The organism is Microbacterium sp. LS_15, assembly GCF_041954735.1.
Taxonomy (GTDB): Bacteria; Actinomycetota; Actinomycetes; order Actinomycetales; family Microbacteriaceae; genus Microbacterium.
In genome coordinates, this window is record NZ_JAVAYD010000008.1 from 55,654 (window position 1) to 112,152 (window position 56,499).

The window sequence follows — 56,499 nt, forward strand, 5'->3', positions numbered from 1 at the left end:
CGCGGAGGCCTCGGTGGGCTCGGGTGACGGGGCGGTCGTCTCCGCCCAGGAGGCGCCGGGTGCGAGGCCGACGGCCAGCGCGGCCGCGGCGAGCGCCGCCGTGACCGCGGCTGCTCGCCGGCGCTGTCGATGGGTCTTCATGGTGTTCCTCTCGTTCGACTGCTCTGTCGGGGATGGGAAGGGGTGATCAGTCGTCGATGCGCCGGAGCTCGATCAGCATCGACTGCTGCGGGTTCAGGGTCGGCAGGGGCACGCCCGCCTCCGCGAGCACGCTGCCGGGCAGGCGCACGGCGCGGGTGACGGCCTCGGCGACCCAGGCCGGATCGTCGCCCTGGTGGCGGCTGGCAGCGCCGAGATCCTCGCGGATCCGCACGTCGTACTGCGCGTCGCGGTCGAGGCCGGGCAGACGCACGCGCCCCGACTGGCCGGAGGACGACGTGGTGAAGCGGCTCCAGGTGTACAGCGCCGACGAGCCGTCCTGCGCGACGAAACCCGTGAGTGCAGTCGCGTCGTCGGCGAGGTCGGCGTTCACGACGAGGCCGCTGTGCAGCAGCGGGCGGAACTCCCGGTACATCGCGGCCCAGCGGGTGATGACGGCGAGCTCGTCGTCGTCGACAGCGGTGAGATCCTGCTCGATGCCCGCGTGCGCGGTCAGCGCCGTGGTCAGCCGGAACGCGAGGTCGGTCGTGCGTGCCGTGGTGTGGGACCGCGCGGCGCCCACGTGCGAGCCGATCAGCTCCGGCGGCACGACGAGGCGGGTCCAGCGCTCGATGTGCCCCCGCTCGACGGGATCGTTGCAGTCGGAGGCCCAGACACGGTCGGTGCGGTCGAGGATGCCGAGGTCGATGCGTCCGCCGCCGCCGGAGCACGTCTCGATCTCGAGGGTCGGATGCCGTCGGCGCAGCTCGTCCAGCAACCGGTAGAGGGCGACGGTCTGGCGGTGGACGCTCGGGCGGTCGCCGTCGTCGGCACGACTCACCGCTTCGAGCAGATCGCGGTTGTGGTCCCACTTCAGGTAGTCGATCGCGTGCTCGCGGACGAGGGTGTCGATGCGATCGAGCAGGTACTCGAAGGCCTCGGGGCGGGCGATGTCGAGCACGTACTGCGAGCGGGATGCCGGACCCAGACCCTCGGCGGGACCGAGCACCCAGTCGGGATGCGCCCGCGCGAGGTCGGAGTCGAGGTTGATCATCTCGGGTTCGAACCAGAGCCCGAACTGCATGCCGTGCGATCGCACGAGGTCGACCAGGGGACCGAGCCCGTGCGGCCAGACCCGCTCGTCGACGTACCAGTCCCCGAGTCCGGCGTCTGCCTCGCGCCGCCCCCGGAACCAGCCGTCGTCGAGCACGATCCGCTCCACGCCGACCTCGGACGCTCGTTCGACGAGGGCGGTGAGACGATCGAGGTCGTGGTCGAAGTAGACGGCCTCCCAGGTGTTGAGCACGAGTGGCCGGGGGGAACGGGGGTGCGCGGCGCGCGAGCGGAGACGACGGTGCAGCCGGTCGGCCAGCCCGTCGAGTCCCGCGCCGGACCAGAGGAACAGGACCGTCGGCGCGTCGTAGCGGTCGCCGTCTTCGAGGATCACCTCGCCGGAGTGCAGCTCCTCACCCGCGCCGATGACCGAGGAGAACGCGCCGGCGCCCTCGGTCAGTCGCTCGGCGAGGTAGCGCTGCTCGCCCGACCACGCGAGATGCACGGCCCACGTCTCGCCGTGCCCGAAACCGAAGCCCGGCGTACCGGCGGCGAGCAGGAACGGGGAGTCGTGGCCCGGCTTGCCGCGGTGCGCGGAACGGAGGTGTGTGCCGAAGGCGAACGGCATCCGCTGCGGGGAGCGCTCACGGCACCACTTGCCCGTGAAGTCGAGGATCTCGGCCGCCCGCTCGGGGAGCGGCAGCAGCGCGACGACGCCGTCGAGCGTGTACGGCGCGTTCGAGATGCGCGGACTGAGCCCGGCATCCCGCACGATCGTGGTGTCCACAGCGAGGACGCCGTGCTCGTCGAGGTGGTAGCGGAGAGTTGTGCGCAGGCCGGTCACCGAGTCCTCGAACTCGAGGGCGATTCGACCTCCGCGCATCGGGTCGCTCGTCTCGATCTCGTGGGCGACGAGGCGCGGACGGGGAGTGGTCGCCCTACCCTGCGCGTTGCCGGCGATGGCGGGTGTGCCCGACCAGCCCTCGAACTCGGTCGGGAGGGCGGAGAAGGTGCGCGGGACGTCGGGGGAGTTGTTGAGCTGAGCCGGCCCGGCGGTCAGTTCGAGCGCGGATGCCGTCGCCTGATCGATCTCGCCGAGGTCGGCGCCCCAGTGGAGGATGCGCGGGATCGGCGCGGCGAGCTGGATGACGAGGGAGGCGCCTGCGGCGCGGAGTGCGACGACGGCGTCGACACGGGAAGTCATGGGATGAGACCCTCCGGTAGTTACTTGACATCGTCAATAAACCACGTCCGCGAAGCGGGCGCAAGCACGCCGGCGAAATCGGTCGATGCGAAAATCGTCGTTGCGATTTGCGGGAGGTCGTGATTTTATTACGACGTAAAGTAATCCTGCCCCGGGAGGGCGAACATGAAGCTCAGTGCTGAGCACGCACCACCGACGGCGGTCGCCCCGACCGGCCGACGAACCTCGATACGCGCACGATTCCGCCGCAGCCTGCGCCGCTACTGGCAGCTCTACCTGCTGCTCCTCGTGCCCATCGTCTGGTTCATCGTCTTCCGCTATGTGCCGATGGCCAACGCGGTCATCGCGTTCAAGAACTACAACCCGATCGACGGCGTGTGGGGGAGCCCCTGGGTGGGCTTCGACAACTTCGCGAACCTGTTCCGCAACCCGGTCTTCCCCCGGCTCGTCGGCAACACGTTCCTCCTCGCCGGCTACACGCTGATCGCGAGCTTCCCGCTGCCGATCATCCTCGCCCTCGCACTGAACGAGGTCCGGCTGAAGTTCTTCAGCCGGACGGTCCAGCTGGTCACCTACGCGCCGTACTTCATCTCCACGGTGGTCGTGGTGTCGATGACGATCCTGCTGCTCTCGCCCCGGGTCGGGCTGCTGGGGCGGACCTTCAGCGTCTTCGGCGCCGGTCAGGTCGATCTCCTCGCCGACGCGGACTTCTTCCGCCACATCTACGTCGCGACCGACATCTGGACGACGACCGGATACTCCGCCGTCATCTATCTCGCCGCCCTCGCCTCGGTCGACACCTCGCTCTACGAGGCGGCGAAGATCGACGGCGCCTCCCGGCTGCAGAAGATCTGGAACGTCGACATCCCGGCGCTGCTGCCCACGGCATCCATCATCCTGATCCTCGGAGTGGGCAACATCATGGCGATCGGGTTCGAGAAGGCGTTCCTCCTGCAGAACGCGCTCAACCTCTCGACCTCCGAGATCATCCCGACCTACGTGTACAAGACGGGCATCCTCAATGCGAACTTCAGTCTCGGGGCGACGATCGGACTCTTCAACGCCGTCATCAGCCTCGTGCTGCTGCTCGTGGTGAACACGGTGTCCAAGCGAGTGACGGGGAACGGACTGTGGTGACCGCGATTAACACCGAGGCGCTCCTCACCGAGGAGATCGTCGTCGCCGAGAACAGGAAACGCCGGCCGAGGCGCGACCCGCTCACGCGAGGCGTCAAGGTCAAGGAGACGAGAGCGGACCGCGTCTTCGTGGTCGCCGCGTACATCCTGTTGTCCGTCTTCCTGCTCGTGGTCCTGCTCCCGCTGCTGAACATCGTCGCCAGCTCGCTGTCGAGCCCTCAGGCCGTGTCGTCGGGTCGGGTGCTGTTCTGGCCGGTCGACTTCACCCTCCGCGGCTATGCGGAGGCCTTGGGCAACCCGGCCATCCTGCGCGGCTTCGGCAACTCCGTCTTCTACACGGTCGTCGGCACGCTCATCAGCGTGGTGGGCACGGTCGCCATCGCGTACCCGCTCTCACGGGCGCAGCTCTTCGGCCGGAAGGTGATCACCGGCGGGGTGGTCTTCACGATGCTCTTCACCGGCGGCGTGATCCCGATGTACCTCGTGGTGCAGTCCCTCGGCCTGCTCGACACCCGCTGGTCGATGCTGCTCCCCAACGCCATCGGCGTCTGGCAGGTCATCATCGCGATCGTCTACTTCCGCTCCTCCGTCCCCGACGAGGTGTACGAGGCCGCGCAGCTCGACGGGGCATCGGAACTCCGCATCCTGTGGACGATCGTGGTGCCGCTCGCCAAACCCCTGCTCGCCGTGATCGCCCTCATGTACGCGATCATGCAGTGGAACTCGTACTTCGACGCCCTGCTGTACCTGCGCGACGCCGACCTGCAGCCGCTCCAGCTCGTGCTGCGGGGCCTCCTCATCCTCAACGACGCCGGCGGCGGCGGTGACGTCGCCGAGCAGCTGCGGCGGCGCGAGCTGGCCGACCTGCTGCGGTACTCGACCGTCGTCATCGCGACCATCCCGATGCTCATCGCCTACCCCTTCGTCGCCAAGTACTTCAGCAAGGGCATCATGATCGGCGCCGTCAAGGGCTGACACGGCTCCCCCGAACCCACCACACACACCCGCACCTGGAACCGGTCAAAGGAGATTCCGGAAATGACACACCGCAACACACGGCGTGCGATCGCCGCCGTCACCGTCGTCGCGACGGGGCTGGCGCTCGCCGCCTGCACGTCGCCGAGCGACGACGACGGCGCCCTCGTCGCGTTCGGCCCGCAGGGCGACAACGGCTCGCTCGAGGACAACGAGTTCACCCAGCTGCTCGAGAAGAAATTCGACATCGACTTCGACTGGCAGACCACGACCTACGACGGCAGCGTCGCGGGCGAGAAGCGCCAGGTCTCGCTCGCGAGCGGCGACTACCCCGACGCGTACTTCCTCGTGCCGTGGGTCGATGCGTTCTCGCGCAGTGAGGTGCTCAAGTACGGCCAGCAGGGCGTGCTCGTGCCGCTCGAGGACCTCATCGACGAGTACGCGCCGAACCTCAAGAAGCGCTTCGAGGAGAAGCCCGACTGGGAGCAGTCGGTCACCGCGCCCGACGGTCACATCTACGCGATCACCCAGTTCACCGAGTGCTTCCACTGCAGCTACCCCTCGAAGCTGTGGATGAACACGACCTGGCTCGACAAGCTCGGACTCGAGCAGCCGACGACCACGGAAGAGCTCCGCGAGGTGCTGCGGGCCTTCAAGAACGACGACCCGAACGGCAACGGCAAGGCCGACGAGATCCCGCTCAGCGCCTCGTCGGGTGAGCCCGTCATCAACTACTTCATGAACGCGTTCGCGTACGCGCCGTACGGCAGCCCGTCGAGCCCGCCGCCGATGGTGATGGACGGCGGCAAGGTCGAGCTCTCGGCGACCTCTGACGGCTGGCGTGCCGGACTGCAGTACATCGCCTCGCTCGCTGACGAGGGCTTGGTCGACACGGCATCCTTCACGCAGAACGGCGAGGCGCTGCGCGCTCTCGGCGACAACGCGGATGCCGAGATCCTCGGCGCCGCCGCCGTGCTGCACCCGTACGAGATCGTTACGGCGGACTCGCCCGACGGCCGCGACACGCACTACGACGCCGTCGCGCCGGTGAAGGGGCCGGACGGCACGCAGTTCGCCACCTACCGGTCACAGGTCAGCCCGCTCGGCATGTTCGCCCTCACGAACAAGTCGACAGAGGAGGAGCGCATCAAGGCGATCAAGGTCATCGACTACCTGGTGACCGACGAGGGGGACCGCCTCGGCGCGATGGGACCCGAGGGCGAGGCCTGGGTCCCGGCGGAAGAGGGCGACGTCGCTCTGGACCCGGAGCTCGAGCCCACGTTCAAGCCGCTGACCTACGACGAGACGTCGAACGCGGCCTGGCGCTCGATGGGGCAGTACTGGGACTCGCTCGAATACCGCAACTCGCAGGTCGTGCCGGAGGACATCTACTCTCCCGACGGCTACGAGCGCCGTCTTCTCGAGGCCTCGCAGCTGTATGAGCCGTACGCGCCCGATGAGGACCTGCTGTTCCCCGACAACAAGCTCTGGCCCGACCCCGACACCTCAGCGGAGATCGCCGAGCTGCAGACGAACATCGCCACCTACATCACGCAGGCGCAGGCGGAGTTCGTGACCGGTCAGCGCGACATCGACGACGACGGGGCATGGCAGTCGTACCTCGACGACCTGGCGGGACTCGGCGTCGATCGCTACCTGGAGCTGCAGCAGAAGCTGTACGACGCGCTCTGAACCCCTGAGCGAATGCGCGGGACGGATCATCCGTCCCGCGCATCCTGCTGTGCGCGTTCGTTCGCCCGATGCGCGACGAGCCAGACCGTCGACGGGCGACGGGGTCAGCGCACGAGAGACTGGATGGCGGCGGCGGCGGCGCCGCGGGCCCAGTCCTCGAAGGTGTGCGGTCGGGTGACGATGCGGCAGCGCACGGCCGCGCCGAACGCGTGCGCCTCGAAGGCGTCGCGCAGGGTCTTCTCGAAGAGATCGAAGTTCGACACCCCCTCGCCGCCGATGATGACGACCTCGGGTCCGGTGAGATTCACGAGGGTGGCGATCGCGGTGCCGATCAGGCGGGCGGCTTCGCGGAACGCGGCATCCGCCTCCGGCTGGCCCGCGTGCGCGAGCTCGACGGCCTCGGCGATCGCGACGGGGCGGCCGAGGGCGGCGGAGACGGCCGACTCGATCGCGGGCGTCGATGCGGCGGCCTCGACGCAGCCCCGGCGGCCGCACGGGCACACCAGCGCAGGGTCGGCGAGGGGCAGATGCCCGATCTCGCCGGCGACGCCGAACGCGCCGCTGACCACCTCGCCGTTCAGGTGCAGGCCGCTGCCGATGCCGCGGCCGATCGTGACCATCGCGAAGGATGCCGTGCCGAGGCCGACCCCGAACCAGTGCTCGCCGATCGTGAGGGCGTGGACGTCGTTCTCGAGGGTGACGGGCCACGGGACGCGCTGGGCGAGGAGGTCGGCGAACGGCACGTCGGCCCAGCCCATGATGTTCGACTCCCGCACCATGCCGGTCGCTGTATCGACGTCGCCGGATACCGAGACGCCGATACCGGCGATCGCCGAGACGCTGTCGCCCAGCTCGCCCTCGAGAGCGGCGACGACCTCGACGATGGCGTCGAGCACGGTGTGCGGGTCGTCGGCGGGGAGCGCGCGGCGCTCACTCGCGAGGATCGTCGTGGCGAGGTCGGTGGCCACCGCGATCACCTCGTCGACGTTGACCTTGACGCCGATCATGACCATCGACTCGAGCACGATCGACACGGGGCTGACCGGTCGGCCGGGAGTGCCGTCGCGGTGCGAGGCGGGCGGGGCGTCGACGAGTCCCGCGGCGACGAGCGGGGCGACCGCCTTGGTCACGGCGGCCTGGGAGAGGCCCGTCTGGCGGGCGATGTCGATGCGGCTGATGGGGCTGCGCGTGAGGATCGTCTCGAACACCCGCGAACCGGCGTCGGACGCCGAGCGGATGAGAGTGGTGCGCGCGGCGGTGTCGTGATCCATCAGATCCTTCGGTTCGTGTCGGCTATCGTAGCGAATCCGCGGCGGCGGACAGGGGAGCGTCGACGGCGAGGTGCCGAGCCGCGAAGTCGAGGCCGTTCTCCTCGTCGAGGTCTCCACCCGCCTCGTGGCCGTTGTACGGCCACAGCACCACGGTCTTCGTCCCGCCGTACGCGCTGAAGGCCGGCAGCACCGTCTCGGGCGGGGCGATGCCGTCGAGCATCCCCGTGCTCAGCAGAGCCGGAGCCGTCGCACGCTTGGCGTGGTTCACGCCGTCGAAGTACCGCAGGGTGTCGAGGGCGGTCGCGGCGTCGCCGCGCCGGTCCGCGAGGTACTGCGTCAGCAGGGAGTACGGATGCTCCCGACTCAGCGTCGCAGCGCGGTCGAGCTCGCAGAGGAAGGGGGCCTGGATCACGGCGGCGGCGAGGTCCGGGACCAGGCCGGCGATCGCGAGCGCGATGCCCCCGCCCTGACTCGCCCCGACGACGCCGACGCGCGCAGGGTCGACGAGGTCGAGGGCGCGCAGCGCATCCACGGCCCGTACCGCATCCGCGTACACGCGGCGGTAGTAGTACTCCCGGGGCGACCGGAGGCCCCGGGTGAGGAAGCCGCCGGCCGACGGTCCGCCGTCGGCGTGATCGTCGTCGGTGTCGCCGTGACCCTGCCCTCGCGCGTCGACGACGAGGTGCGCGTACCCGGCAGCCGCCCAGCGCAGATCGCGCAGAGCGTGCCCTCGGCCGTTGCCGTACCCGAAGAACTGCACCATGCCGGCCAGCGGCGCGGTCGCGCCGAGCGGGACGCGGAGCCACGCCCGGATCGGCGTGCCGCCGAATCCCCGGAAGCTCACCTCGTGCACGTCGATCTGGGTGAGCCGCGTCGGGTGCGGCGTCACGGTCACATCGAGCGGCAGGCTGCGGGTCTCCGCGATCGTGTCGGCCCAGAAGGCGTCGAAGTCGTCGGGTTCGGTCTGCGTGGTCGCGACGTCGACCGTCGTGATCTCACCGTGCATGCGCATCCTCCGTGTGCTCGGCATCGGGCGCGGGGGCGAGCGGGAGGGCGAGCGCTGTGCCCGCCGGCACGTCGACCGGCATCGTCTGCCCGCCGATGCGCACGCGGATCGACCGGTCCTCGGCGCCGGGGTTGCGCACGGTGGCCGCGGTGACGCGCCCTTCCGACCAGGCGAGGTCGAGGACCAGCCCCGAGCGGACGGCGATGCCCTGGACGTCGCCCTCGGGCCAGGCCTCCGGGAGCGCCGGCAGCAGCCGGATCTCGCCGGCGTGACTCTGCACGAGCATCTCGGCGATGGCCGCGGGGAATCCGAGGTTGCCGTCGATCTGGAACGGCGGGTGCGTGCTGAACAGGTTCGGCAGAAGTCCGCCCCATTCGGAGCCGTCGACCGGGCCGTGCCGCGAGGAATCGCCGTCGAACGGCGTCAGCGCTTCCTCCAGGAGGGATGCCGCGACGTCGCCCTGTCCGGCGCGCGCCCGCAGCGCGACCTTCCAGGCCCACGACCACCCCATCGCCCCGGGGCCGCGCGCGTCGAGGAACCGCACGGCGGCGTGGAGGAGCTGCGGCGTCGCCTCCGGCGTGATGCTGTCGAGTGGATACAGGCCGACGACGGGGGAGAGGTGGCGGTGCAGCGGCTCGTGCTCCGGAACGTCGGCGCCCCATTCCAGCAGTCTCCCGTCGGCACCGATCCGCACGGGTGCGAGCCGGGTGAGTGCGCTGCGCACCTCGGCCTCGAGTGCATCGTCGAGCGCGAGGTCGGACATCGCGCGGAGCGTCCTGGTGAAGAGCGCGCCGATGAGGGCGAGGTCGGAGGCGGCGGTGAGGCCGAGAGGGGTGGGGCGACCGTCCGCGGCGACGTAGGAGTTCTCGGGCGAGGTGGAGGGAGAGGTGCGGAGGAGTCCGTCCGGGCCGTCGACGAGCCAGTCGAGGCAGAACTCCGTCGCCCCGCGCAGGACCGGCCAGATCCGCGTCCGCAGCAGGTCGCGGTCGCCGCCAAACTCGTACGCGTCCCAGAGATTGTGGGTGAGCCAGACGCCGCCCATCATCCAGATGGCCCAGCTGGCCGCTCCGCGGCCGTTGCCGACCGGGAGGGTCCAGCCCCAGACGTCGCTGTTGTGGTGGGCGACCCACCCGCGGGCGCCGTACAGGCGCCGGGCCACGTCCCCCCCCGTGTCCGCCAGGTGCTCGACGAGCGCGAGGAGCGGTTCGAAGACGTCGGGGGCGTGCAGCGCGGGGGCCGCCCAGTAGTTCATCTCGGTGTTGATGTTGATCGTGTAGTTCGACGACCAGGCCGGGCGGAGTTCGGCGTTCCAGATGCCCTGCAGGTTGGCAGCCGGGCTTCCGGCGCGCGAACTCGAGGCGAGCAGGTACATGCCGTACTCGGCGACGACGGTCGCGCGCAGCCGAGGGTCGTCGCCGCGCAGCACATCGCGGTCGACGCTCCAGGTCCCCTCACGCCGACTGCCGATCGCGAATCGCGCCCTGGTCGCGCGCCGCCGGTCGGCGACGTGCTCGGCGAGCAGTTCTGCGGCGGCTCGGCGAACCGCGGCATCCGCTCGCCCCGTGGCGCGATCCCGGATCGCCTCGCGTGAGGCGGTCCGCCAGTCCCCGTCGGCGTCGGCCCACCACGACTCGGCGCGCGACGATGTGGACAGGGCGATCAGCAGTCGACGGGCTCTGCGCACGGCGAGGCGCCCGGGGGCGCCGTCGATCTCGCCGTCGGAGTCGATGGCCGCGACGACCGCGGCGTAGGCGTCGTAGGCCTCGGTGTCGGCGTCGTCGTCGGCGTAGCGATGCCCCGGTTCGACCGAGGCCTCGTGCAGCGGTGCGCCGTCGACGGGGATCCGCACATCGAGCGCGAGAGCGCCGTGCAGCTCGACGGCGTCGCCCTGCAGCGGAGTGGACACCTCCAGGTCGACGTCGAAGGGGGCTTCCGAGGTCAGTTCGACGAGCAGAGCCTGGGCGGGTGCGGACACCCATGACCGTCGGCGCACGCGTCCGCGCGGGGTGGAGAGCGTCTCGAGCAGGCAGGCCTCGTCGATGTCGAGGGTGCGTGCGGGAGTGACGGGGTCCGCGCCGAGGATGTCGACGCGGAGGTCGGCGAGCGGCAGGAACTCCTGCGAGTACGGCCCCTCGAAGGCCATGAGGAGGTCCTCCGCCCGTCGCACGTCGCCCGCGTCGAGAGCGGCGCGCACCTCGGCCAGGCGCTCGGGCCCGGCTCCGCGTGCGATGACCTCGTCGAGGGCGCGGGCCGGACCGTCCGGAGTGCCCGACCAGACGGTGGAGTCGTTGAGCCGGTAGAGCCCCGATCCGCCGTAGGCCATGGCGCCGATGCGCCCGTTGCCGAGGGGAGTGGCCTCGTCCCAGCGGGAGGCCGGGGAATCCCAGGTGAGGCGCAGGGTGTCGCTCATCGCACTCCGGTGTGGTCGATCGAATCGGGCAGCACCGTCAGCGTAGCGCATTAATTACCGGTGTCAAGTAATTGTCCGCGCCTCACCAGGGTCAGAGTTCAGAAGCGCAGCAGCATCTTGCCCACGCGTCCGGCGGAGGTGCTCGCACGCACGGCGTCGGCGATGTCGGCGGCATCGAAGACGCCCGCCACCGGGAGGGTCAGCGTGCCGTCGGTCACGCGCTGGATGAGCTCGCCGAACAGAGCGGTGCGGGTCGCGGCATCCATCGTCTGGATGACCTTGCTGCCCCAGAACCCCTTCACGGTCGCCTGCTTGAAGATCACGTCGGAGGAGGCGATCTCCATGACCGGCGACTGCATCGCACCGAAGGCGACGAGCGTGCCGCCCTCGCCGACGAGCGACAGCACGTCGCCGGCGGCCGAGCCGCCCACCGAGTCGATGCCGAACGCGATGCGCGCTCCGCCCGTGATGCGCTCGACCTCGTCGCGCCAGTCCTCGGCGTCGGTGGCCACGATCCGCTCGATCCCCTGCTCGCGCAACTCCTCGACGCCGGCCGCGCGCCGGACGAGGCCGATCACGTTCACGCCGCGCGCGGCGCCCAGCTGGGCCAGCATGCGTCCGACCGCGCCGTTCGCGGCGTTCTGCACGATCCAGTCGCCCTCCTGCGCGCCGAGGAACTGCAGCAGGCTGATGGTGCTGAAGGGCATCGACACCAGCTGCGACGCGCTCTCGTCGCTCAGGGCCTCCGGCACGGGGATGAGCCCGGCGGCGTTCGCGACCACGTACTCCGCCCAGGCGCCGAACGTGCCGCCTGTCGCGACGCGCTGCCCGACCGTGAGGTGCTCCACGCCCTCGCCCAGCGCGTCGACGACGCCCAGCGCCTCGGTGCCGGATGCTGCGGGAAGGTCGGGCACGAACCCGTACGTGCCTCGCACGGTCCACAGGTCGTGGTTGTGGATGGGCGAGAGCACGATGCGCAGCCGCACCTGCCCTGGGCCGGGGTCGGGGATCGGTCGCTCCTCGACGGCGAGGACGTCGGCTGGTTCGCCGAAGGTCTGGTGGATGAGTGCGCGCATGGGTTTCCTCCTCGTGGGATGGGCGGGTGTCGGGTGATCGACGGGGTCAGTCGTCCGACACGGTGATCGCGACGTCGATGTTGCCGCGGGTCGCGTTCGAATAGGGGCAGACCTGGTGGGCGGCGTCGGCGAGAGCCTGCGCCTGCTCGTGGGGGAGTCCGGGGATGACGACCTCCAGTTCGACGGCGAGGCCGAACCCGCCCTGGCCGTTCGATCCGATGTGCACGCGCGCGCCGACCGAGGAGTCGGTGATCGCGACCTTCTGGCTGCGGGCCACGGACTGCAGTGCGGAGTGGAAGCAGGCGGCGTAGCCGGCGGCGAACAGCTGCTCGGGGTTGGCGCCCGCGCCGCTGCCTCCCATCGCCTTCGGGATGGCGAGATCGAGGGCGAGCGCGCCCTCCTGGGTCACGACGCGACCGTCGCGTCCTGCTCCGGTGGCGAGTGCCTCGGCGGTGTAGAGAGCGTCCATCGTGTGGACTCCTTCCTGTTGTGCGGTCCGGGTGTGCGGTCCTGTGGTCCGGCGGGTGCGGCGCAGAGCGCGGAGTCAGTCGCGTGCCGCCGCGCGTGCGTGCTCGTGATCGGTCACGCCTTGGAGCAGGGCCGTGAGCTCGCGCAGCTCGGCGATGAGGCGCTGGCGGTGCTCGGGGTCGGCCATCCCGGCGAGCTCGGCGACGGTGGCTCGGGCCGGCGCGACCTCGGCCCGCAGGGCGAGTCCGGCGTCGGTGAGACGCACGAGCACCACGCGCTCGTCGTCGGTGCCGCGGGCGCGCGTGACGTAGCCCGCCTGCTCCAGTCGCCGGACGAGGGGAGACAGCGTGCCGGAGTCGAGCTGCATCGCCTCTCCCAGCGCGCCGACGCTCTGCTCGCCCTCGTTCCAAAGGATCGCGAGCACGAGGTACTGCGGGTAGGTGAGGCCCCAGGGTGCGAGCAGCGAGCGGTACGCCTGCGTGGTCGCGCGGGCGGCGGAGTACAGCGAGAAGCACACCATCTCATCGGTCACGGCCATACATCTACCGTACACAATTCAATTGTGCACAACCTATCCGGAAGACCGACTCCCCCTGATTCAGAGGATCGTCAGCGGCGCACCCTTGCGCGCGTCTTCGTGACGCTGCTCAGAGTGGCACGCACCGGCGTCCCCAGATAGAGCCCGAGCGAGGCGCCCGAGGCGAGGCCGATGCCGATCACCGCCGCGTCGATGAGCGATCCCCCGGCCCCCATGACCCCCGAGGTCGTCCCGCCGGCATGCACCATCTCCAACAGACCCTGGAACACCGCGACCCCGGGCACGAGCGGAACGATCGCCGCCGTCGTCACCGCGACCGACGGCACGTGCAGGTTGTGCGCGATGAGCACTCCGACGAAGCTCGCCAGCAGCGCACCCACCGCACTGGCCGCCGCCGGATGCACGTTCACCGCGGTCGCGAGCGTGTAGCCGGCGATCGTGATCGCGCTGAGGAGGGCGCTCACGAGGATGATCCGCAGGCCCGCGCCGTTGAACACGGCGACGGCCACGGCGATGATGATCGCCCCCGCGAACACCGCGGGCAAGGGGCCGAAGGGCGCGGGGTCGTCAGGCAGGTCCATCGTGAAGCCGAGCAGACCGCCCAGCTCGAGCCCGACGAGGATGCCGATCACGACGCCCAGCGTCTGCATCGTCAGATCCAGGATGCGTCCGCCGGCGGTCAGCGCGAAGCCGTCGATCGCATCCTGCGCCGCCCCCACCACGGTGAGCCCGGCGAGCATCAGCACGATGCCCGAGGCGACGATGATCGAGGGGCGGATGCCGACGAACGGCTCGATCCCCGCCGCCCCCAGAGCCGACACGACCACCGCCACGACCGTCGTGACGAAGCCACCGGCGATCTGACTGAAGAACAGCGGCACCCGGATGCGCGCGAGCGCCGCCTGCGTGATCGCCGCGCACAGCGCCGCGACGAACGTCAGACCGACGATGATCGGCGAGGCGCCGAGGAGGATGCTGACGCCGACGGCGAGGAGCGCACGCGCCACGATGACGACGGCCTGCTGGTAGCGGAACGGCAGTCGCCGGATGGCGCGGAACGTCGACCGCGCCGATTCGAGGTCGAGACCGTCGTCGATGTCGGCGACGAGCGCCTGCACGCGCTGCAGCTTGGAATGGTCGGGCGCCGCCACCCGCACCACGCGCACGAGCGTCTCCGGCCAGACCTCGCCGCTCAGGTGGAAGGACACGGTGATCGAGTTGTAGGTCACGTCGACCTGAACGCCTCGCAGCCCGTACGCCTCGCACACGCGGATGATCGCGAGCGTGACCTCGTGCGCCGAGGCCCCGACGGCGAACATCGATTCGCCGATACGCGTCGCGAGGTCGAGGACGCGGGGGACCGTGCGCTCGTCGATCACCGGCAGGGCCTCGGTGTAGGCCACGGCCGACGGATCGGTGTGCAGGATCCGGCGCATCGAGGCGAGCAGCCGTCGGCGCGGGTTCGAGGACATGGTCTCCATTCTCGCCGCTGCTGCCCGGGAGCCCGCGTCGGCGCTGGCGCGTCGCGTCAGGCGGGCGTGTCGCCTCCGCGCGTCGTCTCGGTCGCCGTCTGCGCATCGGCGGCGGCCGTCGTGTCACGCGGCGCGAACCCTGAGGAGCTCGGCCAGCCCTCCGGTCCGTCGGTCCCCGCCGCGTACTCCTGCAGAGGCACCTCGCCCGCCGCCCAGGCGTCACGGATCGGCTGGAGGATGCGCCAGCACTCCTCGGCCTCGTCGTCGCGCACCGACAGCGTGACGTCGCCGTCGAGCAATTCGTCGAGGACCTCCTCGTAGGACCGCTGCTGCCCCTGTCCGAGCTCGGCCACCAGGTCCTCCTGTCGCAGATCGAACGGCTCGTCGCCGCTCGTCACGTGCACGCCCAGGGTCATGCGGTCGGGCCCGAGCGCGAACGTGAGCCGACCGCCGTCGCGAGGTGCGTTGCGCAGCCCCTCCGGCAGATGCCGGACCGGACGGAACGTCACCACGACCTCCGACCGCTTCGTCGGGAGGGCCTTGCCGGAGCGCAGCACGAACGGCACGCCGGCCCAGCGCTCGTTCGCCACCTCGAACACCACCTCGGCGAGCGTCTCAGTGCCGAGCGAGGGATCCACGCCCTCCTCGTCGGCGTACGAGGGGATGTCGCGGTCGCCCACCCTTCCGGCGGTGTACCTCGCTCGGAACGATGCGCTCGCCGGGTCGTTGCGCCAGACGTGCGTGGCGCGCAGCGCGGCGGCCTTCGCATCACGCAGGTCGCGCTCGCCCAGTGTCGCGGGAGGCTCCATGGCCATGAGCCCGAGCACCTGCAGCAGGTGGCTCTGGATCATGTCGATCATGGCGCCCGCGTGGTCGTAGTAGCGCGCCCGGTTCTCGAGCGCGAGACTCTCGTCGAAGCGGATGAGCACCGAGTCGATGTGCTCGGCCGACCACACCGGGTCCCACATGCGGTTGGCGAGGCGCAGGCCGAGCAGGTTCAGCAGCATCGAGCGCCCGAGGAAGTGGTCGACGCGGAAGATGCGGTTCTCGGGCACGAGCGCGACGAGGGCCTCGTTGAGCGACCTGGCGCTCGCGGCATCGTCGCCGAACGGCTTCTCCATCGCGAGCACCACGTCGTCGGGCAGCTCTGCGCCGTGCAGCGCATCGATGGCTTTGCGCGTCACAGCCGGGGGCAGGGCGAAGTACAGCACGGTGCGCGGCGAGAGGGTCTCCACGAGAGCGCCGATCTCCGTCGGGTCGGTCACGTCCAGAGCGGTGTAGTCGCCCACGGTCACGGTGCCCTCGTCGACCGGCGCGCCCACGGCATCCCGCACCGTCTCCTGCCAGCGCGACGCATCCCAGTCCTCGACACCGGCCCCGCGCACGGTCACGGTGCGACCCGGCTCCCGTGTGAGGAGGGATCCGAGGGAGGGGAGGAGCAGGCGCGAGGTGAGATCACCCGACGCGCCGAGGATGAGGAGGGTGCATGGCGAACCGGTCATGCCGACGAGAGTATGCATCCGCTGTGTCCCTGCGCCACCCCGTGGCCCCGGGGCGGGGAATCGTGACACACTACGGTCCGTGCCGGAACGGATCGAGGACTACGCCCTTCTCAGCAACTGTCGGACGACGGCCCTCGTCTCGAGCGGGGGGAGCATCGACTGGCTCTGCCTGCCGCGACTCGACTCGGCCTCGGTCTTCGCCGCGCTGCTCGGCGACGAGACGCACGGGCGCTGGGAGCTGCGGCCGACGGACAGGGATGCCGTCAGCACCCGCCGCTACGACGGCGACACGTTCGTGCTCGTGACGCGCTGGCAGAGCGGAGACGCCGTCGCGGAGGTGCATGACTTCATGCCCGTCGGCCCCGATCCGGAGGCCGAGATCCTGCGCACCGATCTCGTGCGCCGTGTCGTGGGCATCAGGGGAGAGATGTCGTTCACGCAGCATCTGACGCTGAGGTTCGACTACGCCAGGGCGATGCCGTGGCTGCGCCAGACAGGCACCCCGGAGGCGCCGTGTCTCGTCGCGATGGCCGGTCCCGACGCGGTCGCGGTGCGCGGAGCCGCGCTCGCATCGGTCGACCATGAGCACCGCGGCGAGGTCGCCGTGCGGGCGGGCGAGACGTGCGACCTGCACCTCACCTGGTTCCCCTCGTACCGCGAGGTGCCCGAGCCGCTCGACGTCGAGCGGGCGCACGCGGAGACCGCCGCGTGGTGGCGGAAGTGGGCGGGGCGGATCGCCCACGACGGTCCGCATCGCGACGAGGTGGTGCGGTCGCTGCTGATCCTCCGCGCGCTGTCGAATCACGAGACCGGCGGCATCGCGGCTGCGGCGACCATGGGACTTCCGGAGGAGATCGGGGGCGAGCGCAACTGGGACTACCGCTACGTGTGGCTGCGCGACGCCGCTCTTACGCTGGAGGCCCTCGTCGGGCACGGTTTCCTGCATCTGGCCGACGCCTGGCGCACCTGGCTGCTGCGCGCCGTCGCCGGGGACCCCGGTGATCTGCAGATCATGTACGGACCGGCGGGCGAGCGGGACATCGCCGAGCGCGAGCTCGATCACCTTCCGGGGTTCGAGGGGTCGCGCCCCGTGCGCCTCGGCAACGGCGCATCCACCCAGTACCAGGCGGATGTCGTGGGCGAGGTGATCGTGACGCTGTCGGCGGCGCGTGCGGCCGGCGTTCCGGAGTCCCCGTTCTCGTGGGCGCTCGAACGGCAGCTGCTGCGCTTCGCCTCGGAGCAGATCGAGCGTCGCGACCAGGGGCTGTGGGAGATCAGGGGAGAGGCGCGCTTCTTCACCCACTCGCGGGTCATGATCTGGGCCGCGTTCGACCGGGCCGTCCGCGCGGTCGAGGAGGACGGGCTCGACGGCCCCGTCGAGCGCTGGCGCGAACTGCGCGACCGCATGCGCGACGAGATCGACACCCGCGGCGTCGTCGACGGACACTTCGTGCAGCACTACGAGACCGACGAGGTCGACGCCTCGCTGCTGCTGCTCCCGCAGGTGGGTTTCTGCGCGCCGGACGACGCCCGCATGCGGGCGACCGTCGCACGCATCGAGCAGACGCTGATGCACGACGGCCTCGTCCATCGCTACCGCACCACGACGGGGGTCGACGGGCTCTCCGGCACCGAAGGGGCGTTCCTCGCGTGCTCGTTCTGGCTCGTCGAGCAGTACGCGTGCACAGGGCGCATCGACGAGGCGGAGGCGCTCATGCAGCGCCTGTGCGGGCTCGCGAACGATGTCGGGATGCTGTCGGAGGAGTACGACGCGGCCGCCGGGCGCCAGCTCGGCAACACTCCGCAGGCGTTCTCGCACCTCGCACTCGTGCGGGCGGCCGACGCCCTCGCCCGCCGCGCCCACCGCCCGCGCGGCTGAGCTCGACGGACGAGCGCTCGGTCAGCGTCGGATCAGGCGTCGGAGGACGGAGAACGTCAGGGCTGCCGCCGCGATCCACGGGCCGACGACGAGGATCGGATCCATCCAGGTGTGCCGCAGGTCGAGGCGTCCGCGGCCGAACCGGGAGCGCACGGGGTGATGGCCGAGCTCCGCGGCCACCCCCGTCTGCGTCACCGGATCGTCGGGATGCCGTGAGGCGAACGACCGGAGGTGGGCCGTGACGGCATCCACCCGGTCGCCGAGCACCAGCAGCATCCACCGGGTGTTCTTCGTCTCGCTGAAGCGGTCGTAGGCGAAGCGGCGGATGGCGCCGGCGAGTCCGTGCAGCGGTTGAGCCGTGCCGTAGACCGGTGGCAGCATGCCGTGCTCGATCGAGCGCTCTCGGCGAGGGTCGTCGCCCTGCCGTTCGGGGAAGATCCAGTGCGCGCCGGTCTCGCCGACGTCGTCGAGCTCCTGCCAGGTGCGGCGGTGCTCGGGAGCGAGGTCGGCACCCCATCCCGGGATGCGGGCGCGGAGCTCCTCCTCGGACGGGGCGAGTGCGGGGCGGGATGCTTCGTAGGGCATGATCATTCCTCTCCGACGACGACGAGCGGTTTGATGCAGTCGTCGAGCTTCGACGAGAACACGTGATACGCCTCGGCGATGTGCTCGAGGGGGAACCGGTGCGTGAGCAGGTCGCTCGGCGAGACGAGGCCCTGTTGGATGTGCTCGAGCAGCCGCGGCCATTGGCGCTTGACGGGGGCCTGGTTCGCCCGGACCGTGAGTCCCTTGTTCATGATGTCGCCGAGCCGCACGGCCGAGACCAGCGGACCGTAGGCGCCGATCACCGAGACCGTCCCGCCCTTGCGCACCGAGTCGATGGCCCAGTTCACGGCCACCGGCGAGCCGCCCTGGAGCTTGAGCTTGGCGCTCGTCACGTGCTGCAGGACGTTGCCGTCCGACTCGGCACCGACCGCGTCGATGACCACGTCCGCCCCCAGGTACCCGGTCGTCTTCCTGAGCGCGAGCACGATGTCGGCGACATCCGACAGGTGGATCGTCTCGGCGAAGGCGAAGGTGCGCGCCTTCTCCAGCCGGTAGTCGATGTGGTCGACCACGATCACGCGCCCCGCGCCGAGGAACCATGCCGATCGAGCGGCCGCGAGACCGACCGGTCCGGCGCCGAACACGACGACGGTGTCGCCGGCGGCGATGTCGCCGAGCTGCGCGCCGAAGTATCCCGTCGAGAACGCATCGGTGAGCAGCAGAGCATCCTCGGAACTCAGCCAGTCGGGGATGACCGACGGTCCGACGTCGGCGAACGGAACGCGCACGAACTCCGCCTGCCCGCCGTCGTATCCGCCGGTGGTGTGGGAGTACCCGTAGATGCCGCCGACGGCCGTGGCGTTCGGATTGACGTTGTGGCAGTTCGAGAAGAGCCCGCGGCTGCAGAAGAAGCACGAGCCGCAGTAGATGTTGAACGGCACCATGACGCGATCGCCGCGCGAGAGCGTCTCGACCGACGGTCCCACCTCCTCCACGATTCCCACGATCTCGTGGCCGAAGGTGTGGCCGATGCGGGTGTCGGGCATCATGCCGTGGAAGAGGTGGAGATCGGAACCGCACACCGCGGCGCGCGTGACGCGGACGATCGCGTCGTTCGGGTGCTGGATGCGCGGTTCCGGCTTCTCCTCGACGCGGATCTTGTGCGGTCCGCGGTAGGTCATGGCTTTCATCGGTCTGCCTTTCTGCTTCGCGAGAGGCCAGTCCATGCCCCGGTGAGCAGGGGGAAGAGGGGGTTCACAGATCCGGAAGCGCCTGGGACAATCCGGTGGCCTGCCCCAGGAGGCGTCTAGGCCACGGCGGCCGTCGAGGCGGGCGAGGGCTCGTGCACGAGGTAGAGGCCGCTCGGCGAGTTCGCCGTGACCGTCAGCGCGTGGACCCAGGCGCGGTTGATGAGTGGCCGCTGGGGTGTCTCGTACTTGAAGACGAGGTTCGTCTGCGTGTGCAGCCAGACGGTCGTGCGGCCGCCGCCGATGCTCGCATCGTCTTTCCACGTCAGGGCGAACGGTTCGCCGAACCGGAGCTTGGCGAGGATGGCGAGCTGGAGGTGCGCGAGCGCCCGATCGTCGTAAGTCGTCTTCACGGAGTTCTCGTATACGAGTCGTCCCATGGGGATCACCTCTCTCTGTCTGGGGGTCGAAAGGTGCTTCCGACGCTACGCTCGCGGCCGCACGGCGCAAGGGCACTGTCCGTTTCGCGCAGCGACTCGTCGTCGAGAGCCCCTTGCGCTCGGCGGACAGGGGCGTAGCGTTGGTCGGACATCCGGTCACGGCGGCACGGTTCGTGACGAGAGCCCGGAGGCGCTGTGCTCCAGAGGACGACGTTCGAGACGCGGGATCGTGACGAGGCCATGTCGGCTCTGTCCTCGATGGTCGACAGCCGCATCGTCACGCCGGGGCGGGGCGAGCTGGGACTCCGCACCGACGTCACGATCAGCGACATCGTGACGGATGCCGCGGTCGACATCGGCACGGAGTTCCAGGCGACGAACGCACCGGTGGATGTGATCCACATCGTGACGACCGGCGGCGTGTACGTCGTGGACGTGCGCGGTACCGAGCACGTGGCGACGCTCGGACAGACCATCCGGCCGCCCACGCATCTCGCCTGCGACTTCCTCGTGCCGCGGGGAGAGTTCACCGTCACGACCATTCCCGGCGCGGCCGTCCGCGACGTCGCCCGGGAGGTGTTCGTCGACGAGCCGACAGCCCTCGATCTCGAGGTGCTGCGTCCGGTGTCCCCGGAGATGGAGGGCCTCTGGAGCGCGAGCATCGCCTTCTATCGCGAGTACGTGCTGCAGCCGACGATGTACAACAACGTGCTGATCCGACAGGAGGCGACCCGGAGCCTCATCACCACGGCGATCCTCGCCTTCGGTCTGCACCGGCCGGGGGAGCGAGTCGCTGCCCCGTCGGCCGCGGCGCGCCGGGCCCGCAGGCACATCGACGAGAACCTGCACCTGCCGCTCACGGTCCATGACATCGCGGCTGCCGCGCGACTCAGCGTCCGCGGACTGCAGTACGCGTTCCAGGGCGCGTACGGCGAGTCCCCGATGAACTACCTCCGATCAGCCCGCCTCTCGGCGGCGCGCCGCGAGCTCCTCGCGACCGACCCCGAGCGCGACACGGTGTCCGGAATCGCGAGGCGGTGGGGCTTCGTCCACATGGGGCGCTTCGCCGCCGCCTACCGCAACGCCTACGGGGAGAGTCCTCGGGCGACGTTGGCGTCGTGACCGAGGACCCGCCCCGCCGACGCTCGTTCCGGGGGAGAACCTCCGGGAGGAGCACAGAGAGGAGAGCACGATGACGACGCTGGACGAATCGGTCGTCTCGACCGGTTTCGACGCGGTCGAAGCACGCATGCGGGAGCAGTACGGCAAGGTGCAGCTCACCGAATCCGACACGGCCATGCACGAGCGTTCCGTGATCACACCGCAGTTCTTCCTCAACAGGATCCGCTTCACCGGATCCTTCGCCGTGACGGCCGAGCTGCCGATGCTCACCACCGTGATCTCCAGCGGCAGGTACGGGTGGTCCGCGGGTGAGGAGGAGGGCGATGCCCGTGCGCGGCCTTTCCTGATCCGTCCCGACTCAGTGGTCCACGCCTCGTGCGGGAACGCGAAGATGGTCGCGATGTCGTTCGACGCGCCGTCGCTCGAGCAGATGGCGCGATCGTTCTACGCGGACGATTGCCTCACCGTGCGCTTCGACAGCAGCGGGCCGGTGGACGAGGCTGCCAGCGCGCTGTACCGCAGACTCCTCGTCGGGAGCCTCGCCCACCTGCCACTGCTCGCCGAGAGCGACCTGCTTCGCGCGTCGCTGTACCGGATGATGGTGGCCGGCCTGCTGGAGTGCTTCGCGCTCCACGGCGACCCCGTGCATCGCCGGGATTCCGTGCGGTCCCGACAGGAGGGGTACCGGCGGGCGCGCGCCTACATCGACGACCACGCCGCGGATCCGATCACCGTGGTCGAGGTGGCCGCCGCCTCGTCGCTGTCCGTGCCCCAGCTCGACGATGCCGTGCGCAGCCACTCGACGACGGGCACGGACGCCGCGGGGGAGCTGCGCAGGGTGCGACTCGCCGGCGCTCACCGCGACCTGCTCGCCGGCGATCCGAGGGCGGGTACGAGCGTGCGCGAGATCGCGCTCCGGTGGGGATACGCGCCGGACAACTTCGCTCGCGCCTATCGGGCCGCGTACGGGTGCTCTCCCCGCGAGACCCTCGGCCGCTGAGGCCCCGGCGCCGCCCCGAGGGCGAGGCGCCGGCTCTCAGGCGATCTCGGCGAGTCGACCGTCGACGAGACGGACGACGGCGTGCATGCGGGGGAGGTGGACGAGGTCGTGCGTGACGAGCAGCGTCGAGGTGTTCAGCTGCTCGGTGAGCTGCAGGATGAGGTCGATGATCGACGCTCCGCGTTCCTGATCGAGCGCGCTGGTCGGTTCGTCGACGAGGAGCACGCTGGGGTCGTTCATCAGTGCTCGGGCGATGTTCACACGCTGGCGCTGGCCGCCGGAGAGCTGATGCGGTCGCTTCTCACGGTGCTCCGCGAGACCGACGGCGTCGAGGAGCGCGTCCGCGCGTTCCGCGGCTCGGCTGCGACGTCGACGGCTGCGGGGCGCACCGAGCTCGTTCATGACGGTGAGCTGCTCGCGGGCGGTGAGGGACGGGATGAGGTTCGACTGCTGGAACACGATCCCGAGCCGGTCGCGGCGCAGCTCCGCGGCCTCGCGGGGGGTCAGGCGGCTGACGTCGACGTCGTCGACGACGACGTGTCCGCGATCGGGGCGGATGAGGGTGGCGGCGACGGCGAGCAGGCTCGATTTGCCCGAGCCGCTGGGCCCGGTGATGCCGGTGACGGTGCCGGGGCGCGCGGTGAGCGACACATCGTCGACGGCCGTGACGCGTGTGTCCCCGTCGGGGAACGTGAGGGTGATGTGGTCGAGACGGATCATCGATTGCTCCCGAGGGCGGTGAGGGGGTCGGCGGAGGTGACGGTCCGGAGCGCGAAGGCTGCTCCCGCGAGCCCGAGGGCGACCATGATGGCCCCGGGGAGGAGTGTGGTGAGGGGGTTCAGCATGAAGGGCAGCGTCCCACCTGCGGCCGCGCCGAGGAGCGCGACGATGCCGAGTCCGAGGCCGATCCCGGCGACCAGCACGATCAGGGCCTGTCCGAGCGAGTCGCGCACGAGAGAGCGCGTGCTCGCCCCGAGTGCCTTGAGCACGGCGACGTCGCCCTTGCGCTGCATGGTCCAGACGGTGAAGAACGCGCCGATCACGAGTCCGGAGATGCCGAACAGCATCGCGACCATCAGCAGGAGCGAGCCGATCTCCGAGCGGAAGGCGCTGAGCGCGGTCAACGAGCCCAGCGGCGTTGCGGAGACGGTGCTCCGGGCCGAGTCGGCGGCATCCCAATCCGGTGTCCCGCTGACGGCGAGGACCGTGGCGTACGCGTCAGGCGTGCCGGTGGCGGCGGAGTATCGCTGCCAGTCGGCGAGCGTCATCTGCACGACGGGAGTGTGGCTGTACCAGCCGTCTCCGTCGATCCGGCTGACGGTGTACACCGTTCCGGCGATCGTGACGGCGTCGCCGACTGCGGCATCGAGGGCCTCGGCGGCGGGTTCAGACAGGCTCAACCGACCGTCCTCCGCGGGGGCGGTGTCATCGAATCCCGGTTCGACGCCGAACACGGCGATGGCCGCGCGCGCCGTGTCGCTCTCGCCGCGGGTCTGGCTGATCCCCACGGGACGCACGGAGGTCACCCCGTCGGTCGCGGACCAGGCCGTGGCCTGCTCCGCCGTGATCGCGGAGTCCGAGAAGCTCGGCCCACCGCCCGCCGCGGAGGGGGCGGAGAACACGATGCGGTCGCCGGGCAGAGCGAGCACGGCGGAGACGTTCTGGGTGGCGAGGCCGCCGGTGAGCCCGCTGAGGAACCCGACGAGCACGGTGATGAGAGCGACGACCGAGCCGATCAGGAGGAAGCGGCCTCGAGCGAAGCGGAGATCGCGGAACGCGACGAACATGGTGAGCCTTTCCGGCCGCCGGTGCGGCGACCGTTTCCACTCTCGCCCTCGGTTCGCGAACGGGCATCCGACGCGGGCACGTCCCTCCGCACCCGGAAGGTCGATCTCCCGATCGTTCTTTCGGACGATGCCTGCGCCGAGCGCGCTGCATAGACTCCCTCGTATGGCGCACACCGCTCTGACCCCCGTCTTCGTGGGTCTGCGGACGGGTCTGCACGTGCTCTTCTTCGCGCTGACGGGGCTGGTAATCGCCCGCGCCGTGCTCGATCCCACCGGTGCGAGCGTGGTGGTGACCGTGCTCGCGGTCGTCCTCGGCGTCACCTACGCCACCGGTGCGCTCCTCACGGGGGCCGTGCGGTCGTCTCGAATCTCGACGGGGATCTGGCTGGCGCTCGTGACGGTGCAGTGGCTGGCGTTGACCTGGCTCATCGCCGACGCCGCGTACCTCGTGTTCCCGCTCTTCTTCCTGTACCTGCATCTGCTCGGCAGGTGGTGGGGGACCGCTGCGATCCTCGCCTCCACCGTCTTCGCGATCGTCGCTCTCGGCCTTCACGGCGGATGGAGCGTGGGCGGCGTGGTCGGTCCGCTGGTCGGCGCGGGTGTCGCCCTCCTCATCGGGCTCGGCTACGAGGCGCTCGCGCGCGAGGCGCGGCAGAGAGAGGCGCTCGTCGCCGAGCTGCTGGCGACCCGCGGTCGCCTCGCAGCGACCGAGCACGAGTCGGGAGTGCTGGCGGAGCGCGGGCGGCTGGCTCGCGAGATCCATGACACGCTCGCTCAGGGGCTCTCGAGCATCCAGATGCTGCTGCACGCCGCGGAGCGGGCGGATGCCGAACGCCCCGGGATCGCGCACATCCGCCTCGCACGAGAGACCGCCGCCGCGAACCTCGTCGAGGCTCGTCGCTTCATCCGCGAGCTCACCCCGCCGCAGCTCGACGATCAGAGCCTGGGCGGGGCACTGCGTCGCCTCGCGGCGAGGGAGTGGGCGGACCAGGGACTCGACGTCCGGGTGCGGGTGTCGGATGCCGTCGTCCTGCCCATGCACCTGCAGACAGCGCTCCTGCGTATCACCCAGGGCGCGATCGCGAACGTCATCCAGCACGCGCACGCGACCACGGCGACCGTGACCATCGCGGTCGACGGCGACCGGCTGCACTTCAGCGTCACCGACGACGGGATCGGATTCGATGCGGCGCCGCTCGTGCCGCACGATCCGGAGCGGTCCGACTCGTTCGGGCTTCGTGCCACCGAAGAGCGCGTGCAGCAGCTCGGCGGGACGCTGCGGATCAATACGGCGCCGGGCCGGGGAACCGCACTGACCGTCGACCTGTCGCTGGAGGAGCTCGCATGATCCGCCTCGTGATCGCCGACGACCACCCCATCGTCCGCGCCGGCCTCCACGCGCTGTTCAGCCTGGAGCCGGACCTGGAGGTCGTCGCAGAAGCCGACGGCCCCGACGAGGCGGTGCGCGCGGCCGAACGCGAGAACCCCGACGTCGTGCTGATGGATCTGCAGTTCGGGTCGACCGCGGCGTCGGGCGGGGCGGACGCCACGCGACGCATCCGCTCCCTCGACGCGGCGCCGTACGTGCTCGTCCTGACGAACTACGACTCCGACGCCGACATCCTCAGCGCGGTCGAAGCCGGAGCGAGCGGCTATCTGCTGAAGGACGCCCCTCCGCACGAGCTCATCGCGGCCGTGCGCGCGGCAGCGGCAGGGGAGAGCGCGCTCGCGCCGGTCATCGCCTCGCGACTCCTCGATCGAATGCGCGCGCCTCAGGTCAGCCTGAGCAGCCGCGAGATCGAGGTGCTCGAACTCGTCGCCTCCGGCCGGTCGAACACCGAGGTCGCCGACCGGCTCTTCATCAGCGAGACGACGGTCAAGTCGCACCTCGCGCACATCTTCTCGAAGCTCGACGTCACGTCGCGCACCGCCGCGGTGTCCGCCGCCCGGCGGAAGGGGATCCTGCGCTGAGACGACGAGACCCCGCCCGGATGGGCGGGGTCTCGTCGATGTGTGTGGGTTGTACGCAGAAGGTGTTTTGCCGCGTGGTTCCGGGGGAGTTGGCGCGTCCCCACAGCGTCAATCCTCTGCAGCCTCAGCCGTAATCCTCTCGTTCGCAACGCCGCGACCTTCGATAGGCGCATGTGAAGACCCAGGGTTTGCTCACTTGCACCCGGGCCGTCGCGTGAGCCGTCGGGATTGGCGGGTGGTCGTGCTGCACCTGTTACGGAGGAAGCCGACCGGCCTCAGCGTCCGACCCGACGGGGGTCTCGCTGCTAGGGTCGGTAGTTCTGCCCGACAGCCATGCTGAACGTCCGCGCCCTACACCGAAGCTCCCCATGACTGCCATACTGCACGTTTCGTCCCGTCTGCCCCGCCGAGGATCCAGAGCGGCGGTGGCCGCAGTCGTCGGGCTCGCAGCTCTCGCTCTCTCGCTCCTTCCCCTAACGCCAGCGGTTGCCGCGGGGCCTGCCGATGACCTCGAGCACACACTGGCCGAGCGTGTCGGCGACGTCGTCGGCACTGCCGCCACGGGCGCAGCCGTCGTGGTGACTCAGGGGGACCGACAGCTCCTGGCCATCACGGACGGGTACTCAGACGCGAAACTCACCGAGCCGTTCACTCTTCAGACGCGCACGCCGGTCGCATCCGTGTCGAAGATGGTCACGGCGCTCAGCGCCATCACACTGGACGCGGAGGGCGCCATCGATCTTTCCGCGGATCTTCGTCGCGCGGACAGCGTCGATCTCGTCGACGAGCGCGCCGAGGGTGACCGTGCGCCGGTGACCGGCTGGAACATCCTCACCCATCACGCTGGTCTTGCAGAGTCGATCCTGCTCTTCCCCGACGCCTCCGGTGTCACAGAAGATCAACCGCTCGCGGCCTGGGTGAGCGAGCACCCGCCCGTATTGAGGTACGCCTCTTCGGGTATGCACTATTCGGCGCTGCAGGGACACACCCTCCTCGGGTCGGTGATGGAGTCCGCGACCGGCCAGACCTTCGACGACATCGTCACGGAGACCGTATTCGCACGCGTCGGCGCAGACACCGCGTCCTACCGCGAGGGTCCAGCTGATGCGGAACTCAGCGCACCGACCGCTGACGGGTGGACTCCGACGCCGTGGCCGTTCGCGCCCGAGCGCCCCGCATCCGCGTTGGTGTGGAGCGCGAACGATGCCGAGGCGGTCCTCCGCGCGCTGTCGCCGGAATCCGACGCGCTCGCCTCTGATGTGCGGGCCGCAGCGTTGTCGACGGCCGTCATTCCGGCGCACGGAGGCACGGGGCACACTGGCGTGTTCTTCGACGAGGTGCGGGAGGGCGTGCGCGTGTTGGAGCACACCGGTGCGAACGGTGTCGCTCGAATCGCCTACATGCCGGACGCCGACATCGGCGTGTACGTGTCGACAACTTCGGAGCAGGCCGCGGCAGCGGAGATGACGGATGCCGTCATCGACGACGTCGCTCGCTGGGTCTCGGAGAACGGCTTCGCTGGGCAGCCCATTGAGACGCCTCGCGAGCCGGTCCAGCCGTCGTGGGTTCCCGATGCATCGTCCGCGGATCCGTCGGGACTGTTCGCGGAGCGGCTGTTCCTCGACCAGCCCTTCGAGCGGGGCCTGCGCGCGCTCCTCGGACAGGTCGCGGTCAGCCTCGACGGGGACGTGTTGCGCATCGGCGGACGCGAGTACACAGCGGACTCGACGAACCGGTGGTGTTCACCGGACGGGTGCGTCACAGCCGTTCGCACCGAGGCCGGCGAGGTGCAGCTTCTCCGCGGTGACCGGGGGATGCTTGAGCAGACCCTCGATCCCGTCCCGTGGTGGCGTGACGCCAGCCTCGTCCTTGTCTCCTTGGCCAGTATCCCGGTGCTTGGAGCTGTCGTCCTCGGTGCCGGCATCCGTGCGGCGGTTCGCGGTCGCAGGGGAGAAGAGAACGCCTCCGCACCCTCGCGGCTGTTGGCCGGCATCTGGGCGGGGCTCGCCGCCCTCGCTGCAGTAGGCTCTGTCGCCCTGCCGCTTCTACCGCTGCTCGACGCGCAGACCTTCGCGCCCTTCGCGCCGAACTCGCCGGCGCTGATCTTCGTCTCGGCGCTCGTCGTCGTCGCTGCGTCCGCAGGATTCCTCTGGGTAGTCTCCGCTGGCCGTGCCTGGCGCAAACGGCGCGTTGTCGGCCGGATCATCACGATTGTTGGCGCCGTGCTCGGTGTCGTCGCCACTTTCACACTCGTCGACTGGACCCTCATTCCCGCTGGGGCGTAAGGGTCCGATACCCGAAAGGCACTCATGACATCGAAGCCGACCCCCGCCTACGTCCCCCTCGCCATCGTCGGCGCTGTCTGTCTCACCGGCGTCGTGCTGTTCGGAATGTCGACGGCACGCGAGGCCGAGCAGCAGCGAGCCGACCGGATCGTCCAGTGTCGCCAGGTCGTGCTCGACACCTACGCCGCATCCGACGGTGAGAAGATTGACCTCGCCGCGGACCTGGTCGCGTGCGACCGGGAGTCTTAGTAAAGCTGCGGAGGCTCTCTTCCTCCACCTGACTCTGGTGTGGCGAATTTCCGGTTATACCCCACAACCGGCCGTCCTCATCCCCTCGATCAAGCCGAGTAACGTGCTCGCTGCACCCGAGTTCGGGAGAGTTTCCTGAAATGCGGTCAGCGACCGTCAACGAGAAAAGCCGCCTGAAACCAGGCGGCTTTTCTCGTACTTTCCGTGGGTCGTACGCGGATCGTGTCTTGCCGCGTGATTCCGGGGCAGTTTTGGCGCTGCTGTGCGGTCAGCCTTCTACATCGGTCGCCCAAATCCGTCAATCCGGCGACGCCTTGACCGCGATGGTCGCCCACGGCGAGCGGCTGTGGCGAGCGCAGTCGCGCCGTTAGGCTCCCGGCCGCATGCGGTGATCGCTGGCGGTGGCGTTACTGACTGCGCGCCCGGAGCGCACGTGCGGGTAGTTCTCGACGAAGAGTCTTGTACGACGTCGGCAGAAGGCGAGGGGGCACGTTCGCGATGGCGTCTAGAAGCACTTCAGCCTTCTTGATCTTCTTTGCTCGAGCGATCAATAGTTCTGCGTGATGACGCTGCGCTCCGCGCAGATGGAAGTGGTCATACATGCGTTCGCGCGTCGTCGTCGCGTTCACGGGATCAACCTCAAGCGCCCACATGAAGGTGAAGAACCCGTGATCGGCAAGCCGGGACATTGCCTTCATCGGTTGTTCGAGTAAGAGCTTCGACAGTTCCTCGCGCTCGTGAGCCGTAGGTACGATCTCGTCGAGTAGGCAATCCGAATGAAGGGTTCTCGAGAACTGAGGGAAGCCGCGAGCGTCTTGACTTGGTCTTCTTTCGCCTGCTCGGTAGTGCAAGAAGTAGTCGCGGTCGATGACGAATCCAGCCTCGATGCCCAGCCCTCGCAGGAGGTGGAACATGAAGTCGATGCTGCGACCTTTTACACCATCGAGCGCGACGATGCTGGTGCCAATCTCCTCTGCGGGACTCCCGGCATCCTCGAGAAGCCTGCGCACGACGGCGGCGTCTACGGGTCCTTCGGTGACCACCACGTAGTCGGCGAACAGGAAGTCAGAGTTACGTCGGCGGTGGAAGGTGTAGTAGTTGTCTCGGTCTAGCCCGTGGTCAGTGAAAAATGTTCGGCTGATCTGAGACACCCGGACTTCGAGATCCCGCTTCTTGCTGACTGTTCGTTTACATAGCACGACGTGCTCATGGTCGAGCATGTCGACGATGGTGGGGGAATGTGTCGTGAACACAACCTGGAGTCCTAGATCGCGCAGTCGACGCACCAGCTGTTGCTGGGCCTGTGGGTGGAGATTCTGCTCGGGCTCTTCAAGTCCGAGGATGTAGTTTTTCCCTTCCAGCTGCGCCAGATAGGAGTACAACGCGAACACCGCCATACTTTGCGTGCCGCTGCCCGCCTCAGCGAGCGAGATCTGTTGGCCGCCTTCCCGGACTGTGAGCTCGAGATTCTGAAGCAGCACACGAAAGTCGGGAAGGCTCGCGTGACCGAGTTCGAAGGTGAAAGGCCCTTCCAAAGGCGCGATCTTGCGCAGTTCCTTCTGCAGTCCGGAGAGTGACTGCGTGCGAAGTTGCTCGGCCAGCGAGGCGATCTTCGGACTCTTGTTATCCCGTTGACTGTGCCCGGACAACCATGCCCGCACCGCAGTTTCGAGCAGGCCACTGGTGGGCGCATGCGCAATCTCGTGGTCACGACGAGTAGGAACGAGCGCGTAAGTGATATGGGAACGAAGAGCGTCACGGAATCTCTGAAGCTCTGTCGCGGTCGTGAACCTCACCCAGGTCGTGGGTTCCAGTACCTCCCAGACTGCCTGTCGTCGGTACTTCAACCGAGCACGGAGTTCGCCTGTGGAGTTCACTCCGCGAATCCCGGAGCTCTTCAGACCGCTAATGGTGACGTCGATAACGGACTGTGTCGTGGAAAGGTACCGGTGGTGCCCGGACTCGAATGCGTCCTGCTCTGCCTCAAAGTTGAAGAAGGCGTTCAGAGCCCGCAAGATGGACGTCTTCCCAGCGCCGTTCTGCCCGACGAGCGCGACGGTGTCGCCCAACTCGATATCGGCTGCAGCAATCGCTCGAAACTTCTCAATACGAAGGCGCGAGAGGGACGCGCCGACTGTCGAAGGACTGGCAGTCATATCGCCTTTCAAAAACGGTCCAGCGGCCACGCATGAGCGACCGACACTCAACTGTGTATTTCACTGAATATATTGCAAGGTTCGGTTTTACCCGGGGGAGACGCTCCATCGTTGGAGTGACTTTGACGCTCGAGATCTGGGAGGTTTGACGCCTGCTGAACTGCGATAGCTTGAGCGAGTGACTAGCGAAACCGCGCAGCCCGGTTGGTATGCCGACCCCTCTCAGCAGTTCGAACAGCGTTACTGGGACGGCGCCTCTTGGACGGAGCACGTCTTCGCCGATGGTGCACAGACGGTCGCCCCGGTGGCTCGCAGCCGCGCAGAAGCTCGCGCGCTCGCGGCGCAGGTCGAAGTCGAGACTCGTCCGAAGAATGATGCGGCCGCAGAAGCAGCAACGAACGCATCAGCGCCCGCGGGAACTCAGAATTCGCTGGTCGTGGAGAACATCCCGTTGGTCGGCGCCCGTAAGCATGCCGAGAAGCTGCGCTCCGAGGTCGCGCGACTCCAAGGACTCATCGACCAATACGGGCTCCAGGACGTGGCCGCCCTCGATGACCTGAAGCGTCACCTGAGCCAGGAAGTCGATGGCGTGCGGGGGCAGGTCGCCGCCGCTTCGGCAGAGCTCTCGTCTCGTCAGGCCGACATCGCGGCGACGGAGGCATCACTCCTCGACCTGCGTGGTGCCGTCGAGGTCCAGGAACTTGGCCTCTACGACTATGAGCATCCCGCCGAAGACTCTGTCGCCCTGGCCACGCAGCTCGAAGCGCTGCGTGCAGACATCAAGACGGCTGTCCGCACCGGTCGCGCGACGCAGGCGACGAGCAACTTCACCTTCAACAACAGCACGGCTAAGGGCGCGAAGTTCGTTCGCGACATGTCGAAGCTCATGCTCCGCTCCTACAACGCCGAGGCCGAGAACTGCGTCAAGGCGGTCCGCGCCGGGAACCTGGCCACCGCCCAGAAGCGCCTCACGACCGCGATGGAGCAGATCGCTCGTCTCGGCACCATGATCGACCTGCGCATCACGTCGTACTTTCATCAGCTCCGACTGCGTGAGCTTGAACTCGCCAACCGACACCTCCGTGCGGTTCAGGAGGAGAAGGAAGCCGAGCGGGCTCATCGCGAAGAGCTCCGTGAGCAGCGTAAGGCGGAGAAGGAGCTCGCAGCTGAGAAGGCCCGTCTGGAGAAGGAGCGCGGTCACTACGCCAACACAATCGCCGCGCTCGAAGCCAACGGCGACCACGAAGGCGCCGAGCGCATGCGAGCGCGCCTCGCCGATGTCGAGCATGCCATCGAGAACGTCGACTACCGTGCGGCGAACATCCGCGCCGGATACGTGTACGTCATCAGCAACATCGGATCGTTCGGACCCGACGTGGTCAAGATCGGGCTCACCCGCCGCCTCGAACCCATGGACCGTGTCAACGAGCTCGGCGACGCGTCCGTGCCGTTCCGGTTCGACGTCCACGCCCTGTTCTTCGCAGACGACGCCGTGAGCATCGAAGCGATGCTCCACCAGCACTTCGCCGACCGCCGCATCAACCAGATCAACCTGCGCCGCGAGTACTTCCGCGCCACACCTACCGAAGTGCGCGAGGTGCTGAAGGCACACTCTGTGGAGTTGCTCGATTTCAAGCTAGAACCCGCGGCCGAGGAATACGTGGCCACCCGCGCGCTCCAGGGGAACTAGCCGTCCATGAGCCCGGAGGGAGACGACCCCTGGGTGCGGGAATCGTTGGTTTGAACCGCGATGTCTAGTCAGACATGCGTTCCGAGCTCAGGCACTGCGCGGTCTGGTTGCAATGCTCGGGCGGCGCCTTCAAGAGCGTCAGGGACGACGCGGTAGTACGCCCAGCGCCCGCGCTGTTCGCGGGTAGCGAGTCCGGCGTCGACGAGAAGACGCATGTGATGGGAGACCGTGGGCTGTGACAGTCCGACCGGTTCGGTGAGGTCGCAGATGCAGGCTTCCCCGCCTTCGGATGCTGCGATGAGCGACAGCAGGCGGAGACGTGTGGGGTCTCCGAGTGCCTTGAAGGTGCCTGAGATGCGCTCCGCCTCGGCGACGTCGAGCACGCCGTCTGTCACACGTGAGCAGCACGCGTTCGCGTCGGTCGCAAGGAGCGGCAGCTGGGTCGTCATGTTCCGAGTTTGCCACACGTATTGACATCTGTCGATGCATCGATGAGTCTCGATACGTCAGAGAGAGTGAGGAGCTGGTGATGGATGAGTCGTTGCCCGTAGTCGTTATCGGTGCCGGTCCGCAGGGCCTGGCAGCCGCCGCCCATCTCGTGGAGCGCGGTGAGGAGGTCGTGATCCTCGAAGCAGGGGACGGCGTCGCGTCCGCAGTCGCGGAGTGGGGGCACGTAAGCCTCTTCTCCGAGTGGAGGGAGCTCGTTGATGCTGCCTCCGCCCGACTCCTCGCACCGACGGGGTGGGCGGCGCCGCGGTCCGGGTACCCGACGGGGAATCAGTGGATCGCGGCGTACTTGAAGCCGCTCGCCGACCTTCTGGGCGACCGCATGCGCTATGGAGCGCGGGTGGTGGGCGTCTCTCGTCGGGGCCGGGACCGTCTTGTCGACTCAGACCGGGGCGAACATCCGTTCACGGTGCACGTCGATTCGGCAGGCGGTGAGTATCGGCTGCAGGCGCGCGCGGTCATCGACGCATCGGGAACCTGGGGCCTTCCGAACCCTGCGGGTGCTGACGGCCTGCCTGCTCTCGGAGAGCGCGCCGCCTCCGGCGCGCTGACCTACCGGATCCCGGACTTCCGTAACACCGCTGAGTTCGCCGGCAAGCACACCATCGTCATCGGCTCGGGGCACTCCGCCATAACGGCCGTCCTCGCTTTGGCGCGAATGGCGCGACGCGACCCCGCAACTACGGTCACCTGGGCGCTCCGACGGGCGACCACAGCGAACACCTTCGGCGGCGGCGACGCGGACGAACTGCCGGCACGTGGCGCGCTGGGGATCAGGGCGAAGGAGCTCGTCGATGCGGGTCTCGTCGACCTGGTCACCGGCTTCCGGGTCGACAGCATCTCCACAGACACTGACGTTGCCACCATTGTCGCCGAGGATGGGCGGACGCTGACCGCAGACCGTGTCGTCGTGCTGACCGGATTCCGTCCCGACCTGTCGTTCCTGTCAGAGCTGCGCCTCGAGCTCGACTCGACCTTGCAGGCCCCGACGCGCATCGCGGCGGAGGTCGATCCGAACGTTCACTCCTGCGGCTCGGTCGCCGCGACCGGGGCCGCAGACCTTGCGCACCCCGAGCCGGGCTTCTACATGGTCGGGGCGAAGTCATACGGGCGAGCACCGACGTTCCTTGCGCTCACCGGTTACGAGCAGGTCCGTAGCGTTGTCGCCGAGCTTGCAGGTGACCACGAAGCTGCCCGTCGGGTCGAGCTGGTGATGCCGGATACGGGCGTGTGTGGAGGGGCTGGCCTGTTCGGCGCATCGGGTGCGTCGCTCGGTGGGGCGTGCTGTGCGCCGCCCGCTCAGGTGGTGCAGATCGGGCGAGCCCCGGCATCTGTCTGAGTCAGCGCGCGAGCAGAGTCTCGCTGATCTTCGCGGACACCGCTTCGCGCAGAGGGCGGACGGCCTCGGCATCCCACGCCTCGGGGTTGGGGAACTCCCACTGGAGAACCTCACCTCGGGGCGTGCCGGGCAGCTGCAGTCCGGGCTTCATCAGTACGATCACGTCCGCAGTCTGAAGGTCGCCCTCGGTGATCGAGCGTGGGATCCGGTCGGTGATGTCCAGTCCCAGCTCGGCGACGGTTGCTGCGACAGCCGAGTTCACGGTCTCTGCAGGCGTGAGGCCCGCGGATGTTGCGGTGAAGCGGTCACCGGCGAGGTGCTCGAGAAGTGCGGCGCCGAGCTGAGAGCGACCGGCGTTGTGCTGGCAGACGAACAGGACGGTGGGTGCGGTGGTCATCAGATGATCTCTCTCAGTGTGTCAGGGTCAGGCGTGGTGCGAGCTCGCTGATGCGGCGCTCGAGCTCGTCGTAAGTGGTATCGAACGCGGCGTCGTCGCCGACTCGCACCGGGTCAGGGATGGACCAGTGCAGGTGGCCGCGAGGGCTCAGCGTCTCGTGTGCGCTGTCGCAGACCGTCACTATGAAGTCCGATTCCGTTGCGACGTCATCGAGATGGCGGGGCGTCTCGTCGGTCAAGGTCAGGTCGTGGCGCTGTGCGGCGTCGCGCGCACCCGGGGCGATCTGCTCCGCCGGTTGCGTTCCGCCCGAGACTGCGGGGATGGCGCTGTGCTGGGCCCACAGGGCCGCGGCCAGTTGTGAGCGCGCGGAGTTCGCGGTGCACACGAACAGCACGCGTGCTGCCTCATCGACCGGGGAGGGCACGAGTCCTTCGAGCGCACTCGGCGTCAGCTGGACATAGCTGCGTCGTCTATCTGCCTCTGACCGCGACCGGCCGACCATACCGACGGATTCGAGGACTCCGAGGTGATGGGCCACGAGGTTCGACGGCATGTCGAGGGATACGGCGATCTCTTTCGGGGAGAGGTCGCCCAGGGTGAGCAGGTCGATGATGCGCAGTCGTGACGGGTCGCCGAGCGCCGCGTGCTTGGCTGCCCGCATCTGAAGGAGGCTTCGTTCACTGTTCATTGACTCAATATTGACTGAACTATCCTCCGTGAGTCAAGATGGGCCAGCCATGAACGAAAACACACCCACCCGCCCAGCCCTAAGTCGCCGGCTGCTCGCCGAATTCCTGGGCACCGGTTTGCTCGTCACCACGGTCGTCGGATCCGGCATTGCCGCCCAGCGCCTCTCTCCCGACGACACGGGCCTGCAGCTCCTCGAGAACAGCTTGGCCACCACGCTGGGGCTCGCAGTGTTCATCCTGATTTTCGGCCCGGTGTCCGGGGCCCACTTCAACCCGGTCGTCACGCTCGCCGACTTCATGCTCGGCGGCCGCCACGGCGACGGCGTCGCGCCTCGCGATGTTGCTCCGTACCTCGCGGCGCAGATCACCGGTGGGATCGGGGGAACGGTGCTCGCGAGCGTCATGTTCGACGTGGCGCCAGCGTTCTCCTCGAACAATCGAGCCACCGCCGGTCACCTCGTCGGGGAAGTCGTCGCCACCGCAGGGCTCGTCATCCTCATCTTCGCTCTCGCGCGGACCACCACGCCTGCGGTCATCGCCATCGCTGTCGGTGCGTACATCGGCGCTGCGTACTGGTTCACCAGTTCCACCTCTTTCGCCAATCCGGCGGTCACCATCGCCCGACTGTTCACCGACACCTTTGCTGGCATTGCCCCCATTGCGGTGCTGCCCTTCATCGGAGCCCAGCTCCTCGGCGGCGCCCTCGGGCTCGCCCTCGTCTCTTACCTCTACCCACGAGTCGCTCGGGTCGCCGGCGACGTCGTCATCCCCGCTCTCTCCTGAAAGGTCCACCACCATGCACCTCGTAGCCATCGGCGGAAGCGACGCCGGCATCTCGACCGCCCTCCGTGCCCGCGAGCTCGACCCGTCCGTCGACGTCACCGTCGTGGTCGCCGACGCCTTCCCGAACTTCTCGATCTGCGGGATCCCGTACTACTTCTCCCGAGAAGTTCAGCCCTGGCAGTCGCTTGCACACCGCACGCACGCCGACCTCGAAGCCACCGGCATGAACCTCCGCCTGAACACCCTTGCCACCGACATCGACGTCGCTGGACGCCTGCTCCACGTGCGCGACGAATACGGCACCGAATCGACCATCGCGTATGACGAGCTGATGGTCGGAACGGGCGCGTCACCATCGACCGCCGGCATCGCGGGGCTCGACCAGCTCGGACCCGACGATGGTGTCCACCTGCTGCACTCCATGGGCGACACCTTCGCACTCGAGCAGTACCTCGACACCCACCAGCCGGAGACCGCCATCATCGTCGGCGCCGGCTATGTCGGCCTCGAGATGGCCGAAGCCCTCACGATCCGCGGCCTGCACGTCACCCAACTGCAGCGCAGCTCCGAAGTCCTCTCCACCGTCGACCCCGAACTCGGCACCCTCGTTCACGACGAGCTCACTCGACACGGTGTCGATGTCATCACCGACACCCGCGTCGAAGCCATCAGTCGCGATGACCACGGGATCGTCGTCACCGGAGCCCATGCCGGTGAGGCGTTCAGCCGCACGGCTGACGTCGTCCTCGTCGTGGTCGGTGTGCGCCCGAACACCAGCCTCCTCACCGCCGCCGGTGCCACGACCGGCCCCGGTGGAGCCGTCTCGGTCGACGAGCAGATGCGCACCGGACTCCCGAACGTCTGGGCTGCCGGCGACGGCGTCGTCACCCACCACCGCCTCCTCGGAACCACCTACCTCCCGCTCGGCACCACGGCTCATAAGCAAGGCCGCGTCGCCGGAGAGAACGCCATCGGCGGCAACGCCCGCTTCGCCGGCAGCCTCGGCACCCAGGTCGTCAAAATCTTCGACCTCGTCGCCGCACGTACCGGCCTCCGCGACCACGAGGCCATCGCCGCCGGATTCACGCCGGTCTCCGTCACCTCCACCCCCGACGACCACAAGGCCTACTACCCGGGTGCGACCTCCATCAACATCCGGATTACCGGCGACGAAGACGGTCGCCTCCTCGGCGCACAGCTGGTCGGCCAGCGCACGGCAGAGATCGCCAAGCGTGTCGACACCTATGCCGCCGCGCTGCATCACGAGATGACCGTCGCGCAGATGAGTGACCTTGACCTCTCCTACACTCCGCCCCTTGGATCGCCGTGGGATGCGGTACAGATGGCTACTCAGTCTTGGGAGCGACAGGTACTTCCGATGCGGACCCCGGCACGCTGAGCGTCCGCCTCTGGCTAGTCGTAACTCCTGTGTACGTGCCACCCGTCTTCGGCGCGGAACACGTCGAAGACAAGAGAATGTCCGTCATCGTCCGTGGCTTGGAACCGCCACCCGTATAGACCGCGATACGGCTCATGCGGAGCGGACCAGATCGAATCACGCAGGCGCGTGGGGGTGTCTGAGACTCGCCAGCGCCGGCCCGCGAACATCATCCGGGCCGGGATGTCGTCGACCATCCATATCGCGGCAGGAGGGTGATGAGGAGCCGTGCGCATCAGGCAATAATGTACTTCCGCACGACACCGACTGAGGTTCGCGAGGTGTTGAAGGCGCACTCCGTTGAACTGCTCGACTCCAAGCTCGAACCCGCCCCGGAAGAGTACATGGCCACGCGCGCGCTGCAGGGCCATTAGGCAGCTAAGAGGTCGTTGCCGCGTCCGGCTGGATGGACGCTTCCTAGTTCGCGTTCAGCCCGTGCGCCCGCGTGTCGAGCGCACGCTTGTAGTGGCTTTCGGCGGCGTTGATGACTGTCTTCGGTGTCGCCGGGTCGAACACCCGGAGCACGGAGAAGCGGAACGATGACGGGTCGAGGCCGATGAGGTCGCGGTTGCTGCCGTGCCCGTTCGCCGCGTACGCCGCCCACCGGCCGCTGATACTGTCGGCGCCGTGGGCCTTCCCGACGTACTGGCGTCTGTCCTCCGTGCCGGTGATGAGGTAGACGCCTTTCACTGCGCCGAGGGCAGTGCGCCAGGACGCGTACCGCGGTTCCCGCATCACCGCCTGCAGCTCGTCGTGGCTGAGGCTTTATGGCGTGGATGGCATCTCGCCATAGATTCAGGTCTACCGCGATATCGAGATGCGGAGCTGATAGTCGTCAGACTCTGACGTTGTAGTTCAAAGCGAGGTCCTCGGCGTTCACCCCGCGGATGCCCCAGTTGACTCTGGGCGTTTCGGTGATGGTGATCTCGACACTGTGAGGGGGTATCCCGGTCGCCGCTTCCACCCGGGCGAAGATCTCGTCGATGAGGGTTCGCTTTGCCGCGACACTGCGGCCCTCGAATATGGAGATCTCGATGACCGTGTACCAAGCGCCCCTGTCCTCCGGGTAGATGAAGTCACGTTCATCGAGACCGATGAAGCGGTGGAAGCGCTTCTCCTCCGGGTAGTCGAGGGCCGCGACGACGGACGCGTGGATCGCCTCGGATAGGGCGTCGCGGTGAGCGTCGAGGGACGTTCGTTGGCCGTACACAATCACCTGAGCCATGCACTGATGCTACCCAGCCTCTTTCGTCACCTCGACCTGCGGTAGTGTTCGGTGCTTACCGATCTCGAAAGGCGACGATGAGCCTCGCATTCTTCCTGACCACGCTCGTGGTGGTCATCACCCCCGGCACGGGTGCCGTGTTCTCCATCGCCGCCGGCCTGACCCGAGGCACGAAAGCGGGAATCGTCGCCGCGCTGGGCTGCACCGTGGGTGTGATCCCGCACATGGTGGCCGCGATCACCGGCCTCGCGGCTCTCCTCAACGCTTCGGCAGTCGCATTCCAGACCATCAAGTGGCTCGGCGTCGCCTACCTCCTGTTTCTCGCCTGGCAGACCTTACGCGACAAGTCCCTCATCGACGTCGAGGCAACAACCACCCCGGTCTCCTTCTGGAAGGTCATCCGCACCGCGGTACTCATCAACGTCCTCAACCCCAAGCTGACGATCTTCTTCTTCGCCTTCCTTCCTCAGTTCGTCCCCCAGGGCCAGTCGAACGCGACGTGGCACATGGTCATGCTGAGCCTGGTGTTCATGGCGATGACCTTCGTCGTGTTCGCCCTCTACGGCGTCTTCGCGGCCGCCATGCGCAACCAAGTCATCACTCGACCCAAGGTCATGGCTTGGCTGCGACGGACATTCGCGGCGACGTACGTGCTCCTCGCGGGACGCCTCGCCCTCGAAAGCCGATGACTCCGCTGAGCGAGGACCTGACTTGGCCAGGTGCCGAACTCTTGCTTGAACACCGCCTTGCCGTCGCCCGCCACGGGTGAGGAGACGTCAGGCATAAGTTCGTCTACGGCAGGCTCGGCGCAAGCCAGCCGTCTACGTAGCGCTGAGTCCGTGGTCGCGCCGACCGTTGCGGTACTAGCCTCGAGGCGTGAGCGAGGGTGCGATGAGGGAGCTGTCTGACGAGGCGCGCAGCGCTGGAACGTCGGCTTGCCGAGGTGCAAGCCGAACTCGTCGAGGTGGCCAAACGCCGCCTTAGCTTCACCGCGAACGTGTTCGACCTGTTGCGCGAGAAGTCGGACGAGCTCGAAGCCGAAGCTGACATGATCCGCCTGCAGCTGGGGCGGGCACCGGCGCCTGGGCGACCGCCCCGTATCGGTAGTGCAGGGTGGGCGCTCGTCGCGGGAAGCGCCGTCGTCATCGTCGCGGCGCTGTGGCTGTTCGTTCGCTGACTGGTCGAATCTGTAACCGATCTCGTCAGAGTCGGACTACGGCACCCACTCGCTTAACCAAACTCACCAACCGCTTCCTGCCCGCGTAAGCCCACCAACCTGGCATCCGGCAAAGTTCCGCTGACCATCATCAGACGACCTGTCGAAGGGCCCGCGAAGGTCTGCGACAACAAGACGAGCACGACCTTCCCCGCGGAAGCGGGAGGGAAGTTCGCGCAGGAGTACCAGTACGGATCCAAGGAGTGGCGCGAGATGTACGGCCACGGGCGCAACAGCGTCGAGTCCTTCAACGCCTACCTCAAGGACGGCGGCACCCACGCGCTCGAGGACGGCTCCCGCCGGCGTCTGCGCGGCTCAGTGGCACAGTATTTTTTCGCCACGATGACTGTTGTCGCGGCCAACCTCGACAAGATCATCGACTTCGCCGCCCAGAAGACCGAGGACGGCGACGACTACGAAGCCAGCATCGAGGCGCCGCGCGCCAAGCAGCGCAAGCCACGTCGCAGCTCGGCACTTCAGCGAGTCACCCACCAGCGCGGTCGAGCGCGGCGAAATCCCGTCCGCACATAACCCCACAGTTCAACACGTCACACACCACCGGCTCGAAGGTCGGCGCCAGCATGCCCAGACGTGGGCACCGGTGCCGGCCTTCGAGCCGTTTCTGTGCCCCCGTCGGTCACTCCGGAGTTGAACTGCCCCCGAAAAGCGTCTTCAACGAGAAAAGCCGCCTGAAACCAGGCGGCTTTTCTCGTACTTGGGGGTTACGCGTACGTGTTCACATATCATCCGCGTACAACCCTGTGTGCCCCCGACAGGAGTCGAACCTGCGACCTACGGTACCGGAAACCGGCGCTCTATCCACTGAGCTACGGAGGCGTACCGAACGACGATATCACTGGTCGGCGGTGGGCTCCGACCCGGCCTCCGTCACGGGCGCGTCGCCGAGTTCGGCCAGCGCCGCAGCCACCTTCTCGGCGAGGTAGCGGTGCCCGTCGGTGGACGGATGCTTGCGCCCGACCTCGACGTCGATGACCGAGAGGTAGTTCTGGTCGGTGATCCAGTTCTGGGCGACGGGGGAGATGTACCACCAGCCGCGTGCGGCGGCGAGCTCCGACAGGTCGGCGTCGATGCGTGCGGTCCCGGCGCCGACGGGCAGCTCGTGCGGAGCGGGGCCGAGGATCACGATGGTCGCCGCCGGGTACTTCGCCGCCATCGCGTCCCAGGCCGCGTTCACGGCATCCCGGTATCCGGCGGCGCCCTGCTCGCGGTCGTTGATCGACCCCTGCAGGATGACGAGGTCGGGGTCGAGCGCGGGATCGAGGGCGGCGATGCGCTCGCCGAAGGCGGGTCCGTCGATCCCGGGCTTGAGGTAGCCGCTCCCGCGCACGCCGTCGACGATGGTCTCGCCGTCGAGAAGCTCGGCGAGCACGTACGCGTAGCCCTCGGTGGGGACGTTCGCGGCGGATCCGTACGTCCAGGAGTCCCCGAACACGAGCACGGTCGGGTGCTCGGGCAGCGCGAGCGGAGCGGGGGCGATCGCGACGACGTCGTCGCCCGCTGCGGCGGCGCCGACGGGCTCCGTCGAGGGAGTCCCTGTCCACGGCCGCCACACGCCGAGAGCGACCGCCGCGACCGCCAGGATCACGGCGATGACGACCCCTGCGACGGGCAGGCGGCGACGGGCGGAGGCGGGTTGCATGGCATGACTGTAGATCACGTTCCCGCCAGCGCAAATTCGACGCTGCGACGCGCCGTAAACTGGGAGGTCTATGACTCCTGAAATGCTCGCCCAAGCCCTCCTCGCCGTCCTCGCACCGATCGCCGAGGAACGACGCCCGGGCGAGCCGCTCCCGGTCTCCGCCGCCGACATCGTGTTCGAGCGCCCGCGCAACCGCGAGCACGGCGACTGGGCCTCCAACATCGCGATGCGCCTCGCGAAGCAGCTGGGGACGAACCCGCGCGAGCTCGCTCAGCAGATCGCCGATGGGCTCGGCGGCGTCGAGGGCGTCGACAGCGCGGGGGTCGCCGGACCCGGGTTCATCAACATCCGCCTCGGAGCCGCTGCGGCCGGCGCTCTCGCGAAGGTCATCGTCGAGGCGGGCGACGCCTACGGTTCGAACGACTCGCAGGCGGGGCAGAGCATCAACATCGAGTTCGTCAGCGCGAACCCCACCGGCCCCCTCCACATCGGGCACACGCGCTGGGCGGCGCTCGGCGACGCGATCGCGCGCGTGCTGGAGGCCTCCGGCGCGACGGTCGCCCGTGAGTACTACATCAACGACGCCGGCGTGCAGATGGAGCGGTTCGCGCACTCCGTGCTCGCCGCCGCGAAGGGCGAGCCCGCCCCCGAGGGCGGATACGCCGGCAGCTACATCGGCGATCTCGCCGAGCGTGTGCGGGCGGCGCGCCCCGACCTGCTCGACCTGCCGGACGACGAGCAGGTGCTCGTGACGCGTGAGCTGGCGTACGAGTTCCAGCTCGCGGAGCAGAAGGAGTCGCTCGCGAAGTTCAACGTCGAGTTCGATGTCTGGTTCTCCGAGCGCCGCCTGCACGCGAAGGACGCGAGCGGCGTCAGCCTCGTCGACCGGGCCGTCGACCGTCTGCGCGAGCAGGGGCACGTGTTCGACCAGGACGGCGCCGTCTGGGTGCGCACCACCGACTTCGGCGACGACAAGGATCGCGTGATCCGCCGCTCCAACGGCGAGTACACCTACTTCGCGGCCGACGCCGCCTACTACCTCGACAAGGGCGACCGCGGGTTCGAGTACAAGCTGTATCTCCTCGGCGCCGACCACCACGGGTACGTGCACCGCCTCAAGGCGATCGCCGGCGCAGCGGGGGAGGACCCCGAGAAGAACGTCGAGGTGCTCATCGGCCAGCTCGTCTCGATCGGCGGCGCCCGCCTCAGCAAGCGCGCCGGCAACATCATCGAGATGGACGACCTGCGCGAATGGCTCGGAACGGATGCCCTGCGCTATTCGCTCGAGCGCTCACCCGCCGACTCGCCGCTCGCCCTCGACCCCGAGCTGCTGCAGAAGCGCAGCAACGACAATCCGGTGTTCTACGTGCAGTACGCGCATGCGCGCACCCACAACGTCGGGCGCAATGCCGCCGACTCGGGCGTCGACCGGTCGGAGTTCGCCCCCGAGACCCTCACGCACGAGACCGAGGCGGCCCTGCTCGGCGCGCTGCAGGAGTTCCCCCGCATCGTGGCGTTCGCCGCCGAGGTACGCGAACCGCACCGCGTCGCGCGCTACCTCGAGGAGCTCGCCGGCCTCTACCACCGCTGGTACGACAACTGCCGCGTGATCCCGCTCGGCGACGCGCCGATCGAGAGCGTTCACCGCACGCGTCTGTGGCTCAATGACGCCACGGGACAGGTGCTCCGCAACGGTCTCCACCTGCTCGGGGTGTCGGCGCCAGAGCGCATGTGACGCCGCTCGGCGCCCCACCGATATACGGCAGGATGGCAGCATGAGCGACGACAACCGCACCCTGCCGTACCCGGACGCCGACGCCGAGCATCCGACGCTCGTGATCCCCGGTGGCACGGACGGGACGGATGCGGTGGCCGCACCGCGCCGTCGGCGTCGCCGCTGGCCGTGGGTGCTGCTGATCGTCGTCGTGGTGCTCGCTCTGCTCGCCGTCGCGGCGGAACTCGTCGTGCGGTCGATGCTGCCCGGCGTCGTCCGATCCATCGTGATCGAGCAGCTCGACCTCCCCGCCGACCAGCAGCTCGACGTGCAGGCCGACGGCATCCTGCTCCCGCAGCTCATCGGCGGACGCCTCGACACCCTGCACCTGTCGACCGACTCCGTCACGCTCGAGGGCATCACCGGCGCAGTCGACGTCACGGCATCCGGCGTCCCGCTGCGCGGCGGCGACGTCGCCGGTGCCGAGGGGACGATCCGCATCGACGAGTCGCAGTTCACGACGCTCATCGGGCGCACCGACCTGCCCATCGAGACGGTCGCCCTCGACGCCCCGAACGCGACGGTCTCCGGATCCGTCACGGTCCTCGGCATCCCGATCCCAGTCTCGCTCACCGTCACGCCCGGCGTTGCGGAGGGCGACCTGGAGCTCACTCCGGTGGGACTCACGATCGGCGGTCTCCAGGTCGACGCCGATCAGGTCGGCTCGTCGCTGGGGTCGCTCGGCGAGGAGATCACGAAGACGCAGCGTGTGTGCATCGCGGATCAGCTCCCCGCGGGGATCACGATCACCGGCCTCGAGATCGAGGGCAGCGAGGCGGTGATCGATGTGGACGTCGACGGGGCGATAGCCACCGACTCCGCCCTGCTCGACAAGGGCGTCTGCCCGCAGAACTGACGCCGCCCGCCGACCGATCGGCGGGCTCAGCGCGCTTCGCGCTCCGCCTCCTGGGCCCGGCGCAGCTCGGCCGTGGCGATCGCCACGTCGACCTCGGCGCGCTGCACTCGGCGCTGCGGGAAGGTCGTCGCGGCGAAGCGGGCGCGCACCCGATCGTGCCGCTCCTCCTCGGAGGTGACGATGAACGCGCTCGCGACGAGGATCACCTGCGTCGAGAGATTGAGCCAGATCAACAGGGCGAGCAGCGAGGCGAACGAGGCCAGCAGCGGGTTGCTCGTCGCGCCGCCCACGAACAGGCTCGAGAGCTCCTGCAGCACCACCAGGCCGAATCCGCCGATGAGCGCGCCGGTCCAGAGCGACTTCGCCGATGCGCGGACGCCGGACAGGATGCGGAACACCCCGGCGACGAGCACCGTGTCGAGCGCGAACACGATCACGAGCGATGCGATGCGGATGCTCCAGGTCGCCGCCGCGGAGTCCTCCGCGATCCCGAGCAGTCCGCTGATCCACGAGATGCCGATCCGGCTCACGAACGTGACGGCGGCCGCCGTGGCGAAGAGCCCGCCGATGCCGATCGCGAGCAGCAGGTTGCGCAGCATCACCCAGATGAAGAGGACGTCGTCGTGCGCCGTGCCGGCGACCACGCGGATCGCCGTGCGCAGCGACCCGACCGCGGCCAGCGCCGACCCCAGCAGGGCGACGGAGGAGATGATGCCGGCGACGGACAGCGAGATCGGCTCACGGAGATCGGCGGGGTTGATCACACCGCCCTCGCCGATGAGACCGGGCACGACCGACTGCACCGCATCGATGATGGCGCGCCAGGCGTCGGGGTTCCCCGCCAGCCACAGCGCTGCGATCGAGAATCCGAGCAGTACGGCGGCGAAGACGCTGAATAGGGCGCGGTAGGTCACGCTGTCGGCGAGCATCGGGCCCCGCCGTTCGGAGTAGAGGAGGAACGACCGCACCGCGCGGCGCTGCAGCGCCCACCGGATGGCGGCCGAGCTCACGCGCTGGATGAACCCCGGTCGGGCGTCGTCGGTGGCGGAGGTCTCTGAACTCATCACGCCTTCACCCTACGAGGCACGGCGCGGGCCTCCCAAGGGGTTGACGCGGAGGGTCACCATGACGGATGCGGCATGGGCGGTGCCCTAGAATCGGGGTCAACTCGCCGTGCCCGCTCCGGCCCGAGACCCGCCCCACGATTGGTGATCCTTGCTTTCCCCTGCCGACTCGCCCGCCCCGGAATGGCTCGTCGCCCCCGACGACGTCAACGACCTCGCGACGGCTGTCTGGCCGGCGTCCGCTGCGCGCGACGGGGACGGCGTCCTGACGCTCGCCGGCATCCCGGCCACCTCTCTCGCGCAGACGTACGGCACGCCGCTGCTCGTGATCGACGAGGACGAGGTTCGCGACCGCGCCCGCACGTTCCGCACCGCGTTCGATCGAGCGGCGGCCGACAACGGCACGACCGCGCAGGTCTACTACGCCGGCAAGGCCTTCCTCTGCACCTCGGTGGCCCGCTGGGTGGTCGACGAGGGACTCCGCATCGACGTCTGCACGGGCGGGGAGCTCGAGGTCGCCCTCGCGGCGGGCGTCGCCCCGGCATCCCTCGGGTTCCACGGCAACAACAAGTCGGTGGCGGAGCTCGAGCGCGCCGTCGAGGTCGGGATCGGCACGATCATCGTCGACAGCGCGATCGAGATCGAGCGTCTCGCAGCGATCGTCGCCCGCACCGGTTCCACGCAGCGCGTGCTGGTGCGCGTCATCAGCGGCGTGCACGCCGAGACGCACGAGTTCCTCGCGACCGCGCACGAGGACCAGAAGTTCGGCTTCCCCCTCGCCGAGGCCGAGGAGGCCGTCGCGCGCATCCGCGAGATCGAGGGCCTCGACTTCGCCGGACTGCACTGCCACATCGGCTCGCAGATCTTCGGCGTCGCCGGTTTCCGCGAATCCGCCTCGCGCGTCCTCGAACTACACGCGTCGCTGCTCGAGGGCGGTCCGGTGCCCCTGCTCAACCTCGGGGGCGGATTCGGGATCGCCTACACCCGTGTCGACGACCCGACACCCATCGAGACCCTGGCCGCCGAGATCGTCTCGGCCGTGGCGGAGGGGTGCGCCGCGCGCGGCATCCCGATGCCCGCCCTGTCGTTCGAGCCCGGTCGCGCGATCCTCGGCACGGCGGGGGTGACTCTCTACGAGGTCGGCACCACGAAGGACGTCGAGCTCGGCGCGGGCGTCGTCCGGCGCTACCTCAGCGTCGACGGCGGGATGAGCGACAACGCCCGCCCCGCACTCTACGGCGCCCAGTTCTCCGCGCGACTGGCCTCTCGTGCGGGCATCGGCGTCCCGCAGCTCAGCCGCGTGGTCGGCAAGCACTGCGAGTCCGGCGACATCGTCGTCGAGCACGAATACCTTCCGGACGACGTCGCACCGGGCGACCTTCTCGCCGTGCCCTCCACGGGCGCGTACTGCGCGTCGCTCGCGAGCAACTACAACCACGTCCCCCGCCCGCCGATCGTCGCCGTGCGCGGCGGACGGTCGACGGTCATCGTCCGCGGCGAGACCATCGCCGACATCCTGTCCCGCGACGCCGGGATCCCCTCGGCGGACGCCGAGCGTCCGTGACCGGCCCTCGCGCCGGACTTCACGCAGAGCACCATCGATCCACCCTCCGAAGGAGAAGCAATGACGACTGAGTACCGACGACTTCGGGTGGCGCTGCTGGGCGCCGGCGCGGTCGGCTCCCAGGTCGCCGCCCTTCTGCTGCGGCACGGCGACGAGCTCGCCGACCGCGCGGGCGCCGCGCTCGAACTGGCGGGCATCGCGGTGCGCGACGTCGACGCCCCGCGGGATGTCGAGCTGCCCAAGGAGCTGTTCACGACCGACGCAGAGTCGCTGGTCGTCGGCGCGGACATCGTGATCGAGCTGATCGGCGGCATCGAGCCGGCGCGCACGAGCATCCTCCAGGCGATCGGCTCCGGAGCAGACGTCGTCACGGCGAACAAGGCGCTGCTCGCCACGCACGGCCCCGAACTGTTCGAGGCGGCCGACCGCGTCGGCGCGTCGGTCTACTACGAGGCCGCCGCCGCCGGCGCCATCCCGATCATCCGCCCGCTGCGCGATTCGCTCGCCGGCGATCGCGTGGTGCGCATCATGGGCATCGTCAACGGCACGACCAACTACATCCTCGACCGCATGGAGACCGAGGGCGCCGACTTCGCGGACGTCCTCGCCGACGCGCAGCGCCTCGGATACGCCGAGGCAGACCCGACGGCCGACGTCGAGGGGTACGACGCCGCGCAGAAGGCGGCGATCCTCGCGAGCCTCGCCTTCCACACCGCCGTCCCGCTCGACGCGGTGCACCGCGAGGGCATCACCTCGATCACCGCGTCGATGATCGAGGAGGCCCGCTCCGCCGGCTTCGTCATCAAGCTCCTCGCGGTGTGCGAGCGCCTCGAGGCCGAGGGCTCCGAGTCGATCTCCGTCCGCGTGTACCCGGCCCTCGTCCCGCAGTCGCACCCGCTCGCCTCGGTGCACGGCGCGAACAACGCCGTTTTCGTCGAGGCGGAGGCAGCCGGGTCGCTCATGTTCTACGGCGCGGGCGCCGGCGGCGTGCAGACGGCCTCGGCCGTGCTGGGCGACGTGGTGTCCGCCGCCCGCCGCCACATCGCCGGCGGTGTCGGCGTGGGGGAGTCGACGCGCGCGAACCTCCCGATCGTCCCGATCGGTCACGTCACCACCCGCTACCAGATCACGCTCGAGGTCTCCGACGCACCGGGCGTGCTCGCCACGGTCGCCGGGATCCTCAGCGACGGCGGCGTCTCCGTGGCCACGGTCGTGCAGACGGTCGAGGGGGAGGCAGAGCCCACGGCCCGCCTCGTCATCGGCACCCACCGCGCGACCGAGCAGGCGCTCAGCGCGACCGTCGACGCCCTCGCCGAGAGCGCCGTGGTCGAGCGCGTGGTGTCGGTGCTGCGCGTCGAGGGCGAGTGACGGTGGGCCTCGGGCGCACCGTCGAGGTGACGGTCCCCGCGACGAGCGCGAACCTCGGCCCGGGCTTCGACACCCTCGGTCTCGCTCTCAGTATCTACGACACCCTGCTGGTGACCGAGCTGCCCGCGGGCGAGCTCGAGATCGAGGTGTCGGGATCCGGGGCGGAGGAGATCCCGCGCGACGCGTCCAACCTCATCGTGCGAACGATCGCCCACGTCTACGCCGACGTCGCGCGCGACATGCCCGGCCTCCGCATCGTCGCCGAGAACGGCGTGCCGCACGGGCGCGGCCTCGGCTCGTCCGGAGCCGCGGTGACCGCCGGCATCCTCGCCGCCAAGGGGCTGCTCGAGGGAGACGTCGAGCTCGAGGACGCCGACATGCTGCGCCTGGCCACCGAGATCGAGGGGCACCCCGACAACGTCGCGCCCGCTCTGTTCGGCGGCCTCACGATCGCCTGGATGGGCGAACGGGGACCGCAGCACAAGAAGCTGCTCGTGCACCGCGGCGTCTCCCCGCTCGTGCTCGTCCCGTCGTACACGATGTCGACGTCGAAGGCCCGTTCGCTGCAGCCGCCGCAGGTGTCGACGGCGGATGCCGTGTTCAACGTGTCGCGTTCGGCGCTGCTGATCGCGGCTCTCATGCAGAGTCCCGAGCTGCTCCTCGACGCCACGGCCGACCGCCTGCACCAGGACTACCGTGCCGAGGCGATGCCCGAGACGCAGCGGCTCGTGCAGGCGCTGCGGGCTGCGGGCTTCGCCGCCGTCGTGTCGGGCGCGGGGCCGAGCGTGCTCGTCCTCGCGGATGGCCCGGGAAGCCGCCAGGATGCCGCCGAACTCGCCGCCTCGACGACCGACACCCCGTGGGAGGCGCTGCTGCTCGCGGTCGACGTCCGTGGTGGTACAGTGGGGAACCGAGCGGAGGGCTCCACGGAGTTTCGTGAATCTGGCCCCATTGCAACTCTGCAAGACCCGCACGTGAACCCCTGATGCACTGATCTTCCCAGTACGCCGTCTCTTCCGAGAGGTCGTCGGCCCGGGAGCACAGTGCTGAGGTCGGCCGGCGCCGAGCGTCAGCCCGTGCGATCGCGCGCAGCACCCGTTGCGCGTGTACCGCTCATGTCTTCGAGACCAAAGAGGGAGCACTCGTGGAGAACTTCTCCGAGACCCAGAACGACCAGGCGGCTCCGGCTGCCGAAGCCCCGGCGTCCGCCGCGGCATCCGACACCGCGACCGAGGCCCCGGCGGCGCCGGCCCGCAAGCGCGCCCCGCGACGGGCGACCACCGCCAGCGCGGCGGCGAAGGCCGAGAAGGCCGCCGAGACCGCGGACGCGGCTCCGGCATCCGAGGCTCCGGCATCCGAGGCCCCTGCGGCCGCTGCCGCCGATGCGGCTCCCGCTGCCGACGCCGAGGCGCCGAAGGCGAAGGCTCCGCGCCGCAGCCGCGCGAAGAAGGCCGACGCCGAGCCCGCGGCCGAGTCCGCCGAGGCCCCCGCAGCGCCGGCGACCGACGACAAGCCCGCCGAGGCCGCAGCCCCCGCTGCCGCCGCCGACGCGCCGGAGCAGACCGACGAGCCGAAGAAGGGCCGCGGTCGTCGCACCGCCAAGAAGCCCGCCGCCGACGCCGAGTCGGTCCCGGCCGACGAGAAGCCCGCGGAGTCCGCTCCGGCCGACGCTCAGCCGTCCGGCGACTCCGGCTCCGACAACGCCGAGGGCGGCGAGGAGCAGGGCGGCCGCAGCCGTAACCGCAACCGCAGCCGCAACCGCGGACGCGGCCAGAACGGCAACGGTCAGCAGGAGCAGCAGCAGAGCGCTCCGGCCGACGACGAGCAGGGCGGCAACGGCCGCAACCGCCAGCGCAACAAGCGTCGCGGCGGAGCTCCGACCGACGAGTTCGAGACCGAGATCGGCGAGGACGACGTCCTGATCCCGATCGCCGGCATCCTCGACGTGCTCGACAACTATGCTTTCGTGCGCACCACGGGGTACCTCGCGGGTCCGAGCGACGTCTACGTCTCGCTCGGCCAGGTGAAGAAGTACAACCTGCGCAAGGGCGACGCGATCGTCGGATCGATCAAGCAGCCGCGCGAGGGCGAGCAGCAGGGCCGCCAGAAGTACAACGCGCTCGTGAAGGTCGACTCGATCAACGGCCTGTCGGTCGACGACGCCGCCACGCGCGTCGAGTTCGGCAAGCTCACGCCGCTGTACCCGCAGGAGCGCCTGCGCCTCGAGACCGCGCCCGAGAAGCTCACGCAGCGGATCATCGACCTCGTCGCACCGATCGGCAAGGGCCAGCGCGGCCTCATCGTCGCACCGCCCAAGGCAGGCAAGACCATCGTGCTGCAGCAGATCGCCAACGCGATCGCGCAGAACAACCCCGAGGTGCACCTCATGGTCGTGCTCGTCGACGAGCGGCCCGAAGAGGTCACCGACATGGAGCGCTCGGTCAAGGGCGAGGTCATCGCTTCGACCTTCGACCGCCCGGCAGAGGACCACACGACGGTCGCGGAGCTCGCGATCGAGCGCGCCAAGCGCCTCGTCGAGCTGGGCCGCGACGTCGTCGTGCTGCTCGACTCGATCACGCGTCTCGGCCGCGCCTACAACCTCGCGGCTCCGGCATCAGGCCGCGTGCTCACGGGTGGCGTCGACGCGTCGGCGCTGTACCCGCCCAAGCGCTTCTTCGGCGCTGCGCGCAACATCGAGAACGGCGGATCGCTCACGATCCTCGCCACCGCCCTCGTCGAGACCGGATCCAAGATGGACGAGGTCATCTTCGAGGAGTTCAAGGGCACCGGCAACAGCGAGCTGCGCCTGTCGCGCCAGCTGGCCGACAAGCGGATCTTCCCGGCGGTCGACGTCAACGCGTCGAGCACCCGCCGCGAGGAGATGCTGCTCTCGGCCGACGAGGTCAAGATCACCTGGAAGCTGCGTCGCGCCCTCGCCGGCCTCGACCAGCAGCAGGCCCTCGAGGTCGTGCTCGGCAAGCTGAAGGAGACCCACTCGAACGTGGAGTTCCTCGTGCAGATGCAGAAGTCGATCCCGACGCTGCCCGCAGGCGGCCACGGGCACGACAACAACATCCGCTGAGCGGATCCGCCGTGTTCGAGTCCGTCCAGACTCTGATCGACGAGCACCGCCGGGTGCAGGAGGAACTCTCCGACCCGGAGGTGCACGCCGACGCCGCACGCGCCAAGCGCGTGAACCGGCGCTACGCCGAGCTGTCGCGCATCGTCGCGGCGCATGAGGCGTGGGTCGCGGCATCCGACGATCTGGAGGCCGCGCGCGAGCTCGCGCGGGAGGACGAGGCGTTCGCCGACGAGGTGCCGGTGCTCGAGCAGGGGCTGCAGGCCGCGCAGGAGAAGCTGCGTCGTCTGCTGATCCCGCGCGATCCCGACGACGCGCGCGACGTGATCATGGAGATCAAGGCGGGGGAGGGTGGCGCCGAGTCGGCGCTGTTCGCCGCCGATCTGCTGCGCATGTACGTCCAGTACGCCGCATCGAAGGGGTGGAAGACCGAGCTCCTGGAGCGCAACGAGTCCGACCTCGGCGGCTACAAAGACGTGCAGGTCGCGATCAAGGGGTCGTCGTCCGACCCCGCGCAGGGCGTGTGGGCCCACCTCAAGTACGAGGGTGGAGTGCACCGCGTGCAGCGTGTGCCGGCGACCGAGTCGCAGGGCCGCATCCACACCTCGACCACCGGCGTGCTCGTGTTCCCCGAGGTCGACGAGCCCGACGAGATCGAGATCAACCAGAACGACCTCAAGATCGACGTGTTCCGCTCGTCGGGGCCCGGGGGTCAGTCGGTGAACACGACCGACTCGGCGGTGCGCATCACCCACGTGCCGACGGGGATCGTCGTGTCCATGCAGAACGAGAAGTCGCAGCTGCAGAACCGCGAGGCCGCCATGCGCGTGCTCCGTGCGCGGCTCCTCGCGAAGCAGCAGGAGGAGCTGGACGCCGCGGCATCCGACGCACGCAAGTCGCAGATCCGGGGCATGGACCGCTCGGAGCGCATCCGCACCTACAACTTCCCCGAGAACCGGATCGCCGACCACCGCACCGGATTCAAGGCGTACAACCTCGACCAGGTCATGGACGGCGCGCTCGAGCCCCTCATCGAGAGCGCGATCCAGGCCGACGAAGAGGCCCGGCTCGCCGCCGTCGGCTCGGAGGGCTGACCCCGCGCGGACCGAGCGCTAAGCTCGGGCCGTGATCACCTTCCTGCTCCGCGCAGTGATGTACCTCGCGTCCGCCGCCCTGGGGCTGATCGTCGCCGACCTCCTGCTCGACGGGTTCCGCATCCAGTGGGACCGGTGGTGGGGATTCGTCGTCTGCATCGTGGTCTTCGCGATCGTGCAGAGCATCCTCGCTCCGATCGCGAGCCGACTCGCCGACCGCTACGCGCCCGTGCTGATGGGCGGTATCGGGATCATCTCGACGCTCGTCGCCCTCGTCGTGGTCGTGCTGCTGCCTGTCGGCGGACTCCGCATCGTCGACGCGTCCGGCTGGCTGCTCGGCGCGCTGATCGTGTGGATCATCACCGCCCTGGGCAGCGTGCTGCTGCCCAGGCTGTTCCTGAAGAAGCCAGACGAGGAGCGCCGCCGCCGCCGCTGACTCGGCCCGATTCAGATCGAGTACTCGGGTGCGGTGAGCAGTGCTCTCGTGTCCTCTCCGACAGTGCGGCCTCGGGGCTTCGCCGGGACGCCCACGAGGATGCTGTCGGCCGGTGCGTCGCGGGTGACGACGGCGTTCGCGCCCACCACCGAGTGCGCCCCGATCGTCACCGGGCCGAGGATCTTCGCGCCCGCTCCGACGGCGACGCCGTCGCCGAGGGTCGGATGCCGCTTGCCCGAGTCGCGCGTCCGTCCGCCGAGCGTGACGCCGTGGTACAGCATGACGTCGTCGCCGATCTCGGCCGTCTCGCCGACCACGACACCCATGCCGTGGTCGATGAAGAACCGTCGTCCGATGCGTGCACCGGGGTGGATCTCGATGCCCGTGAGCCACCGGGAGATCTGCGAGCCGGCGCGGGCGAGCAGCCGCAGTCGACGGCGCCACAGCGCATGCCAGACGCGGTGTGCCCAGATCGCGTGCAGTCCTGGATAGAGCAGCGCGACCTCGATGGAACTCCGGGCCGCGGGATCGCGGAGACGCGCGGCGGCGACGTCCTCGCGCAGTCGACCGATGACGTTCATCGGGCGGGTCAGGCCTCGCGCAGGTGCTCGTAGAGAGCGGTAGACAGGTACCGCTCGCCGAACGAGGGGATGATCACGACGATCGTCTTGCCGGCGGCCTCCGGGCGCTTCGCGATCTCCAGAGCCGCCCAGATCGCGGCGCCGCTCGACATGCCGACGAGGATGCCCTCTCCGGCGGCGGTCTCGCGGGCCACGCGGATCGCGTCGTCGAAGGTGACGTCGATGACCTCGTCGAGCACCTCGCGGTCGAGGATCGGCGGAACGAAGTTCGGGCCGATGCCCTGGATCTTGTGGGGCCCGGGGTGGCCCTCGGTGAGGATGGGGGAGTCCTTCGGCTCGACGGCGACGACCGTGACCCCGGGGATGCGCTCCTTGAGCACCTGACCGACGCCGGTGATGGTGCCGCCGGTGCCGATGCCCGCCACGAAGTAGTCGACGTTCCCGTCGGTGTCGCGCAGGATCTCCTCCGCAGTGGTCTTGCGGTGGATGGCCGGGTTCGCCTCATTCGCGAACTGCTTGGCGAGCACGGCGCCCGGGGTCTTCGCCGCGATGGCCTCGGCCTCGGCGACCGCGTGGGTCATGCCCTTGGTGGGGTCGGTGAGCACGAGCTCTGCGCCGAACGCCTTCAGCAGCATGCGGCGCTCCTTCGACATGGAGGCGGGCATCGTAAGGATCACCTTGTAGCCGCGTGCGGCGCCGACCATCGCCAGGGCGATGCCGGTGTTGCCGCTCGTGGCCTCGACGATCGTCCCGCCGGGCTTCAGCTCGCCCGATGCCTCGGCGGCGTCGACGATCGCGATGCCGAGGCGGTCCTTGACGCTCGACGCCGGGTTGTAGAACTCGAGCTTGGCGAGCACCGTGGCGTCGACGCCCTCGGTCACCCGGTTGAGGCGGACCAGCGGGGTGTTGCCGAACGCCGTGGTGATGTCGGAGTGGATGCCGGGCATGAGAGCGCCTTCCTGTGCGGGGTGACTGGGCTCCAGCCTAGGCGAGCGACCGGTGCGGGGAGGCAATGTGACGGGTGCGGCGCTCTACGCTGGAGGGCATGCCCGACACCTCTCTCGCCGCACTCGTGCGCGCTGCCGCGGCGCGGCTCGCCGCCGCCGGCGTCCCGGATCCGCTGGTCGACGCCGAGCTCCTGGCCGGTCACATCCTCGGCATCCGTCGGGGGGAGGTGCAGGCGGCGACCGTCCGGGGCGACGCCGTGTCGGACGCGGACGCCGCGGCGCTCGACGCTCTCGTGACGCGCCGCGAGGGTCGTGAGCCGCTGCAGCACATCACCGGCACCGCGCCCTTCCGTCATCTTGAGCTGGCCGTCGGTCCCGGGGTCTTCGTGCCGCGTCCGGAGACCGAGACCGTGGTGCAGTTCGCGATCGATGCGTTGCTCGCGGCCCCGGAGCCGGAACCCATCGGCATCGATCTCGGCACCGGGTCCGGCGCGATCGCCCTCGCCATGGCCACGGAGGTGCCGCACTCGCGGATCTTCGCGACCGAGCTCTCGCCGGACGCCTTCCCCTGGGCCGAGCGCAACACGAGCGGGGCGGCGAATCTGACGCTCGTGAACGAGGACCTGGGCGAGGCGTTCCGCGACCTCGACGGCACGGCATCCGTCGTGATCTCGAATCCGCCGTACGTGCCGGACGCCGCGGTGCCCCGCGACCCCGAGGTGCGCCTGTTCGATCCGGCCATGGCGCTGTACGGCGGGGAGGACGGTCTCGAGATCGTGCGCGTGCTCAGCATCCGCGCACTCGAGCTGCTGCGCCCGGGCGGTCTGCTGGTGATCGAGCACGGCGAGCTGCAGGGCGAGGAGATCCGCAGCATCCTCACCCGCGACGGATGGCGCGCGGCGGCCACCCACCGCGATCTCACGCTGCGCGACAGGGCGACCACCGCCCTGCGGCCGTGACGGCGTCGTCACCGGTCGCACAGGCACCCGCCGTCTAGAATCGGAAGGTCATGTCCACCATCTTCGACTGCGGCGACGAGTCCGAGCTCCTCGCCGGCATGCGTCACGCGCGCCAGGCCATCGCCAGGGGCGAGCTCATCGTCATGCCCACCGACACCGTCTACGGCGTCGCCGCCGACGCGTTCTCGCCCGCTGCCGTGCAGCGGCTCCTCGACGCCAAGGGGCGGGGCCGCAACCAGCCGCCGCCCGTGCTGATCGGCTCGAAGGACACCCTGGTCGCCCTCGCCGAGTCGGTGCCGGAGCCGGTCCAGCGCCTCGTCGACGAGTTCTGGCCGGGCGGTCTCACGATCGTCCTCCCCGCGCAGCCTTCTCTCGTCTGGGATCTCGGCGAGACCGAGGGCACCGTCGCCGTGCGGATGCCGGAGGGTCGCGTCGCACTCGAGCTGCTGGCCGAGACGGGGCCGCTCGCTGTGTCGAGCGCGAACCTCACCGGACGCGATGCGGCGATCTCGGCGTATGACGCCGAGCGGATGCTGGGCGACAGCGTCGCGGTGTACCTCGCCGACGGCATCAGCCGGGAGGGCATCGCCTCGACGATCGTCGACGCCACCTCGCTCGTGCCCCGCGGCATGGAGCAGGCGACCGGCCGCGCGCGCATCCTGCGCCAGGGTGCGGTCAGCCGGGAGCGGCTCGAAGAGGTGCTCGGCGATCTTCTCGAGCCCGAGCCGAGCGACGAAGCGGACGGGGATTCGTGAAGCAGTACCTCTTCACGGTCCTCATCACCGCCGCGATCACGTTCGCGCTCACGTGGGTGGTCCTGAAGGTGAGCCTGCGGTTCAAGCTGTACCCGGCCATCCGCGAGCGCGACGTGCACACGACGCCGAAGCCGCGACTCGGCGGGGTCGCCATCTTCCTCGGCATCGCCGTCGCCATGGGCATCTCGGCGTTCAACCCGTTCTTCGCGACGATCTGGACGCCGCCGCAGACCATGTGGTCTGTGCTCGCCGCTGCTCTCCTCATCGCGATCATCGGCGTCGTCGACGACCTCTGGGACCTCGACTGGATGATCAAGCTCGGCGCCCAGTTCCTCGCCGCGGGGATCATCACGGTCGGCGGCGGTCTGCAGATCCTGTCCCTGCCCTTCGGCGACCTGATCGTGTTCTCGAGCTGGCTGAGCATCACGATCACGATGTTCGCGATCGTGATCGTCATGAACGCCGTCAACTTCATCGACGGACTCGACGGTCTGGTGGCCGGCGTGTGCCTGATC

At 69.1% G+C, this 56,499-nt stretch carries 53 protein-coding genes and 1 tRNA gene (2 of these 54 cut by a window edge); 28 read left to right on the forward strand and 26 right to left on the reverse strand.

The features are described from left to right. Positions 1-141: the beginning of a X2-like carbohydrate binding domain-containing protein gene (locus RAC69_RS11400; protein ID WP_375086910.1), read on the reverse strand. Its footprint begins 2,469 nt before the window's first position; only the first 141 of its 2,610 coding nucleotides appear in the window; its start codon is at positions 139-141; the stop codon falls past the left edge of the window. Between the two features lie 46 nt (positions 142-187). After that, positions 188-2,395, reverse strand: coding sequence for an alpha-galactosidase (locus tag RAC69_RS11405; RefSeq protein ID WP_375086911.1), 2,208 nt, complete (start codon positions 2,393-2,395; stop codon positions 188-190). 165 nt (positions 2,396-2,560) lie between these two features. On the opposite strand from RAC69_RS11405, the gene RAC69_RS11410 reads away from it, so the two are divergent. The 3 genes from RAC69_RS11410 to RAC69_RS11420 all read left to right on the forward strand — a co-directional run bounded on the left by RAC69_RS11410 (position 2,561) and on the right by RAC69_RS11420 (position 6,198). Beyond that, positions 2,561-3,532, forward strand: a complete 972-nt coding sequence (locus RAC69_RS11410; protein ID WP_375086912.1) for an ABC transporter permease — start codon at positions 2,561-2,563, stop codon at positions 3,530-3,532. Next, positions 3,526-4,506, forward strand: coding sequence for a carbohydrate ABC transporter permease (locus tag RAC69_RS11415; RefSeq protein WP_375086913.1), 981 nt, complete (start codon positions 3,526-3,528; stop codon positions 4,504-4,506). The genes RAC69_RS11410 and RAC69_RS11415 overlap by 7 nt, the downstream gene beginning before the upstream one ends. A gap of 63 nt (positions 4,507-4,569) precedes the next feature. Continuing rightward, entirely contained in the window at positions 4,570-6,198 is a 1,629-nt protein-coding gene (locus tag RAC69_RS11420; protein WP_375086914.1) for an extracellular solute-binding protein, read from the forward strand. 104 nt (positions 6,199-6,302) lie between these two features. Here RAC69_RS11420 and RAC69_RS11425 read toward each other — a convergent pair whose 3' ends face one another. The 8 genes from RAC69_RS11425 to RAC69_RS11460 all read right to left on the reverse strand — a co-directional run bounded on the left by RAC69_RS11425 (position 6,303) and on the right by RAC69_RS11460 (position 15,941). Beyond that, positions 6,303-7,469: an ROK family transcriptional regulator gene (locus RAC69_RS11425; protein ID WP_341934863.1), complete on the reverse strand. Its 1,167-nt coding sequence runs from the start codon at positions 7,467-7,469 to the stop codon at positions 6,303-6,305. Positions 7,470-7,491: 22 nt separating this feature from the next. Next, complete coding sequence (locus tag RAC69_RS11430; RefSeq protein ID WP_375086915.1) at positions 7,492-8,475, reverse strand: acetylxylan esterase; 984 nt, start codon at positions 8,473-8,475, stop codon at positions 7,492-7,494. Then, positions 8,465-10,885: a glycoside hydrolase N-terminal domain-containing protein gene (locus RAC69_RS11435; protein WP_375086916.1), complete on the reverse strand. Its 2,421-nt coding sequence runs from the start codon at positions 10,883-10,885 to the stop codon at positions 8,465-8,467. The genes RAC69_RS11430 and RAC69_RS11435 overlap by 11 nt, the downstream gene beginning before the upstream one ends. A gap of 98 nt (positions 10,886-10,983) precedes the next feature. Beyond that, positions 10,984-11,961, reverse strand: coding sequence for a zinc-binding dehydrogenase (locus RAC69_RS11440; RefSeq protein ID WP_375086917.1), 978 nt, complete (start codon positions 11,959-11,961; stop codon positions 10,984-10,986). Between the two features lie 46 nt (positions 11,962-12,007). Continuing rightward, positions 12,008-12,430 carry an organic hydroperoxide resistance protein gene (locus tag RAC69_RS11445; protein WP_341934859.1) on the reverse strand — a complete coding sequence of 141 codons (423 nt, stop codon included), beginning with the start codon at positions 12,428-12,430 and terminating at the stop codon, positions 12,008-12,010. 75 nt (positions 12,431-12,505) lie between these two features. After that, positions 12,506-12,967: a MarR family winged helix-turn-helix transcriptional regulator gene (locus tag RAC69_RS11450; RefSeq protein ID WP_375086918.1), complete on the reverse strand. Its 462-nt coding sequence runs from the start codon at positions 12,965-12,967 to the stop codon at positions 12,506-12,508. Between the two features lie 71 nt (positions 12,968-13,038). Further along, the gene (locus RAC69_RS11455) at positions 13,039-14,439 is read right to left on the reverse strand and encodes a threonine/serine exporter ThrE family protein (RefSeq protein WP_375086919.1); all 1,401 of its coding nucleotides are present in this window, start codon (positions 14,437-14,439) and stop codon (positions 13,039-13,041) included. Between the two features lie 56 nt (positions 14,440-14,495). Continuing rightward, complete coding sequence (locus tag RAC69_RS11460; protein ID WP_375086920.1) at positions 14,496-15,941, reverse strand: glucose-6-phosphate dehydrogenase; 1,446 nt, start codon at positions 15,939-15,941, stop codon at positions 14,496-14,498. 79 nt (positions 15,942-16,020) lie between these two features. Here RAC69_RS11460 and RAC69_RS11465 point away from each other — a divergent pair, with 79 nt between their 5' ends. After that, entirely contained in the window at positions 16,021-17,820 is a 1,800-nt protein-coding gene (locus RAC69_RS11465) for a glycoside hydrolase family 15 protein (protein WP_375086921.1), read from the forward strand. A gap of 21 nt (positions 17,821-17,841) precedes the next feature. Here the strand turns inward: RAC69_RS11465 and RAC69_RS11470 are convergent, their stop codons facing one another. The 3 genes from RAC69_RS11470 to RAC69_RS11480 form a co-directional block, all read right to left on the reverse strand. Then, a complete protein-coding gene (locus RAC69_RS11470; RefSeq protein WP_375086922.1) occupies positions 17,842-18,405 on the reverse strand; it encodes a hypothetical protein in 564 nt (187 codons plus the stop codon). A 2-nt stretch (positions 18,406-18,407) separates the two neighbouring features. Next, entirely contained in the window at positions 18,408-19,556 is a 1,149-nt protein-coding gene (locus RAC69_RS11475; protein WP_375086923.1) for a zinc-dependent alcohol dehydrogenase, read from the reverse strand. Positions 19,557-19,672: 116 nt separating this feature from the next. Further along, positions 19,673-19,993 (reverse strand): ATP-dependent DNA ligase, encoded by a 321-nt coding sequence (locus tag RAC69_RS11480; protein WP_375086924.1) that lies wholly within the window; start codon positions 19,991-19,993, stop codon positions 19,673-19,675. A gap of 240 nt (positions 19,994-20,233) precedes the next feature. Between RAC69_RS11480 and RAC69_RS11485 the strand changes: the two genes are divergently transcribed. Together RAC69_RS11485 and RAC69_RS11490 are read left to right on the forward strand one after the other, a co-directional pair. After that, the gene (locus RAC69_RS11485) at positions 20,234-21,115 is read left to right on the forward strand and encodes a helix-turn-helix transcriptional regulator (protein WP_375086925.1); all 882 of its coding nucleotides are present in this window, start codon (positions 20,234-20,236) and stop codon (positions 21,113-21,115) included. Positions 21,116-21,185: 70 nt separating this feature from the next. Further along, positions 21,186-22,115, forward strand: a complete 930-nt coding sequence (locus tag RAC69_RS11490) for a helix-turn-helix domain-containing protein (protein WP_375086926.1) — start codon at positions 21,186-21,188, stop codon at positions 22,113-22,115. 36 nt (positions 22,116-22,151) lie between these two features. On the opposite strand, the gene RAC69_RS11495 is transcribed toward RAC69_RS11490, so the two are convergent. Both RAC69_RS11495 and RAC69_RS11500 read right to left on the reverse strand, forming a co-directional pair. Beyond that, entirely contained in the window at positions 22,152-22,835 is a 684-nt protein-coding gene (locus tag RAC69_RS11495) for an ABC transporter ATP-binding protein (RefSeq protein WP_375086927.1), read from the reverse strand. After that, positions 22,832-23,902 (reverse strand): ABC transporter permease, encoded by a 1,071-nt coding sequence (locus tag RAC69_RS11500; RefSeq protein ID WP_375086928.1) that lies wholly within the window; start codon positions 23,900-23,902, stop codon positions 22,832-22,834. Before RAC69_RS11500 ends, RAC69_RS11495 begins: the two co-directional genes overlap by 4 nt. A 163-nt stretch (positions 23,903-24,065) precedes the next feature. Here RAC69_RS11500 and RAC69_RS11505 point away from each other — a divergent pair, with 163 nt between their 5' ends. From RAC69_RS11505 to RAC69_RS11520, 4 genes are all read left to right on the forward strand, one after another. Further along, the gene (locus tag RAC69_RS11505; protein WP_375086929.1) at positions 24,066-25,250 is read left to right on the forward strand and encodes a sensor histidine kinase; all 1,185 of its coding nucleotides are present in this window, start codon (positions 24,066-24,068) and stop codon (positions 25,248-25,250) included. Then, positions 25,247-25,873: a response regulator gene (locus tag RAC69_RS11510; protein ID WP_375086930.1), complete on the forward strand. Its 627-nt coding sequence runs from the start codon at positions 25,247-25,249 to the stop codon at positions 25,871-25,873. Before RAC69_RS11505 ends, RAC69_RS11510 begins: the two co-directional genes overlap by 4 nt. Positions 25,874-26,298: 425 nt before the next feature. Further along, complete coding sequence (locus RAC69_RS11515; protein WP_375086931.1) at positions 26,299-28,158, forward strand: serine hydrolase domain-containing protein; 1,860 nt, start codon at positions 26,299-26,301, stop codon at positions 28,156-28,158. Positions 28,159-28,182: 24 nt separating this feature from the next. After that, positions 28,183-28,407, forward strand: a complete 225-nt coding sequence (locus RAC69_RS11520) for a hypothetical protein (RefSeq protein WP_303708131.1) — start codon at positions 28,183-28,185, stop codon at positions 28,405-28,407. 407 nt (positions 28,408-28,814) lie between these two features. Here the strand turns inward: RAC69_RS11520 and RAC69_RS11525 are convergent, their stop codons facing one another. After that, a complete protein-coding gene (locus tag RAC69_RS11525; protein ID WP_375086932.1) occupies positions 28,815-30,563 on the reverse strand; it encodes an ATP-dependent endonuclease in 1,749 nt (582 codons plus the stop codon). 178 nt (positions 30,564-30,741) lie between these two features. On the opposite strand from RAC69_RS11525, the gene RAC69_RS11530 reads away from it, so the two are divergent. Continuing rightward, positions 30,742-32,253 (forward strand): DUF4041 domain-containing protein, encoded by a 1,512-nt coding sequence (locus tag RAC69_RS11530; RefSeq protein WP_375086933.1) that lies wholly within the window; start codon positions 30,742-30,744, stop codon positions 32,251-32,253. A gap of 68 nt (positions 32,254-32,321) precedes the next feature. Here the strand turns inward: RAC69_RS11530 and RAC69_RS11535 are convergent, their stop codons facing one another. Next, positions 32,322-32,702: an ArsR/SmtB family transcription factor gene (locus RAC69_RS11535; protein ID WP_375086934.1), complete on the reverse strand. Its 381-nt coding sequence runs from the start codon at positions 32,700-32,702 to the stop codon at positions 32,322-32,324. 80 nt (positions 32,703-32,782) lie between these two features. Between RAC69_RS11535 and RAC69_RS11540 the strand changes: the two genes are divergently transcribed. Continuing rightward, positions 32,783-34,099, forward strand: coding sequence for an NAD(P)-binding domain-containing protein (locus RAC69_RS11540; protein WP_375086935.1), 1,317 nt, complete (start codon positions 32,783-32,785; stop codon positions 34,097-34,099). 1 nt (position 34,100) lies between these two features. On the opposite strand, the gene RAC69_RS11545 is transcribed toward RAC69_RS11540, so the two are convergent. Then, positions 34,101-34,496, reverse strand: coding sequence for a low molecular weight phosphatase family protein (locus RAC69_RS11545; RefSeq protein ID WP_375086936.1), 396 nt, complete (start codon positions 34,494-34,496; stop codon positions 34,101-34,103). A 13-nt stretch (positions 34,497-34,509) separates the two neighbouring features. After that, positions 34,510-35,184, reverse strand: a complete 675-nt coding sequence (locus RAC69_RS11550) for a helix-turn-helix domain-containing protein (RefSeq protein WP_375086937.1) — start codon at positions 35,182-35,184, stop codon at positions 34,510-34,512. 49 nt (positions 35,185-35,233) lie between these two features. On the opposite strand from RAC69_RS11550, the gene RAC69_RS11555 reads away from it, so the two are divergent. Next, positions 35,234-35,968, forward strand: a complete 735-nt coding sequence (locus tag RAC69_RS11555; protein ID WP_375086938.1) for an aquaporin — start codon at positions 35,234-35,236, stop codon at positions 35,966-35,968. 13 nt (positions 35,969-35,981) lie between these two features. Beyond that, positions 35,982-37,367 (forward strand): FAD-dependent oxidoreductase, encoded by a 1,386-nt coding sequence (locus RAC69_RS11560; RefSeq protein WP_375086939.1) that lies wholly within the window; start codon positions 35,982-35,984, stop codon positions 37,365-37,367. A 456-nt stretch (positions 37,368-37,823) separates the two neighbouring features. Here RAC69_RS11560 and RAC69_RS11565 read toward each other — a convergent pair whose 3' ends face one another. Beyond that, on the reverse strand, positions 37,824-38,096 hold the full coding sequence (locus tag RAC69_RS11565; RefSeq protein WP_375086940.1) for a GIY-YIG nuclease family protein: 273 nt from the start codon (positions 38,094-38,096) through the stop codon (positions 37,824-37,826). Between the two features lie 145 nt (positions 38,097-38,241). Then, on the reverse strand, positions 38,242-38,631 hold the full coding sequence (locus tag RAC69_RS11570) for a tautomerase family protein (protein ID WP_375086941.1): 390 nt from the start codon (positions 38,629-38,631) through the stop codon (positions 38,242-38,244). A 77-nt stretch (positions 38,632-38,708) separates the two neighbouring features. On the opposite strand from RAC69_RS11570, the gene RAC69_RS11575 reads away from it, so the two are divergent. From RAC69_RS11575 to RAC69_RS11585, 3 genes are all read left to right on the forward strand, one after another. Then, entirely contained in the window at positions 38,709-39,320 is a 612-nt protein-coding gene (locus RAC69_RS11575) for a LysE family translocator (RefSeq protein WP_375086942.1), read from the forward strand. Between the two features lie 254 nt (positions 39,321-39,574). Next, positions 39,575-39,808, forward strand: a complete 234-nt coding sequence (locus tag RAC69_RS11580) for a hypothetical protein (RefSeq protein ID WP_375086943.1) — start codon at positions 39,575-39,577, stop codon at positions 39,806-39,808. A gap of 252 nt (positions 39,809-40,060) precedes the next feature. Beyond that, positions 40,061-40,378: a hypothetical protein gene (locus RAC69_RS11585; RefSeq protein ID WP_375086944.1), complete on the forward strand. Its 318-nt coding sequence runs from the start codon at positions 40,061-40,063 to the stop codon at positions 40,376-40,378. A gap of 233 nt (positions 40,379-40,611) precedes the next feature. Here the strand turns inward: RAC69_RS11585 and RAC69_RS11590 are convergent. Together RAC69_RS11590 and RAC69_RS11595 are read right to left on the reverse strand one after the other, a co-directional pair. Beyond that, positions 40,612-40,684, reverse strand: a tRNA-Arg gene (locus tag RAC69_RS11590). 16 nt (positions 40,685-40,700) lie between these two features. Next, a complete protein-coding gene (locus RAC69_RS11595; protein WP_341934835.1) occupies positions 40,701-41,507 on the reverse strand; it encodes an SGNH/GDSL hydrolase family protein in 807 nt (268 codons plus the stop codon). A 70-nt stretch (positions 41,508-41,577) separates the two neighbouring features. On the opposite strand from RAC69_RS11595, the gene argS reads away from it, so the two are divergent. After that, positions 41,578-43,242 carry an arginine--tRNA ligase gene (argS, locus tag RAC69_RS11600; RefSeq protein WP_375086945.1) on the forward strand — a complete coding sequence of 555 codons (1,665 nt, stop codon included), beginning with the start codon at positions 41,578-41,580 and terminating at the stop codon, positions 43,240-43,242. A gap of 40 nt (positions 43,243-43,282) precedes the next feature. Further along, on the forward strand, positions 43,283-44,137 hold the full coding sequence (locus RAC69_RS11605; protein WP_375086946.1) for an LmeA family phospholipid-binding protein: 855 nt from the start codon (positions 43,283-43,285) through the stop codon (positions 44,135-44,137). Between the two features lie 26 nt (positions 44,138-44,163). Here the strand turns inward: RAC69_RS11605 and RAC69_RS11610 are convergent, their stop codons facing one another. After that, positions 44,164-45,201, reverse strand: a complete 1,038-nt coding sequence (locus RAC69_RS11610; protein WP_375086947.1) for a YihY/virulence factor BrkB family protein — start codon at positions 45,199-45,201, stop codon at positions 44,164-44,166. Between the two features lie 151 nt (positions 45,202-45,352). Here RAC69_RS11610 and lysA point away from each other — a divergent pair, with 151 nt between their 5' ends. The 6 genes from lysA (at position 45,353) to RAC69_RS11640 (ending at position 52,742) form a co-directional block, all read left to right on the forward strand. Continuing rightward, the gene (gene lysA / locus RAC69_RS11615) at positions 45,353-46,765 is read left to right on the forward strand and encodes a diaminopimelate decarboxylase (RefSeq protein ID WP_375086948.1); all 1,413 of its coding nucleotides are present in this window, start codon (positions 45,353-45,355) and stop codon (positions 46,763-46,765) included. A gap of 60 nt (positions 46,766-46,825) precedes the next feature. After that, positions 46,826-48,133: a homoserine dehydrogenase gene (locus RAC69_RS11620; RefSeq protein ID WP_375086949.1), complete on the forward strand. Its 1,308-nt coding sequence runs from the start codon at positions 46,826-46,828 to the stop codon at positions 48,131-48,133. Further along, positions 48,130-49,119, forward strand: coding sequence for a homoserine kinase (gene thrB / locus RAC69_RS11625; protein ID WP_375086950.1), 990 nt, complete (start codon positions 48,130-48,132; stop codon positions 49,117-49,119). Before RAC69_RS11620 ends, thrB begins: the two co-directional genes overlap by 4 nt. Before the next feature lie 158 nt (positions 49,120-49,277). Beyond that, positions 49,278-51,215, forward strand: a complete 1,938-nt coding sequence (gene rho / locus RAC69_RS11630) for a transcription termination factor Rho (RefSeq protein ID WP_375086951.1) — start codon at positions 49,278-49,280, stop codon at positions 51,213-51,215. Between the two features lie 11 nt (positions 51,216-51,226). Next, positions 51,227-52,306, forward strand: a complete 1,080-nt coding sequence (gene prfA / locus RAC69_RS11635; RefSeq protein ID WP_375086952.1) for a peptide chain release factor 1 — start codon at positions 51,227-51,229, stop codon at positions 52,304-52,306. A 31-nt stretch (positions 52,307-52,337) separates the two neighbouring features. After that, a complete protein-coding gene (locus RAC69_RS11640; RefSeq protein ID WP_375086953.1) occupies positions 52,338-52,742 on the forward strand; it encodes a hypothetical protein in 405 nt (134 codons plus the stop codon). Positions 52,743-52,753: 11 nt separating this feature from the next. On the opposite strand, the gene epsC is transcribed toward RAC69_RS11640, so the two are convergent. Together epsC and cysK are read right to left on the reverse strand one after the other, a co-directional pair. Next, a complete protein-coding gene (gene epsC / locus RAC69_RS11645; protein WP_375086954.1) occupies positions 52,754-53,323 on the reverse strand; it encodes a serine O-acetyltransferase EpsC in 570 nt (189 codons plus the stop codon). Positions 53,324-53,331: 8 nt separating this feature from the next. After that, positions 53,332-54,270: a cysteine synthase A gene (gene cysK / locus RAC69_RS11650; protein WP_341934824.1), complete on the reverse strand. Its 939-nt coding sequence runs from the start codon at positions 54,268-54,270 to the stop codon at positions 53,332-53,334. 98 nt (positions 54,271-54,368) lie between these two features. Here cysK and prmC point away from each other — a divergent pair, with 98 nt between their 5' ends. The 3 genes in view from prmC to RAC69_RS11665 are tightly spaced (at most 50 nt apart) and all read left to right on the forward strand, a layout consistent with a single transcriptional unit that may run on beyond the window. Beyond that, positions 54,369-55,229, forward strand: a complete 861-nt coding sequence (gene prmC, locus RAC69_RS11655; protein ID WP_375086955.1) for a peptide chain release factor N(5)-glutamine methyltransferase — start codon at positions 54,369-54,371, stop codon at positions 55,227-55,229. A 50-nt stretch (positions 55,230-55,279) separates the two neighbouring features. Then, a complete protein-coding gene (locus RAC69_RS11660) occupies positions 55,280-55,984 on the forward strand; it encodes an L-threonylcarbamoyladenylate synthase (RefSeq protein ID WP_251585595.1) in 705 nt (234 codons plus the stop codon). After that, on the forward strand, positions 55,981-56,499 hold the 5' end (the start) of the coding sequence (locus RAC69_RS11665) for an MraY family glycosyltransferase (RefSeq protein WP_341934822.1). It continues 651 nt past the right edge of the window; the window shows 519 of its 1,170 coding nt (coding positions 1-519); it begins with the start codon at positions 55,981-55,983; its stop codon lies beyond the right edge, outside the window. The genes RAC69_RS11660 and RAC69_RS11665 overlap by 4 nt, the downstream gene beginning before the upstream one ends.

Bases quoted from the DNA above. Each gene is read 5' to 3' on its own strand.
- RAC69_RS11490 (WP_375086926.1), top strand. From the start codon at position 21,186: ATGACGACGCTGGACGAATCGGTCGTCTCGACCGGTTTCGACGCGGTC.
- RAC69_RS11525 (WP_375086932.1), bottom strand. From the start codon at position 30,563: ATGACTGCCAGTCCTTCGACAGTCGGCGCGTCCCTCTCGCGCCTTCGT.
- RAC69_RS11470 (WP_375086922.1), bottom strand. From the start codon at position 18,405: ATGCCCTACGAAGCATCCCGCCCCGCACTCGCCCCGTCCGAGGAGGAG.
- RAC69_RS11455 (WP_375086919.1), bottom strand. From the start codon at position 14,439: ATGTCCTCGAACCCGCGCCGACGGCTGCTCGCCTCGATGCGCCGGATC.
- RAC69_RS11605 (WP_375086946.1), top strand. From the start codon at position 43,283: ATGAGCGACGACAACCGCACCCTGCCGTACCCGGACGCCGACGCCGAG.
- epsC (WP_375086954.1), bottom strand. From the start codon at position 53,323: ATGAACGTCATCGGTCGACTGCGCGAGGACGTCGCCGCCGCGCGTCTC.
- RAC69_RS11430 (WP_375086915.1), bottom strand. From the start codon at position 8,475: ATGCACGGTGAGATCACGACGGTCGACGTCGCGACCACGCAGACCGAA.
- RAC69_RS11435 (WP_375086916.1), bottom strand. From the start codon at position 10,885: ATGAGCGACACCCTGCGCCTCACCTGGGATTCCCCGGCCTCCCGCTGG.
- RAC69_RS11440 (WP_375086917.1), bottom strand. From the start codon at position 11,961: ATGCGCGCACTCATCCACCAGACCTTCGGCGAACCAGCCGACGTCCTC.
- RAC69_RS11585 (WP_375086944.1), top strand. From the start codon at position 40,061: ATGTACGGCCACGGGCGCAACAGCGTCGAGTCCTTCAACGCCTACCTC.
- RAC69_RS11620 (WP_375086949.1), top strand. From the start codon at position 46,826: ATGACGACTGAGTACCGACGACTTCGGGTGGCGCTGCTGGGCGCCGGC.
- RAC69_RS11550 (WP_375086937.1), bottom strand. From the start codon at position 35,184: ATGAACAGTGAACGAAGCCTCCTTCAGATGCGGGCAGCCAAGCACGCG.
- RAC69_RS11540 (WP_375086935.1), top strand. From the start codon at position 32,783: ATGGATGAGTCGTTGCCCGTAGTCGTTATCGGTGCCGGTCCGCAGGGC.
- RAC69_RS11405 (WP_375086911.1), bottom strand. From the start codon at position 2,395: ATGACTTCCCGTGTCGACGCCGTCGTCGCACTCCGCGCCGCAGGCGCC.
- RAC69_RS11535 (WP_375086934.1), bottom strand. From the start codon at position 32,702: ATGACGACCCAGCTGCCGCTCCTTGCGACCGACGCGAACGCGTGCTGC.
- RAC69_RS11555 (WP_375086938.1), top strand. From the start codon at position 35,234: ATGAACGAAAACACACCCACCCGCCCAGCCCTAAGTCGCCGGCTGCTC.
- RAC69_RS11480 (WP_375086924.1), bottom strand. From the start codon at position 19,993: ATGGGACGACTCGTATACGAGAACTCCGTGAAGACGACTTACGACGAT.
- RAC69_RS11510 (WP_375086930.1), top strand. From the start codon at position 25,247: ATGATCCGCCTCGTGATCGCCGACGACCACCCCATCGTCCGCGCCGGC.
- RAC69_RS11505 (WP_375086929.1), top strand. From the start codon at position 24,066: ATGGCGCACACCGCTCTGACCCCCGTCTTCGTGGGTCTGCGGACGGGT.
- cysK (WP_341934824.1), bottom strand. From the start codon at position 54,270: ATGCCCGGCATCCACTCCGACATCACCACGGCGTTCGGCAACACCCCG.
- RAC69_RS11410 (WP_375086912.1), top strand. From the start codon at position 2,561: ATGAAGCTCAGTGCTGAGCACGCACCACCGACGGCGGTCGCCCCGACC.
- RAC69_RS11610 (WP_375086947.1), bottom strand. From the start codon at position 45,201: ATGAGTTCAGAGACCTCCGCCACCGACGACGCCCGACCGGGGTTCATC.
- RAC69_RS11450 (WP_375086918.1), bottom strand. From the start codon at position 12,967: ATGGCCGTGACCGATGAGATGGTGTGCTTCTCGCTGTACTCCGCCGCC.
- RAC69_RS11425 (WP_341934863.1), bottom strand. From the start codon at position 7,469: ATGGATCACGACACCGCCGCGCGCACCACTCTCATCCGCTCGGCGTCC.
- RAC69_RS11570 (WP_375086941.1), bottom strand. From the start codon at position 38,631: ATGGCTCAGGTGATTGTGTACGGCCAACGAACGTCCCTCGACGCTCAC.
- RAC69_RS11575 (WP_375086942.1), top strand. From the start codon at position 38,709: ATGAGCCTCGCATTCTTCCTGACCACGCTCGTGGTGGTCATCACCCCC.
- RAC69_RS11475 (WP_375086923.1), bottom strand. From the start codon at position 19,556: ATGAAAGCCATGACCTACCGCGGACCGCACAAGATCCGCGTCGAGGAG.
- RAC69_RS11595 (WP_341934835.1), bottom strand. From the start codon at position 41,507: ATGCAACCCGCCTCCGCCCGTCGCCGCCTGCCCGTCGCAGGGGTCGTC.
- RAC69_RS11560 (WP_375086939.1), top strand. From the start codon at position 35,982: ATGCACCTCGTAGCCATCGGCGGAAGCGACGCCGGCATCTCGACCGCC.
- RAC69_RS11520 (WP_303708131.1), top strand. From the start codon at position 28,183: ATGACATCGAAGCCGACCCCCGCCTACGTCCCCCTCGCCATCGTCGGC.
- RAC69_RS11485 (WP_375086925.1), top strand. From the start codon at position 20,234: ATGTCGGCTCTGTCCTCGATGGTCGACAGCCGCATCGTCACGCCGGGG.
- RAC69_RS11460 (WP_375086920.1), bottom strand. From the start codon at position 15,941: ATGACCGGTTCGCCATGCACCCTCCTCATCCTCGGCGCGTCGGGTGAT.
- RAC69_RS11660 (WP_251585595.1), top strand. From the start codon at position 55,280: ATGTCCACCATCTTCGACTGCGGCGACGAGTCCGAGCTCCTCGCCGGC.
- RAC69_RS11445 (WP_341934859.1), bottom strand. From the start codon at position 12,430: ATGGACGCTCTCTACACCGCCGAGGCACTCGCCACCGGAGCAGGACGC.
- RAC69_RS11545 (WP_375086936.1), bottom strand. From the start codon at position 34,496: ATGACCACCGCACCCACCGTCCTGTTCGTCTGCCAGCACAACGCCGGT.
- argS (WP_375086945.1), top strand. From the start codon at position 41,578: ATGACTCCTGAAATGCTCGCCCAAGCCCTCCTCGCCGTCCTCGCACCG.
- RAC69_RS11495 (WP_375086927.1), bottom strand. From the start codon at position 22,835: ATGATCCGTCTCGACCACATCACCCTCACGTTCCCCGACGGGGACACA.
- RAC69_RS11420 (WP_375086914.1), top strand. From the start codon at position 4,570: ATGACACACCGCAACACACGGCGTGCGATCGCCGCCGTCACCGTCGTC.
- RAC69_RS11500 (WP_375086928.1), bottom strand. From the start codon at position 23,902: ATGTTCGTCGCGTTCCGCGATCTCCGCTTCGCTCGAGGCCGCTTCCTC.
- prmC (WP_375086955.1), top strand. From the start codon at position 54,369: ATGCCCGACACCTCTCTCGCCGCACTCGTGCGCGCTGCCGCGGCGCGG.